This is a genomic window from Streptomyces sp. NPDC002776 (assembly GCF_053592195.1).
In genome coordinates, this window is the sequence record NZ_JBSFVG010000006.1 from 277,154 (window position 1) to 333,243 (window position 56,090).

A 56,090-nucleotide genomic window follows, 5' to 3' on the forward strand; every position below is an offset into this window, starting at 1 on the left:
CAAGGGCGCCGCGCTCGGCTGCAAGGAAGCCCTCATCACCCTCGGCGACAAGCCCGAGGACCGCTGGCCCGAGGCCCGGGAGTGGCTGGACGCCCACGGCTACGACGACACCATCGCCTACGTGCGTGCCGTCTCCGTCCGCATCCTGGAGGAGACGGGCCTGCTGCCCCACCTCAACCCGGGCGTCATGAGCTGGACCGACTTCCAGCGCCTGAAGCCCGTCGCGCCCTCCATGGGCATGATGCTGGAGACCACCGCGACCCGGCTCTGGTCCGAGCCCGGCGGCCCGCACCACGGCTCCCCGGACAAGGAACCGGCGGTCCGGCTGCGGGTGCTGGAGGACGCCGGCCGTTCGTCCGTCCCGTTCACCTCCGGCATCCTGATCGGCATCGGCGAGACGTACGAGGAACGCGCCGATTCCCTCTTCGCGCTCAGGAAGATCGCCCGCGCCTACCACGGCATCCAGGAACTGATCATCCAGAACTTCCGCGCCAAGCCGGACACGGCGATGCGGGGCATGCCGGACGCCGAACTCGACGAACTGGTCGCGACGGTGGCCGTCGCCCGGCACCTCATGGGCCCCAGCGCCTGCCTCCAGGCCCCGCCCAACCTGGTCGACTCCGAGTACGAGCGGCTCATCGGCGCCGGGATCGACGACTGGGGCGGCGTCTCCCCGCTGACCATCGACCATGTGAACCCCGAGCGGCCCTGGCCGCAGATCGAGGAGCTGGCCGAGCGGTCCCGCACGGCAGGTTTCGAGCTGCGTGAACGCCTGTGCGTGTACCCGGAGTTCGTGCGGCGCGGCGAGCCCTGGCTGGACCCGCGGCTGCGCCCGCACGTGGCGGCGCTGGCGGACCCGCTGACCGGGCTGGCGCGCCCGGACGCGGTCGTCGAGGGGCACCCCTGGCAGGAGCCGGAGGAGGTCTTCGAGGCGTCGGGCCGTACGGATCTGCACGCCACGATCGACACCGAGGGCCGCACCGCCGACCGCCGCGACGACTTCGACGAGGTGTACGGCGACTGGGGCGCCCTGCGCGAGGCCGCCGCCCCCGGGATGGTGCCGCAGCGCATCGACACCGACGTCCGGGCCGCCCTGGCGACGGCGGCGGACGACCCGACGAGGCTGACCGACGAGGAGGCGCTGGCGCTGCTGCACGCGGACGGCCCGGCGCTGGACGCGCTGTGCCGGATCGCCGACGACGTCCGCAAGGCGGCCGTCGGCGACGACGTGACGTACATCGTCACGCGGAACATCAACTTCACCAACGTCTGCTACACCGGCTGCCGGTTCTGCGCGTTCGCGCAGCGCAGGACGGACGCCGACGCCTACACGCTCTCCCTGGACCAGGTCGCCGACCGCGCCCAACAGGCCTGGGAGGTGGGCGCGGTGGAGGTCTGCATGCAGGGCGGCATCCACCCGGACCTGCCGGGGACGGCGTACTTCGACATCGCGCGGGCGGTGAAGTCCCGGGTCCCCGGCATGCATGTGCACGCCTTCTCGCCGATGGAGGTGGTGAACGGCGCCACCCGCACCGGACTGTCGATCCGCGAATGGCTGACCGCTGCGAAGGAGGCCGGCCTGGACTCGATCCCCGGCACGGCCGCCGAGATCCTCGACGACGAGGTCCGCTGGATCCTGACCAAGGGCAAGCTGCCCACGGCCACCTGGATCGAGGTGATCACGACGGCGCACGAGCTGGGCATCAGGTCCTCGTCGACGATGATGTACGGCCACGTCGACCAGCCGCGCCACTGGCTGGGGCACCTCAGGACGCTGGCCGGCATCCAGCGGCAAACCGGCGGCTTCACCGAGTTCGTGACGCTGCCGTTCATCCACACCAACGCGCCCGTCTACCTGGCCGGTATCGCCCGGCCCGGACCGACCGTGCGGGACAACCGGGCGGTCACGGCGATGGCCCGGCTCCTGCTGCACCCCTGGATCCCCAACATCCAGACGAGCTGGGTGAAGCTCGGCGCGGAGGGCGCGGCGCAGATGCTCCGCTCGGGCGCCAACGACCTGGGCGGCACGCTGATGGAGGAGACGATCTCCCGGATGGCGGGCTCCTCCTACGGCTCCTACAAGTCGGTCAAGGACCTGATCGCGGTGGCGGAGGCGGCGGGACGCCCGGCCCGCCCCCGCACCACCCTCTACGGCGAGGTCCCGGAGGAACGGCAGCGGGCGGCAGCCGCCTCGGACGGGCATCTGCCCGAGCTGCTGCCGGTACTGGAGTAACCCGTGGGGTGCGTCGCAGTACGATGATCCGAACCTGTCGGTGAGCTGAGGAGATCCGTGCCGTGCCTGCCCCGAAGGTCTGGGTGACCGGTCTGACGGTCGGGGCGACAGCCGTGGTCGTCGCCCTCGCCGTACAGGCGGACCAGGGCGCGAAGCCCACGGCCGGCCCGCCGAGCGCCTCCGCCCCGGCCACCCCCACGCCGAAGGCGACCGAGTCCGCGCAGCCGGTCCGGGTGCCGGACGGTTCGGGGACGGGCCGCCGGATCGTGTACTCGCTCGGCCAGAAGCGGGTGTGGCTGGTCGACGCGAGCGAGGCCACCCGCCGCACCTTCACGGTGTGGCCCGGCTCGGTCGACCCCGACCCGGGCAGCTACCAGGTCGGCACCCGCACCGAGGCGACGACGGGCTCGGACGGCGTGGAGATCGAACACGTGGTGTACTTCGCTACGAAGTCCGGCGTGAACGTCGCCTTCTCCAACGCCGTGGACGGCTCCTCACCGCCCCCGCCCGAGGCCGGCGCCCGGACGGGCGGTGTCCGGATGAAGGCGGGGGACGGCTCGGCGCTGTGGGCGTTCGGGACGGCGGGCACGACCGTGACGGTCGTCGAGTAGAAAACCGGGGGAAACGACCGTGGCTGTACTGATCCTGTCCGTGCTGCTGGCGCTGGTCATCGGCGGCTGTGTCTGTGTGGTGTGGGCGGCCCGGGGCACCGCTCCGCGCTGGGCCCGGGTGGCGGCCGCCGCGACCCGGGGCGCGGGCGAGCTGCTGTCGGTCCTGATGAAGTCCGGCAAGGGCTCCCGGAGCAGCAGCAGCTCGGCCGACTCCGACTAGGCCCTCTCGGGCTCGGTGGATCCGGGCAGCTGGTTGACGAGCAGGACGATGCCGCTGAACACGAAGACCCGCGTCGCCGCGTCGAGGCCGTTCCAGTCACCGGACTGCCACATCGCGAACCACTCGCCGCCGATCGCGATGAACCCGGCGCCGAACAGCAGCATGACCATGAGCAGGCCGTACGTCGACCAGCGCCGGGCCTCGCGGTCACCGCGGCGGAACCAGAGCCAGGTGCCGTATATGAGGACGAGCGCGGCCAGGGTCTCCCAGACGATGATCGCGACGTACGCGATGTCCTGAAGTCCCTTGCTGGTGATGGCCCTCCACATCAGGTCGTCGTCCTTGAACGTGGTGTCCATCGCGAGGACATGCCGGACGAACTGCTGATTCGTCCCGAAGTCCGTGATGTTCCCGAAGGCGACCAGCGCCATGTAGAGCGCGACGCTCGCGGTGAGCAGGGTGGCGGTGAGGCGGAGAGCGCCGCGTGGGGATGTCGATGCCATGACCGCAATCTTCCCCGCTGCGGCCGGTGTGATCCAGATCCATTGAGCCAGAATGGGAGACGGCAATCCCGTCCATGGCAGGGGAGTTGGACCGGTGATGAGACCGACGCGGCCGTCGATGCAGGAGCTGATCGGGCGGCGCAGGCGGGCCGGGTTCGTGGGCCGCAGTGATGAACGGGCCGCGTTCCGGGAGAACCTGGACCTGCCCGCCGAGGACGAACGGCACCGGTTCCTGTTCCATGTGCACGGCAACGCCGGAGTCGGAAAGACTTTCCTGGTCCGGGAGTTGGAGCAGCTCGCGCGGGACCGCGGGGCGCTGACCGCCTATGTGGACGAGGGCTGCGGCAGCGTGCCGGAGGCCATGTCGGCGATCTGCCAGCAACTCGCCGCCCAGGGACACCGGTTGAAGAAACTGGAGGAAGCGCTCACCGCGCACCGCGAACGGCGCCATGAGGCGGAGGCCGAGGTCGCCGCCCTGGAACCGGCGCCGGAGGGCCCGTCCCCGGTGGCCGCGACGGCGGTCCGGCTCGGTCTGGCGGGGCTCGGTATGGCGGTCCCGGTGGCCGGACCCTTCATGGGCGCCGTGGACTCCGACCGCCTGGCGGAAGGCGCGGCCCGCCTGAAGGCCCGCCTGAGCGCACGCTTCCGCAACCAGGAGGACCTGCAACTGGTGCTCGCCCCCGAGCGGGTCCTCACCCCCAAGTTCCTGGACGAACTGGCGGACGTCACCTCCGCGGCACCCTGGCTGGTCCTCTTCTTCGACACCTACGAGCGCACCGGGGCCTTCCTCGACGGCTGGCTGCACGACCTGATGACCACCGACCGGTACGGCGAACTCCCCGCCGAGGTCGTCGTGGTGACCTCCGGGCAGCGCCCCTTCGACACCGGCCGCTGGGGCGGCTTCGCGGACTTCATGACCGACCTGCCGCTCGGCCCCTTCACGGAGGCGGAGGCGCGCGGCCTGCTCGCCGACCGGGGCGTCCGGGCCGAGCCGGTGGTCGCCGAGGTGCTGCGGCTCTCCGGCGGTCTGCCCGTGCTGGTGTCCACCCTCGCCGAGTCCCGCCCGGCCGACCCGGACGACGTGGGAGACCTCAGCGCGACCGCCGTCGAGCGCTTCCTGCGGTGGGAGCCGGACCCCGCACGCCGCCGGGTGGCGGTGGAGTGCGCGCTGCCCCGGTTCCTGGACGCCGACGTGTTCCGTGCGGCCGTGGACTGCGCCGACGAGGAGGCCCTCGCGCTGTACGACTGGCTGCGCGGGATGCCGTTCGTCAGCGAGCGGGGCGACCGGGCGCAGTACCACGACGTCGTACGGGCGCCGATGCTCCGCCTGGAACGCCGCCGGTCGCCCCGGGGTTGGGCGGAACGGCACGAGCGGCTCGCGCGGACCTTCGCGGGCTGGCGGGAGGAGAGAGAGGGCGAGCTGCGCGATGCGTGGGACGACAGGAGGTGGCGGGAACTGCGGCTGGCGGAGGCGTACCACCGGCTGTGCGCGCGGGAGCAGGTGGCGTTGCCGGGTGTGCTGCGGGACGTGGTGCTCGCCTGTGCGCGGGGTCCTGAGGAAGCGCGGCGGTGGGGCCGGATGCTGGCCGAGGCGGGGGAGGACACCCAGGCCACGGCGGTGGCCCGCTGGGGCCGGGACCTGCTGGACGCCCTGGAGGACGCGAACACCGAGGCCGCGCTGGGCCTGCTCATCGACCGGGCGGACCTCGATGCCGGTCTCCGGGCGGTCGCGCACGCGACGCGCGGCAGGATCCTCCGGACGGACGGCCGGTACGAGCGGGCGATGCTGGAGTACGACCGCGCGATCGCCCTGGACGGTGAGCTGGCCTCCGCCTATTTCGGCCGGGGGAGCGTCCGCGCTCACCTCGGCGACTACGCGGCGGCCGTCGAGGACCTGGACCGGGCACACGCACTGGACCCCGAAGGCGCCGAGATCCTCGCCGTACGCGGCGACTACCACCGCATCCTCGGCGACCACGAGGCCGCGCTGCGCGACCTGGACCGGGCCGTCGAGCTGGACCGGACGAGGCCCACCGCCTGGGCGGCAAGGGGTGTCGTCCAGCACGCCCTGGGGCAGACCGATCTCGCCCTCGCGGACCTGGAGCAGGCCCTCGTCCTCGCCCCGGACTTCGTCTGGGCCCTGGTGCGCAGGGCCCGGGTACGACGCTCCCGCGGCGAACGCGAGCCCCAACTGGCCGACCTCGACCGCGCCGTGGCCCTCGCTCCCGACACGGCCTGGATCCTGTGCGAGCGCGGCGACGCGCTGAGCGCGGCGGGCCGGGAGGAGGAGGCGCTAGCCGATTACCAGCGCGCCATCGACCTGGACGACACCTACGCCTCCGTGTACGCCAGCCGAGGTGCCCTGCACGCCCAGCACGAGCGCTACGGGGACGCCGTGGCCGACCTGGACAGAGCGCTCGAACTCTTCCCGGAGTACCTCTGGGCGCTGGTGCACCGCTCCAGGGCACTGTGCCGCCTGGGCAGGTTCGAGGCAGCGCTCGCCGACGCGCACCGTGCGGTGGAACTGGACCCGGCTGACGGGTGGGCCCTCGCCAACAGGATCACGATGAGCCTCGCCGTCGGCCGGCTGGAACGGGCGCGCTCGGATCTCGATCGCTACCGGACGATCGGTTCCGACCTCGCGTGGGCCCGTCGGAAAATGGCCCAACTGCACGTCTGGGGCGGCCGGTTCGAGGAGGCGCTGGCGGAGCTGGACGACGACGACACCCGCTGCGAAGTGCACCTGCGGACGGGGGACTGGGGGCTCGCCCGGCAGGAAGCCGAACGGCTCTGCCTGGTCGACGAGTTCGACGGCGCGCTGAACCTGGCCCTGGCCGCGAGCGGAGAGACGGGAGTGACGGCCGCCCGGCCACTGTGGAGGCGCTACGCCCGCTCGGCCCGCGGCTCCGCCGCCTACCGCAGGGTGAGCGACATCGTCGAGGCGGTCATCTGCGCCGGACTCCAGGACTGGGCCGAGCTGGACGCCCGGCTGGAGCGGGTGCTCGCCACGCGGTACGAGTGGACCGACCTCGCCGGTCTCGCCGACTGCCTGGACATCCTGCTGCAGAGCGACGGCATCGACCGGTCCAGGCTCGCGCCCAGGCGGGACACGGTGGTCGCGGCGCGGGACGCGATGCGGGCGCGTTACGCGGAGTAGGCGTCCAGGAAGGCGGACCAGGCGTGGCCGGTGAAGGCGAGGCGCGTGCCGTCGGGGTCCTTGGAGTCACGGACGTGGACGGTGGGGGCGGTGGGGGTGGTTGGGGATATGGCTACCTCGACGCACTCAGGGCCGTCGTTGCTGCTGTAGCTGCTCTTGAACCACTCCAGGGCGGAGGTCATGTTGCGTCTCCCAGGACTTTTTCGATGAAGGCCAGCGATTCTCGCGGCGGCAGGGCCTGTGCCCGGATCATTCCATAGCGCATCTCCAGGATTTGGACCTCCCGGGGATCAGTGATCACACGGCTGTGCAACTGCGCCTCGGAATGCCCGAGTGTCCTTCCGCCCGGCAGCTTCAGCAGCTGGAGCGGACCACCCATGCCCGTGTGGTCCTCAAGGTCCGTGGGCATGACCTGAATCGCGACGTGCCTCAACGCGCTGATCTCCAACAGGTGTTCGAGCTGCCGCCGTAGCACCATTCTGCCGCCGATCGGCCGCAGCAGCGTCACCTCTTCCTGGACAAACGTGAGCTGAGGGGCGGGCGTCCGCTCGAAGACGTGTTGCCGTGCCGTACGTGCTGCGACCTGGCGCTCGATTTCGTCCTCGGAGTACGCGGGCCGCCGCATCGCGAACAACGCCCGCGCGTACTCCGGGGTCTGGAGCAGACCGTGCATGTTGTGGTTGGCGTACGCCCCCAGCTCGACCGCCTCATCCTCCAACTTCGCCAAGTCCCGCACGTTCTTCGGGTACCGGGCCTCCTCCACGTCCTTCTTCATCGCGGAGACCTTGCCGCGCGCCCCGGTCACCTCATCCGTCTTGTCCAGGAAATCGGACTTCGGGATCCGCTTCCCCCGCTCCACGGCCGAGACCATGTCCCCGCCGTACCCGATCGCGTCCCCGAGTTCCGTCTGCTTCAGCCCGGCGGCCTCGCGCCACAGCTTGATCTGCCGACCGACCGTCTTGAGTACGGCCTCGGCCTCCTCGTCCTCCATGCTGCTCAGCGTAGACAGCGTGACCACGCTGAGTGACGGGAACGAGGAAAACCGGATCACTCCGGTTCACTTGGTGCACACCCCGCATACCATTCCGCCCCCTGAACCGACCGTTCCTGGTCGATTACAGTGCTGAACGTGGGTGCGACAACGGGCGCCGTCTGGGGCCGCTCCGAGCAGCAGGACTTCCGTAGCCGCGTGCGCGGCACGATGCTCGGTGCTGCCGTCGGCGATGCGCTGGGCGCGCCCGTGGACGGGCTGAGCCTGGACGCGATCAGGGAGGCGTACGGCGCCGAGGGCCTGGTCGATCTGGGGCTCGGGTACGGCCGTCGCGGCGCCGTGACGCATCTGACCCAGCTCGCCCTCTTCTCCGTCGACGGGCTGATACGGGCCCAGGTCCGCCGGGACACGGGCGCCTGGCATCCGCCGACGGATCTGCACCGGGCGTACCTGCGGTGGGCGGCCACCCAGCGGGACTGGGGTCCGGACGAGCGGCGCAAGGAGAACGGCTGGCTGGCCCTGGAGGAGTGGCTGTACGCCCGCCGCGACCCCTCCCGGTCGCTGCTGATCGGCCTCGGCGACGAGATCATGGGCACACTGGACGCGCCGAAGAACCTGGGGGAGGCGGGGCCGGAGGCGGCGGCGCGGTCGGCGCCCTTCGGGCTCCTGGTCGGCTGGGAGCCCCAACTGGTGGCCCAGCTGGCGATCGAGTGCGCGGCGCAGACGCACGGCCACCCGGTGGGGTACCTCTCGGCGGGCGCGTACGCCGTCATCGTGCATGCCTTGGCCTGCGGGGAGAGCCTCGACGGGGCCGTGCAGCGGGCGCTGGCGCTGCTGGCGGCCCGCCCCGGCCATCAGCCCGTCTCGGACGCGCTCCAGCACGCACTGGGGGCGGTACGGCAGGGGATACCGACCCCGGCCCGGGTCGAGGAACTGCTGGGGGAGGGCACGGCGGAGGGCGTACTGGCGGTGGCCGTGTACTGCGCTCTGGTGGGCGAGGACGTCCGCCATGGCCTGTGCCTGGCGGTCAACCACGACGGCCCCTCGGGTGCGACGGGCGCGCTGACCGGCGGGCTGCTGGGCGCCCTGCACGGCGAAACGGCCCTCCCCCCGGCCTGGCTGGCCGAGCTGGAGGGCCGCTCCACGATCCTGGAACTGGCCGACGACTTCGCGATGGAGATGACCCAGGGCCCGGCGCTGCACGGTCCGGCGGGTTCCTCCCCGGGCTGGCTCACCCGTTATCCGCGCGGCTGAGCCACCTCGTCCCGGGGGCCGGCCGGAGCCGGGACCGCCGCGGCGGCCGACCCGTCGTCGTCCGAGTTCACCTTGTCGATGATCGCCATCCGCTCCGGGGTGTCCTCCGGCTTGATGAAGCCGATCAGGATGTACAGCACCAGGGAGACGGCCAGCGGGATGGACACCTGGTACTGCAACGGCACGCCACCGTCGACGTTCCAGTTGATCGGGTAGTTCACCAGCCAGAACGCCAGCAGACCCATCGACCAGCTGGTCAGCGCCGCCGTCGGCCCGGAGCGGCGGAACGGCCGCAGCAGACCGAGCATCATCGGGATCGCCATCGGGCCCATCAGACCGGCCACCCATTTGATGACCACCGTGATGATGTCCCCGAACGTCGGCGAGTTGACCTGTGTCGCCGCCGCCATGGACAGGCCGAGGAAGGTCACGGTCGCGATGCGGGCCACCCGCAGCCCCTGCCCCTCGCTCCAGCTGCGCGCCCGGCGCCAGATCACCGGCGCGCAGTCCCGGGTGAACACCGCGGCGATGGCGTTGGCGTCGGAGGAGCACATCGCCATGGTGTGCGAGAAGAAGCCGACGATGACCAGACCCAGCAGGCCGTGCGGCAGGAGCTGTTCGGTCATCAGGCCGTAGGAGTCCGAGCCGTCCGGCTTCTGCGACTCCACCAGCAGCGGTGACATCCACATCGGGAAGAACAGCACCAGCGGCCAGACCAGCCACAGGATCGCCGACAGCCGCGCCGACCGCTCCGCCTCCCGCGCGTTCTTCGTCGCCATGTACCGCTGCGCCTGGTTGAGCATGCCGCCGTTGTACTCGAACAGCTTGATGAAGAGGAAGGCCAGCAGGAAGACGGTCCCGTACGGCCCCACCAGCGGCTCACCGTGGCCCTGGAGCTCCGGCTCGTCCCAGGCGCCGAAGAACCCGATGCCCTTGTCGTTCAGTTCCATGACCACGGCCACGAACATCGCGACACCGGCGAGGAGTTGGATGACGAACTGGCCCAGCTCGGTCAGCGCGTCCGCCCACAGCCCGCCGATGGTGCAGTACACGGCCGTGATGGAACCCGTGATCAGGATTCCCTGGTTCAGCGAGATCCCGGTGAACACCGACAGCAGGGTGGCGATCGCCGCCCACTTCGCGCCCACGTCCACGATCTTCAGCAGCATCCCGGACCACGCCAGGGCCTGCTGGGTCTTCAGGTCGTACCGGTTCTTCAGATACTCCAGCGGGGAGGCCACGTGGAGCCGTGAGCGGAGCCGGTTGATGCGCGGCGCGAACAGCTTCGACCCGATGGCGATGCCCAGGGCGATCGGGAAGGACCAGGTCACGAAGGACGTGACGCCGTAGGTGTAGGCGATGCCCGCGTACCCGGTGAACATCACCGCGCTGTAGCCCGACATATGGTGCGAGATGCCGGAGAGCCACCACGGCATCTTCCCGCCGGCCGTGAAGAAGTCGCTCACGTTGTCCACGCGCTTGTGCGACCAGATGCCGATCGCCACCATCACGCCGAAGTAGCCGATGAGCACGGCCCAGTCGAGACCGTTCATGTGCGCCCTCCCAGGGTTCAGCCCGGCGCTCATCGTGGGCGCTGGCGCGTGAACACGACAAGCAGGCGGAAGGTCAAAGGGAGGTAAAATCATTCGGCATGATGGTTCTGGTTCAGATATCTGAACTCATCGCATCAGCTCCCCGGCGTTGACCAGCAGCGACTGTCCGGTGATCGCGCGGGCGCGGTCCGACACCAGGAACGCCACCGCGTCCGCCACATCCCCGTCCGTGGCCAGCTCCGGCAGCGCCATCCGCTCCGTCAGCCGCTGGAGCACGGCATCCTCCGCCAGCCCTCCGGACCGCGCCGCGAACCGGACGTACGCCTGCACCGGCGGCCCCCACATCCACCCCGGCAGCACCGTGTTGACCCGGATCCGGTGCGGCCCCAGCTCCCGGGCCAGCGAGTACATCGCGCTGGTCAGCGCCCCCTTGGAGGCGGCATACGCGGCCTGCCGCACCTGCGAGGGGGCGGCCACCGCCGACTGGGTCCCGATGAACACCACCGACCCGCCGTCCGCCTTGAGCGCGGGCAGGCAGGCGCGGGTCATCCGCAAAGTGCCCAGCAGATTCACGTCGAGCACCGACTGCCAGGTGGCGAAGTCCGCGTCCTCCAGGCCCCCGAAGCAGCTGTCCCAGGCGGCCACATGGACGACCGCGTCGATCCGCCCGAACCGCTCCCGCGCCAGCCCGGCGAGCTCCCGGCACTGCTGCTCGTCGGTGATGTCCGTCCGCCGGTACGCCGTGTGCGCCCCGCCCGGGTCGACCCCGGCCGCGCTCCTGGCGAGGTTGGCCTCGGTCCGCGCCCCCAGCACGGCATTCCCCCCGTCCCGTACGACCGTTGCCGCGACCTGATGGCCGAGTCCGGGCCCGACCCCCGAGACGACCACCGTCTTGCCGTGGAGCAGGGACATCGCCGCTTCCCCTCTCTGGTCAATTATCTGACGGAGCGTCAGAGTATGAGCGACGCGAGGAAAGGGGAACGCCATGGACACCCACAGCGACGGCTACGCCGAACTGGCCGCCGTCGGCCCGTACGGCGTCCGCCCGGGCCATGCCCTGATCACCCTGGTCGAACCGCACCCGGGCCACGAGTACGCCTACAACCGCTGGTACGAGGACGACCACTACTACGCCGGCGCCATGGCCATGCCCTGGATGTACGCGGGCCGCCGCTGGGTCGCCACCCGGGACCTGCAACTCCTGCGCGTGCCCGAGAAGTCGGCCGTCGCCCGGCCCGTCACCACCGGCTGCTACCTCTCCACGTACTGGATCACGGCAGGCCGCTACGACGACCACATGAAGTGGACCGTCGCCATCAACAAGCGCCTGAACCGCGACGCCCGCGTCTACCAGGACCGCACCCACGTCTTCACCGCCTTCCACGACCATGAGGCGACCGTGTACCGGGACGGGGCCGCGGGACCCCGCGACGTCCACGCGCTGGACCACCCCTACGCGGGCCTGGTGCTGGAGGTGATCGACGCCGAGTCGGCCGAGCGGCGCGGGGAACTGCTGGAGTGGCTGCGCTCCCGCCACCTGCCCCGGCGCCTCGCGGGCTCCCCGGCGGCCATGGTGACCGTCTTCCGGCCCACCCCCCTGCCCGGCGACCGGATGAGCTACGTCAAGCAGGTCGAGGGCGTGGACACCCGGCTGACGCTGCTGTGGTTCCTGGAGGCGGACCCCCGGGAGTGCTGGGAGCCGTGGTTCACGGGCATCGACACCCAGGTCGCCGAGTCGGGCCTGGGCACGCTGGAACTGCTCGCGCCGTTCGTGCCGACGGTGCCGGGCACCGACCGGTACGTGGACCGGCTGCGCTGACGGGGCCGCTGACGGGGCCGGGCTACTTCAGCTCGTCGGGACACGGAGTGCCCCGCGGCACGTCGTAGGGCGCCGCCAGCCGGTACGTCCCCGCCTTCGGGGCCACCAGCATCGTCCACTTGTCCCCGAGCGCGTCCTCCTCGGTCTCCATCAGGCAGCCGTTGACGTTGTCGTACGCCTTCGGCTCGCCGTCGGGACGGTCCTCGGAGGCCTCCGTCTCCCGGGGCGGGTCGAGCTTCCTGCCCTCGGCGTCGACGATGCTCAGCCACGGCGAGTACGGAATCCGGATCAGCACCCGCCCCGGCTTGCTCACCCGCATCGTCCACTCGCCCTGCTCGGCCCGCTCCACCACCGTGTTCGGCTCGGCCAGCGGCGCCGGGTCGAGCACCCGGAACAGCTGCCAGTTCGCGTCGCCCCACACCTGCTTCAGATACGGCATCCCGCGCTGCACCAGCTGCCGCTCACGCTCCCCGCCGTCCCCGTCCGGCTTGTCCTTCGGCAGCACGACGTAGTGCACGGCCCACCGCCTCAGCCACTCCAGATAGTTGGCCGAGTTCAGGGTGTCGTCGTAGAAGAGCGGGTTGCGCTCCATGTCGGCCTGGCGGTTCCAGCCGCGCGCGAGGTTGACGTACGGCGCGAGCGCGGAGGCCTCCCGGTGCGAGCGGACCGGTACGACCTCCACCCGGCCCTTCTCGGCGCCGACCTCCTGGAGCTCGTTGACCAGGGGGGCCAGCTCGCGGGCCCAGGAGGCGGCGGGCGTGGTGTGCACGATGTCGACGACCGACTTCACGCCGATCCACACGTTGAACCCGACGACCGACAGGACGATCGCGTACCACTTGCGCGAGCGCGGCACCGTGAACGGCAGCGCCGCCACCAGCGCCACCCCCGCGAACAGCATCGACAGCCGGGTGATGTTGGAGCCGATCTGCGAGCTGATCAGCCACACCAGGACGACCGACAGCGCGTACACCGCCGAGGTCAGCCGGACCGTCGTCCACTCCTTGGGGACGAGCAGCAGTACCAGCACCGCGGAGGCGAACGGCAGCAGCACCGAGAACACGTTCATCGGCTGCGTCCCGGAGAACGGGAACAGCCACGCCGACACCGCCACCACCGCGGTCGGCGCGAGCCCCAGCGCCCAGGCGCCCGGCCGCCGCTTCTGCAGGAACAGCGCCACCGCGACCAGCCCCACGAAGAGACCGGCCACCGGCGAGGCCATCGTCGCGAGGGCGGCCAGCGGGGCGGCGCACAGCGCCTTAGCCCAGCGCTTGTAGCGCCACGGGTACGGCCAGCAGAACACCACCGCCACCGCGCCGAGCGCGAACATCATGCCGAGCCCGAAGGTGACCCGCCCCGAGGCCGCGTTGCACAGCAGCGCGAACACCCCGGCCAGCGCCGCCCACAGCGGATTGCGCACGGAACGGCTGCGGATGAGGACGAGCGTGAGCAGCCCGGCGGAGACGGTCCCGGCGATCATCATCGTCGTACGGACGCCGAGCACCGACATCAGATACGGCGAGACCACGCTGTACGACACCGGGTGCATGCCGCCGTACCAGGCGAGGTTGTACGCGGAGTCCGGGTGGCGGCCGACGAACTCGGCCCAGGCGTCCTGGGCCGCGAGGTCGCCGCCGCTGTTGGCGGAGGTGAAGAACCAGACGATGTGCAGGACGCCGGCCAGGGCGGTGACGGACAGGACGGGGTGCCGCAGCAGGCGCTCACGTACGGTGAGGAAGGCGGCCTTCGCGCGGGAGTTCGCGGGGGAGGGAGGGTCCTCCTGGCGGTCCTTCTCGCGGTCCTGCGGGGAAGCTTCGGGTACGCGTATTCGCGGGCCGGCTTCCGGGCCCGGATCGGCGTCGTCGGCGTGTTTCGGCTCGGCGGTGGCCACCGTCAAGGCACTCCCGTGGTGTCCTGGCTGCTGTTCTGGCCGCGTCCCGTTTCCCGCGTGTTGTCGGCCCTGTCCCTGCGGGTTCCCCGGTCGCGCCGTGTGAACGACGACCTGACCCGATTCGTGACGCTAGCACGCAGCCCGCCGGGCGGCTCCCGGGGTGGGGGCCGCCCGGCGGGCTGCGCTGTGCGGCGGGTCAGCCGATGCGGGTCAGCCGGTCCGTGAAGCCCGGCTCGACGAGGTCCGACTTCAGCGCCACCGGCACCTTGACCGCGCCCGCGGTGCCGCCGTCGCCCACGGTGAGCGTGCCGACCTTGGTGCCCGCCTTCGCCTCGTGCGGTACGGCGTCGGCGGCGAAGTTCAGCTCCACCTTCAGGCCCGCCCAGCCGGCCGCCTTGACGTCCTTCGTGGCCACGACGGGAGTCCGGCCGCCGAGGCCGTCGTCCACGTAACCGACGACGTCGCCCTTCTTCAGCAGCGTCGCCGACTCCAGCGCGCCCTGCGCGGCCCGGATCAGCCGGTCGCCGGAGTCGAGCGCCGCGGCGAGGATGCCGCCGCCCGTGTCCGGCTGGCGCACCACGGCGCCGACGATGGTCCGCATCTCACCGCCCACCTCCTGCTTCGCGGCGAACACCAGGTTGCCGAGGGCGGAGGTGGTGGTGCCGGTCTTGATGCCGACGACGTTGTTCTTGCCGACGAGCTGGTTCCAGTTGCCGTGGTTCTGACCCTTGTAGTCGTCGTACGACATCATCGCGGAGACCTCGCGGAAGACCGGGAACTCCATCGCGGCCTTGGCGAGCTTGACCTGGTCCACGGCCGTGGAGACCGTCGTGTTGTTCAGGCCCGAGGGGTCGGTGTACGTCGTGTTGGTCATGCCGAGGTCGTCGGCGGCGGCGTTCATCTTCTCCACGAACCCCTTCTCCGACCCGGCGTCCCAGCGGGCCAGCAGGCGGGCCACGTTGTTCGCGGACGCGATGAGGATGCTCTCCAGGGCCTCGCGCTCGGTGATGGAGTCACCGGCGAAGACGTCCACGGTGGACTCCTGGCCGGCGTCCGACTGCTCCTCGGCGGCCTGGTCGATCTTGATCTTCGGGCCGTCCGCGCCGCTCTTGAGCGGGTGGTCGCGGAGGATGACGTACGCCGTCATGACCTTGGCGACGCTGGCGATCGGGACGGGCTTCTGGTCACCGGAGGAGCCGAAGGAGCCGATGCCCTGCACATCGAGCGCGGCCTGTCCGTCGGCGGGCCAGGGGATGTCGACCCGGGAGCCGTCGAAGGTGTACGTCGACTCCGCGGTGAGGTCCAGCGTGGGTGTCGGGAGCGGCCGTACGGCCTGCACGATCGCGAACACGACGATGAGCAGCAGGACGAGGGGGGTCCAGATCTTGACCCGCCTGACCAGAGTGCGGACAGGGGTCTCCGGCGGCGGCGGAGTGTTCGTCAGCTCGGCGAGCAGGTCCAGCGGGGGCTTGGGCGGCAGCGGCTGCTGCGTGGTGCGCTCGGGCCCGACCTGCGGAACAGCGGTCGTGACCTCCGACTTCGCCGGCATGTCCGGCTTGAGGGCGACGAACTTGCTGGTCGGCTGATCCACGGCGGGCCGGGGCCGGGACTGGGGCTGGGGCTGGACGGCCCGGAAGGCGGTGGTGGGCTGATCAACCCGACCGACTCCGCCCGCGGCGGCGTCTTGCTTCCCACCCGCACCGCCCGTGCGGCTTGCGTCGTCGCCTGCGGGTGGCCCCGCCGGGGGGACCTCGCCGTCGGCGGCTGCGGGGGTGTCCCGCGGGTCGGTCTTCCCGGCAGGCTGGGCATCGGCCGTCTGCGGCTCGACGTCCGCGTCGGTCTTCGCGTCAGCGGGCGCGCCCTTGGCGCCGTCCGGCTCCGCGTCGGCGGGAGCCTTGGCGTCCGAGGTGGGCGCGCCTGCGGCGGAAGCGGCGGCCGGGGTCTGCCCCGCGTGAGGGGCGTTGTCGTCGTCCACGGGAGGCTTGGCGTCCGTGGCGGTCTTCCCGCCCGCGGCAGCGCCCTTGGCGCCGTCCGGCTCCGCGTCGGCAGGCGTAAGGCTCTCCGCGTCCGTGGACGCCTCCGGCTCCGGGCGGTCGTCCTCGGGGGCCGCAGGCGCGTTCCGCTCCGAGGTGGCGTCCTCCGTGGCCGCAGGCGCGTCCCGCTCCGGTGTGGCGTCCTCCGTGGCCGCAGCCGGGGCCGCCTCGGCGTTGCCGTTCTCCGGCTGCTCCTCGGGCGTCCCGGTGGCGGCTTGCGCCGTCTCCTCGGCGTCGGCCTTGCCGCCCACGCCAGCGTCGGCCTTGCCGCCCACGCCAGCGTCGGCCTTGCCGCCGGCGCCGGTGTCCGCCTCGGCCTCGCCGCTCTCCTCGGCCGTATCCGACGCCCCGGCCCGCTCCTCCGCGCTACTCGAACCCTCCGCGCTACCCGGGCCCCCCGCCGGGTCGGTGTCCGTGGCTACCCATGCTGCTACCGCCGCGCGCAGGCGGTCGTCGTCGGGCTTGGGGGCGGCGGGCTCCGGGTCCGGCGTGGACTTCCTCGCGTCCGCCAGCTCTCGGGCCGACAGGACCCGCGTGGCCGTGTCCACGGCCGCGCGGGCCATGGCGAGACGGGGGTCGGTGGATTCGTTCCGCGCCTCCGGAACCGGACCCGCGCTCCCCGACGTCGGTTCTTCCGACGACTCGCGCTGCTTCGAACTGTCGGGGGACTCGCCCGCCACCGATGCCTCCTAAACCGTGCTCCGTCTGAACCGCCGCCGCCCGGGACACCGCTCCGCAGCGCTGTCCGAACCATGTACCAGTGTCCTGTGTGCGGGCTTGACCGACGCGTTAGACGAGAACGACATACCTACTGGTTCCCTTACAAACAGGTCACGCACCCTCGACAGACCAATGTGAGAGGGGTCACCCTGTCATTCATCCACGCGGGGAGGCATGGATGGGCAGGAGCCGCAGAACAATTCCGGAGGAGCTTCTGCTGCTGGCACTGGACCCGGCCACGGGTACCACTGCACAGCCGCAGTCGCTCGACCTCGGTCTGGCCGGAGCACAGCTAGTGGAGCTGGCGCTGGCCGGACGGATAGCCCCAGATGGGGATCGTATCGCCGTGGTGGTACCACGGCCGACTGGAGATCCGACTTTGGACTGCGCATTGGAGTTGCTGCGAAGGCGTGGCGCTCCCGTGCGTGCCGTCCACTGGATCGGCGGGCCCCGCCTGGGGCTGCGCCAGACCTACCTCTCGCATCTGGAGCGGTGCGGCATGGTGCATGCCGTGGCGGGACAGATGTGCGGGGTGCTGCCGACGACTCGCTACCAGGCGACCGACAACGAGATCAGCAGGGAGATCAGATCCCGGCTGGACTCCGCGATCCGCACCGGCGTACCACCGGACCCGCGGACCGCGGCGCTCGCCGCACTGGCGCACGCGGTCGGTCTCGGCAAGCACCTGTATCCGGGCAACGAGGGACGTTCCTCTCGCTCCCGGCTGCGGGACCTGATCAGACACGACCCCATGGGCGGTCTCGTCGCGCACGCCGTGATGGACGTCCAGAACGGCGTGGCGGCCCAGCCGCGCCGCAGCCCGGCACCGGCGGGCCGTCAGCCGTCCGCCGGAGGCAGGGCCGCACCGGAACCCGCCCGCGGTGTTCCGATGCAACCGCGCCGAGGTTCGATGGCGCGTGTCGTGGCGCACTGAGCCGCAGCTCCACGACGTGCACCACCGCATTCCGCACGACTGAGCGCCGCACCGCAGTCCCCTAGGCCCGGTACGGGAGCCGCTGGTCCGCGCGGGGTGGCGAGGCCGTATGTGTCGGGACGACGACACGGCCCCGCCGCCCCGCGCGGCCGCATGTGCAATGTGCCCGAACTGACGTGTACGCAGCGCATATCCACCGTTTCCCAGCGGTAGAAAGCACCTTGGTGGCAATCTGCTCAACAGCAGATACGCAAAGTCGCAAGCAGTACTTGCAGCCGGAGGTGCACGTCCCGTGGCGTCCAATGTCAATCCCACTGTCAGGCGCCGCCGTCTGGGTCAGGAGTTGCGCCGGCTCCGCGAGCTCAAGGGCATGACGGCCGAGGAGGTGGCCGAGCGGCTGCTGGTCTCCCAGTCGAAGATCAGCCGGCTGGAGAACGGCCGGCGCAGCATCAGCCAGCGCGACGTCCGTGACCTGTGCGGGGTCTACGAGGTCGAGGACGTCCGGATCGTGGACTCCCTGATGCAGATGGCCAAGGACTCCCGCCAGCAGGGCTGGTGGCACTCCTTCGGCGACATCCCGTACAGCGTCTACATCGGCCTGGAGACGGACGCGGCGAGCCTGCGGGTGTACGACCCCCAGGTCGTTCCGGGCCTGTTGCAGACGAAGAGCTACGCGGAGGCCCTGATCTCGGGCGCGCTGCCGGAGGTCGCGCCGACCGACGTCGACAAGCGGGTCCAGGTGCGCCTGCGCCGACAGGAACGTATCTCTGCCCCGGAGAACCCGCTCCGCCTGTGGGCCGTCCTGGACGAGGCGGCGCTGCGCCGCGAGGTGGGCAGCCGGCACGTGATGATCGAGCAGCTGGAGCACCTCATCGAGATGTCCCGGCTGCCCCATGTCACCGTGCAGCTCATCCCGTTCACCATGGGCGCCCACCCCGGGGTCAGCGGCCAGTACGCGATCCTGGAGTTCCCGGACGCCGCCGACTCCAGCGTGGTCTACATCGAGGGCGTGACCAGCGACCTCTACCTGGAGAAGGCGCAGGACGTACAGAAGTACAGCGTGATGTACGAGCACCTGCGCGCCCAGGCGCTGAACGCCGACCAGAGCCGCGAGTTCATCGCGAACGCGGCCAAGGACTACGCCCGCTGATCCGCGGCGCCGGAAGATACACCTTCGGCCAGTCCCGGCGGAAGTCCCCACTGGAATATGCCATCCAGTCGAGTGAATAGTCGCTCCGCGCATCGGTGGTGGCGAGTAGCGTCGATCACGCCACCGGACAACACCGTTGGCGAAAACGTGCCGTGCGGACCTCGAGACACCCGTCCGGCACGCGGACAGCACTCAGCAACTGGTTACCGGAGCGAACATGGCAATCAAGCAGGGCGTCACCGACACGTGGATCAAGTCCTCGTACTCGCAGGGCAATGGCGCCTGCGTCGAGATCAAGTCCCCGGTCCTGTCGGCAATGGCCGTCCGGGACTCCAAGGTCACCGAGGGTCCCGTCCTGGCGTTTCCCGCGACCGCGTGGAACGCCTTCGTGGCCTCGGTCAAGGCGTAAGGGGGGCTGCTTCCCTGAGTCCCGACCGACGATGACCGACAACTCCACAAGCACGACCCAAGAGCCCTCTCGACGAGCCCGCCGTCCTTGCCGAGGGGGCTCGGCTCGTGCCCGGCAGCCGCACACCGCGCCTGCCGGGCACGGCCGTTCACCTCACCGGGAAGGCGACGTCGCACACCGGATCCCCGGCGCCCGCCGCGTCCCAGCGATGCGCCGGGCAAGGTCAACCGCTACTGACCGAGGGCCTTCTCCACCGCGGTGACGATCTCCGCGGCGTCCGGCTCGGTCTGCGGGGAGAACCGGGCGACGACCTGGCCGTCCCGCCCGATCAGGAACTTCTCGAAGTTCCAGCGGACGTCACCACTGTGCCCCTCGGCGTCGGCGAACCCGACGAGCCGCTCGTACAGCGCGTGCCGCCCCTCACCGTTCACCTCGACCTTCTCGGTCATCGGGAAGCTCACGCCGTACGTCGCCGAACAGAATTCGGCGATCTCCGCGGCGCTGCCCGGCTCCTGTCCGAGGAACTGATTACAGGGCACCCCAAGCACGGTGAACCCCCGCTCCGCGTACCGCTCCTGCAGCCGCTCAAGCCCGGAGTACTGCGGCGTCAGCCCACACTTGGAAGCCACATTCACCACGAGCACAACCTGCCCAACGTACTGCTTGAGCTGCGCGGAACCCCCCTGCAGCGCCCCGATCTCCACACCAAGAGGACCACCATTACTGCCATCTACAGTCATACGGCGATGCTAGCCCCGTAGCCCGGCAGCCCCGTAGCCCCCTAGCCGCGGGCAGTCGTGCCGCAGGGCGGCACGGGTGGGCGCGGCGGCACCCCGCCAGCGCGGGCAAGCGGACCCCCCCGTCCTGCGTAGCCCCTGGCACCGGTCAGCTCTCGCCGCCCCCTTCAGCCCGTGGCGGCACCTCACGAGCGCGGGCAAGCCGAATCCACCACCGGCAAAGCCCCGGTACCGGTCACGCCCCCGCTGCCTCCACCAGTACCTCCCCCGCCGCCGTACGCGCGTACAGCACCGACCGGCCCGCTCGACGCCGCTCCACCAGCCCCGCGTCCAGCAGCACCCGCAGATGCCGGCCGACCGACCCGAGCCCCTGCCCGGTCACCGCGACCAGCTGGCTCGTGCTCATCGGCGCCCCGAGCAGGACGAGCACCCCCGCCCGCGCGGAGCCCAGCAGCGCGCCGAGTCCCGTCGGCACGGCACGGCGGTCGTGCTGCGAGGCCAGCACACCTGTGCAGGGGTAGACCACCGCGTACCGCTCCCGCCCCTCCCACGACACCCACCCCGTCTTCGGCGTCACCGGCACGAACACCAGCTCCGCCCCCGAGATCTCCCGCGGCGGATACTCGTGCCGGTTCACCTGGAACCTGCTCCCCCCGAGCCACCGCGTCCCCGGCCGCAGCGAATCCAGCACCGCCGCCCAGCCGCTCCGGCTCACCTGCACGGTCCGGGCGACCACATCCGCCTCCAGGACCCGCCGGCGCCGGTCCCAGTCCGGCCGTACGGTCTCCTCCCAGACGTACCGCAGCAGCGCCGCCGCCCGCTCGGGCAGGTCGTCACGGTCCAGCCCGGCGGGCAGCGGACCGGCGAGGGAGAGGACGAGATGGGCGCGCGCCTCCTTGGGGCGGGCCGCCCGCACCCGGGCCACGCCCTCCTCGAAGCTCTCCCCGTCCAGCGGCGTGGGGGTGAGGAAGTCGGCGATCCAGTCCCGCCCGAGCCCGGCCCGCACCAGCAGCCCGGTCACCGGATCGGCGGCGAGCAGCGCCCGGTAGCCGGGCAGGTGCGCGCGCAGCCAGTCCCGTTCCCCGGGATGCGCGCCCACCCCCGCGTGCAGCAGCTGCAGGCTCGCGAAGGTCTCCGCGAGCGGTGAGAGCACGAACCGGCTGCGCGCGAGCGTGTCCGCGTTGACCTGCCACCAGCCCATACCCACTCCCCCCGCATACTTTCGCGCCTGCGCGAAACATTAACCGCCCCTCCGAGCACCGCCCGAGACTCCCGCACATGCGCAGCGACAGCTACCAAGTCCTCTTCCGCACCCCCGAATTCACCCCCCTCTTCCTCGCCTCCTCGGCCCAGATCGCGGCCCAGACGATCGGCGGCCTGGCACTCGGCACCCTCGTGTACCGGGCGACCGACTCCCCGCTGCTGTCGGCGGTGAGCATGTTCGGCCCCTCGCTCGCCCAGGTGCTGGGCGCCTCCCTCTTCCTCTCCGGCGCCGACCGCCTCCCCCCGAGGGCGACCCTGACCGGCCTCTCGGCGGCCTTCGCCGTGGCGACGGCGCTCCTCGCGGTACCGGGCCTGCCGATCTGGGCCGTCTTCGCCGTCCTGCTGGCGCAGGGCCTGATCGCCTCGCTCGGCGGGGGAGTCCGCTGGGGCCTGCTGAACGAGATCCTCGCCAAGGACGGCTACCTGCTGGGCCGTTCCGTCTTCAACATGACGAGCGGGCTCCTGCAGATCGCCGGATACGCCACGGGCGGCGCCCTGGTCGCGGTCCTGTCCCCCCGCCCGGTACTGCTGCTCTCGGCCGCGCTGTACGTCTTCGCGGCGGCCACGGTCCGCCTCGGCCTCACCCCCAGGCCCCCGCGCGCCACCGGCCGCCCGTCGGTCGCGGCGACGTGGCGCACCAACGCCCTGCTGTGGTCCTCCCGCCCCCGCCGCACGGTCCTCCTCGCCCTGTGGATCCCCAACGGCCTGGTGGTCGGCTGCGAATCGCTCTACGTCTCCTACGCCCCCGAGTCCGCCGGCACCCTCTTCGCCTGCGCCGCCCTCGGCATGCTGGCCGGCGACGTGGCCGTGGGCCGCCTGATCCCGCCCGCCCGGCGCGCCAGGCTCGGCGTGCCGCTGCTGGTGCTGCTGGCCTCCCCGTACCTCCTGTTCGTGCTCGGCCCACCGGTGCCGCTCGCCGCGGCGGCCGTGGCGCTGGCGTCGGTCGGGTTCGGGGCGAGCCTGGTGCAGCAGGAGCGGCTGATGGCCCTCACTCCGGACGAACTGAGCGGACACGCCCTGGGTTTGCATTCCGCCGGGATGCTGACCATGCAGGGGGTGAGCGCGACGCTGGCCGGGTCGGTGGCCCAGCTGACCTCGCCCGCGACGGCGATGACGGCCATGGCGGCGGCGTCGCTGGCGGTGACGGCGTGGCTCGCGCGAGGGCTGCGCGCACCGGTGGCCGCGGAAAGCGAGGAGCGCGCATTGTCTTGACGTGTCCCTGGCGTAGTGGATACATGTGTGGGAGCGCTCCCACATTTTTCTTCCGAAGCTTTCCGGTGCTCATTTCTCAGGAGTCGCAGTGAGAACACACAAAAGCTCGGTGGCGGCGACGCTGCTGACGGCGCTGGCCACCCTGTTAGGTCTGCTGGTCCTGGGCGCGACCCCGTCCCAGGCCGCGGAACCGCGGGAGGTCGGGCCGCAGGCCGTGGGCCTGCACATCAGCAACGGCCGCCTCCTGGAGGCGAACGGCAACGACTTCGTGATGCGTGGTGTGAACCACGCTCACACCTGGTATCCCGGCGAGACCCAGTCGCTGGCCGACATCAAGGCGCTGGGCGCCAACAGCGTCCGGGTGGTCCTGTCCAACGGCCACCGCTGGACCCGTAACACGCCCGAGGACGTGGCCGCGGTCATCGCGAGCTGCAAGGCGAACCGCTTGATCTGCGTACTGGAGGTGCATGACACGACCGGCTACGGCGAGGAGGCGGCGGCCGCCACGCTCGACTCGGCGGCGGACTACTGGATCGGCCTGAAGGACGTCCTGGCCGGCCAGGAGGACTACGTCATCGTCAACATCGGCAACGAACCCTGGGGCAACACGAATCCGGCGGGCTGGACGGACCCGACCATCGCCTCGGTGAAGAAGCTGCGGGCGGCCGGTCTGCAGCACACGATCATGGTGGACGCGCCGAACTGGGGCCAGGACTGGCAGAACGTGATGCGGACCAACGCCCAGGCGGTGTACGCGGCGGACCCCACCGGCAACCTGATCTTCTCCATCCACATGTACAGCGTGTACGACACGGCGGCGGAGATCACGGACTACCTGAACGCCTTCGTGGCGGCGAAACTACCCATCCTGATCGGTGAGTTCGGCGGCCCGGCGGACCAGTGGGGCGATCCGGACGAGGACACCATGATGGCCGCGGCGCAGCGGCTGGACCTCGGCTATCTGGCCTGGTCCTGGAGCGGCAACACCGATCCGATCCTGGACCTGGCGATCGGCTTCGACCCCAACCGGCTGAGCTCGTGGGGGCAGCGCATCTTCCACGGCGCGAACGGCATCGCCCAGACGTCCGAGGAGGCAACGATCTTCAGCGGCGGGGGCACCGACACCCAGGCCCCGACCGCCCCCGGCACCCCCACGGCGTCCGCGGTGACCTCGACGTCGGCGACGCTGAACTGGCCCGCGTCGACTGACAACGTTGGCGTCACGGCGTACGAGGTCGTCCGGGTGACGGGGACGACGGAGACCGCCCTGGCGGCGTCGACGACGACCTCGGCGGCCCTCACCGGCCTGTCCCCGAACACGACGTACACGCTGGCGGTGTACGCGAAGGACGCGGCGGGCAACCGCTCGTCCCGCTCGGCGACGACGACGCTGACGACGACCAGCCCGCCCACCGGCACCTGCGCGGTCGCCTACCGCGTGGTGAACGAATGGCCGGGCGGCTTCCAGGCGAACCTGACCGTCCGCAACACCGGCACCGCCCCGGTCAACGGCTGGACCCTCGGCTTCTCCTTCCCGGCGGGCCAGACGGTGACCAACATGTGGGGCGGAGTTCCGACCCAGACGGCGGCCGCGGTCCGGGTGGCCCCGGCGTCGTACACCACGACGATCCCGGCGTCGGGTTCCGTCACGATCGGTTTCACCGGCACGCGGGGCACGACGAACCCGTCCCCGACGGCCTTCACCCTGAACGGCGCGACCTGCACGACGAGTTGACCGTCCGATCCCACGACGAGTTGACCTTCTGATCCTTCGGGAGGGGCCCGCGGCCGGCGCCGCGGGCCCTGCCGTCCGTCAGGAGATGGCCCGCAGCCGGCCGCCGCCCGGCGGGCGCCGGAGTTCCTCGACGGCCCCGGCCGTGGCCTCGTCGGCGGGCAGGAGGACGACCAACTGCTGGTCGTCCGCAGTGAGTTCAAGAATCTCGCGGCGCAGCCGGAGTTCGGGTCCGGCGGGGTGGTTCAGGCGCAGCTCGCCCCGGTGCGGAACGGTGTGCCGGTTCAGCCGACGGGTGAAGTCGGGCCCCGCGACGGGGGCGAGTTCCGAGGTGAACCACTCGGAGTTCTCGATGGAGGGCGCGAGCCACAGATCGAAGACCTGCTCGTCGGCGATGTCGTCCCAGTCGGCGAAGAACGCCCGGGCGCGCGGGTCGGTGAAGAGGTACCGGGTGAGGTTCGGGGCGTCGGAGTCGAGCAGCCCGGTCCCCCTGGTCACCGCCTCGTATCCGCTGGTACGGGCGAGGAGGTCGCCCAGCCTGTTGGTCACCACCGCGATGCCCGGCTCCAACAGGCGCAGGGTCTCCAGGACGGTCGCACGGACCTCCCGGCGCGGGGGCGCGGGCCGGCTGTGCGCGGTGCACTCACCGCCGGTGATCTTGGCGAGGTAGCGCAGGTGGTTGCGTTCGGCGGGGTCGAGGCTGAGGGCGTCGGCGAGCGCGTTGACGACCGCGATGGAGGGATTGCGGTCGCGGCCCTGTTCGATACGGGTCAGATACTCGACGCTGATACCGGCCCGGCCGGCGAGATCGAGCCGCCGCAGCCCCGGTGACCGGCGGCGCCCGCGCTCGGGCAGCCCCAGCGACGCGGGCTGGATGCTGTCGCGCTTGGCTCGGATGAAGTCCCCCAGTGGCGTGCCCATACCGGGAGCATAGGTCGCCGCCGTCCGCTCGCGGAGGGCTCAGCGTGGCCCTGCGGGGGCCAGCCTGAACACGGTCTGGCTGCCTCCGGCGCGCGCCCTGATCGTGGTGGGTATGCAGAAGTCGAACAAGCACAAGCTGGTGGTCATCGTCGGCAGCGTCCGGGACGGACGCTTCGGCCCGGTCGTAGGTTCATGGGTCGCCGAACAAGCCGCGGCGCACGGGGGGTTCGAGGTCGAGGTCGTCGATCTGGCCGACATCGACCTCCCGTTGGCCCTGCCGGCGGCCCCGCCGAAGTTCGCGGGCGACGACTATCCCCGTCCGGCCGGGATGGCGCCGCTGACGGCGGCCCTGGAGAGCGCGGACGCGTTCATCGTGATCACCCCCGAGTACAACCACAGTTACCCGGCCTCGCTGAAGACGGCCATCGACTGGCACTTCACCCAGTGGACGGCCAAGCCGGTCGCCTTCGTCAGCTACGGCGGAGCGGCGGGCGGCCGCCACGCGGTCCTCCACCTGGAGAACGTCCTGACGGAACTCCACGCGGTGACCATCAGGGACGGCCTGGCCTTCCCCATGTACTTCACCACCTGGCAGGACGGCCGCCCCCTGGACCCCGAGACCCCCGGCTACGCCAAGACCCTCCTGGACCAGCTGTCCTGGTGGGCAGGTGCCCTGCGCACGGCACGAGAGGCGGCCCCCTACCCGGGCTGAGCCCTCCCGCTCCGCTAGAGCTGGAGCATCCGCTGGGTGATCTCCCGGTACTGCCGCAGCGCCTGCCGCAGATCGTCCTGCGCGCCGGGCTCCTGGTCCTGCCACCCGGCGCGCAGCAGGCGTCGCCGTTCCGCGAGGGCGTTCACCAGGTGGGCGGTGGCCTCGTCGTAGGCGTTCTCTGCCTCTTCCAGCGCCTCGCGCGGACTGTCGGCGAAGGTGTTCATGGCGTGCCGAAGGCGCGTGAGGACCTCGTCCCTCTCGGCCGACGGCAGCAGCGGCTCCGGGCCCTGGGGACGCCGTTGGGCGGAGCCCTGGCTCTGGCTCTGGCCCTGGCCCGCGGGCTGCTGGGCGCGTGTCTGGTCGTACATCATCAAGGACCGCTTCCGTTCCGCCCGAAGGCGCCGTCGGTCTCCGCGACGGCCTGTTCCAGCACACGAAGACCCTGTCGACCCTGCCGCGGCACCGAGGCCGCCTGTCCCGACTGCCCCCGCACCGCCCGGTCAGTCAACGTCCGGCGGCACCGCATGTCAACGCGGCGACCTCGCGTCCGACGGAGGAGCGAGGTCCGGGACACGAGGGAGGAGCCCGCGGACCCGCTCATGGCGGTGGCGACCGGTGCCCCACACCTCATCCGCGCCGGCTCACTCCGCTTCGCGGTCGTCCTCCCCGGAGCGGCTGGTCTCCAGCCAGGACCGTGCCGGTTCCGCGGGGCGGGTGGTGTCCACGGTGAGCTGAAGCCGGGTCCCTCCCTTGCCGTCCGCGGGATAGCTGCGCTGCTCGGTGGCGGCGAAGCACTGACGGAGAACCTCCGCGACACGACGGGCGACCTCGGGGGAGGCCGCGACGATACCTACCTCGGCGTACCCGTCCGGGGGTGTTTCCGTGGACTGCATGGAGACCTCGACATGGCGCACTGAGCAACGGGAAGGATCTTTCACTCTACTCCCGCCCGCCCCGTGGTCCTCGCGCCTGACCGGCAGGCCAGGGCATCGGCCCGGGCTGCGGAGTACGGTGAAAGCCAGGCAGTCCCTGCGTTTTCCTCCCGTCAGGCAGGCGAGTGCGATGTCCGACTCCGGCTCCCCGCGCGTGACCAGGCTCCCGCCGGACGCCGTCCACCAGGCCGTGCGCCCCGGGACGGCAGTCGTACGGCTGGAGACGACACAGGACCGCCAGGCTGTTCTCGACGGAGCGTGGTGGCCGCGGTCCCGGGACATCACCGCGGAGCTCCCCAGCCTGATCGCCGCCCTGACCGAGCACGTCGGACCGGTCACCCGGGTCGGCCTGGACGCCAGTGCGTGGGAGGCGCTGCCGACGAGGCTGGTCATCGATGACCGGGTCGTCCACATCGACTCCTTCCCGGTCGGCGACGACACGGTCCTCATCACCCCCGCCGAACAGGACCTCTTCTCCCTGCTGGTGATCCCCCCGCACGCCACCCCGGACGCCGCACGCGCAGCAATGACCGAAGCCGTCCGCACCGGCAACATCACCCAGGCCGACCAAATCCTCATCCACACGGGCACGCACAGGGCGACACCGGATCCCTGAGAGCGACCGGACGAAGCCGAGACCAGCGGGTGGTCAGACAGCCAGATGGTCAGACCTGGCCGAGGTCGATCTCCACGGGGAAGGGGGCCGCTGCCTTGACGACGCCGGTGAACACGTCTCCGTCCCGGTAAGCCTTCGTCGCGGGGTCGAGAATGCAGGTGTACACGAGAGGAACGCCGGTCGCGGCCTGCTCGACCCTCCAGTAGAAGCCGATGCCCGCCTTGGCGTACTGGTCGACCTTCACGATCCGGTCGGTGGTCTCCGAGCCCGGCGACACCACCTCGACGACCATGAGGATGTGCTCAGGCCGGGTGGGGCTGATGTCGATCGTGTCGGCGCGGTACACGACGACGTCCGGGCGGCGATTGGTGAGCGGGACGTCCTGCAGCCGGACGTCGAAGTCCGTGTCAGCGTTCCACTCCGGGCCCGAGGCGGCATCCAGGGCGTTCGCCAGAATCCGGGCCAGTCGGCTGTGCCGCTTGGACGCACTCGGACGCACGACGGCCATCCCGTCCACGATCTCGATGCCGGCGCACTGCTCATCGGACCAGGACTCGTACTCCTCCGCCGTGATCTGCTCATGCATCCACGCCGGAGCCATCATCTCGGCCGCCATGAAGCACCTCCCGAACACGTCTGCCGCGGGCCCGACCCCACTGGCTTCAGCGTACTGTCCGCCCTTCACCCGGCACGCAAAACGGCCCCGGACGAGAAGTCCGAGGCCGAACAGAGTGCCTTGCGCTGTGCCCCCGGCAGGATTCGAACCTGCGACACCCGCTTTAGGAGAGCGGTGCTCTATCCCCTGAGCTACGAAGGCGGACGGGGTGCCCCCGGAAGGGCACAGGCGTCAGGGTACCGGATTGCGTCGGGGTGGGGTCAGGTGATCGGGACGCGGGTGAAGCGGGAGGCGGCGTGGAGGTCCGCTTCGATGGCCTGGGCCGTTGAGCGGAGGGGCGGGAGCATCGTGCGGACGCACTCCTCGGGGGTGTGGCGTGCCGCGTGCATGGCCACGCCGACCGCGGCCACCCGGGTGCCCGTGCGGGCGTCATGGATCGGGACGGCGAGGGTGCGCAGGCCCGCCTCCCGTTCCTCGTCCAGCAGGGCGTGGTCCCGGTCGGGGGAGAGGAGTACCTGGCCCAGTGCCGTTTCCGCGGCCGGGGCCCGGGTGCCCGGGGGGATCGTCACGCTCATGACGCGGTGGGCCGTGGCTTCCGCCGTGTGGACGATCTCCTTGCCGTCGGGGGACAGGGTCGCGAGGGTTGCCGACTCCTGGAGCCGGGTCGTCAGGTCCGTCAGGTGAGGGGTCGCCAGGCGGGGGAGCGTCGTCCGGGAGAGCGGGGGGAAGCCCAGCGACAGGACCCTGGGGGTCAGGGCGTACGTGCGCTCGTCCGGGCGGGTCACCAGGCCCAGGTGCTCGTACGTGATCAGTGCTCTGCGTGCCGTCGCCCTGGCCAGGCCCGTCGCCTGGGCCACCTCCGTCAGCGTCAGGCGCGCCCGGCCCTCGCCGAACGCCGTCAGGACCGTCAGGCCCCGGGCCAGCGACTCCACGAAGTCCCGGCCCAGTTCCCGCTTCGACCCGCCCGTCCAGGCCGCCAGGGCGGAGGGCGGCGGGGCCGGTGCCGCGGCGGGGGCCCTTCTCAGTTCCCGTTCCATCGTCGCCACCGCCCGCCGCAGCCTCGGCAGCAGCGCCTCGCGCAGGTCCGTCGCCGGGTGGCGGCTCGTGTGGCTCACCACGCTGGCCACGCAGGCGATGCGGTGCGTGCCGGGAGCCCGTACCGGAACCGACAGCGCCACCAGTCCCGGTTCGATCAACTGATCGTCCAGCGCCCAGCCGTCCTCCCGGGCCCGCGCCACCCGGTCGGTGAACTCCTCGTCCCCGCAAGGCCGTTCCCTCGGCGGTACGGCCGGGAAGGCCCTGTTCTCCGGGTCCCGCGCCCTGCGCGCGCGCCAGCCGTGCCAGTCCTGCTCCGTCCACTGCGTGCCGAACAGCGGTCCCGGGGCGGTGCGTTCGGCGGGGAGGAGGTCGCCGATGCGGAAGCTCAGGGACATCGCGCGGCGGCGGGTGGCCTGGTGGATGAAGCGGATGCCGTCGGCGTCGGGCACGGCGAGGGAGACCGATTCGTCCAGTTCGTCGGCCAGCGCGTCGGCGTGGGCCGCGAGGAGTGCGGGCAGGCGCAGGGACGCCAGGTAGGCGTTGCCGAGGTCCATCAGACGGGGGGCCAGGATCACGTCCCGGCCGTCGAGACGGACGTACCCCATGCGGGCGAGGGTGGAGGTGATGCGGTCGACCGTGGAACGGGCGAGGCCCGTGGCCCGCTCCAGCCCGCTCGGGCTCATCGTGCCGCCGGCCTCCGTCAGCTCCCGCAGCACCGAGACCCCCCGGATCAACGGCGCGACCGCCTCGGCCGGCACAGCGGCCTCATCGACGACGGTCGTGGTCTGCACGGGCATCAGCCCTCCGATACGGCGATCTCACCCCACCTACGGTAATCCCACGCCGGAGCCGCCACGTCCGCGAGCCCGCGCCCCTCGCCCGAGCCCGCTGTGCCCGCGCCGCCGCCGACGCCTGCAGTGCCCGCCGACTCCGAGCCGCCAGCCGGAGCCCGTACCGCCCGCCGGGCCCAGCACCGCGCCCCGGATCCCGCCGCCCGCTCCCGCCCGAGCCCGCAATCCCGCGCCGCCCGACCGAGCCCGTGCCACGACCGTTCCCCACACCCGACCTGCCCCCGCGCGCGAGCCTCACGCCTCCTCCCCCGACGCCCTCCTCCCCCGACCCCCTCACCCCCTCACCCCCTCACTTCCGGGTAACCCGCACCACATGGTCCCCCGACAGTTGCGCTGTCACCGTGATGCGGATCCCCCGTTGTGGGTCCTCGAAGTTTTCGCCGGGGCGGAAGGGGGCGTCCGAGAGTTCCGCGTGGACGTTCGGGCTGCGGGTGCAGCCGCCGCTGTCGCGGGCGCTGTCGAAGACCCGTACCGGGCCCTGGCCGGTGTCCACGTCCGCGTCGACCTTGTAGATCAGTACTCCCGGCCGGCAGACCGCCTCGTCGTTGCCGCCGCGGGTGCGCAGTTCGACGGCGTATCCGGTACGGCCGTCCAGCGGGACGAAGACCAGCTTCGGGCCGCCGGCGCGGGACAGCGGGGTCAGCCGGTACTCCGATGTCCCGGGCGCCGTCGCGCAGCGGACCTGGTCCGCGTCCAGCCAGCCCAGCTTCCATTTGTGCCAGCCGAGCAGGTCGTTGTTGGCGCCCCAGTCCTCGCTCATGATGTCCCAGTGGCCGACCGCGCCCCCGCCCTCCTGGGTGTAGAGGTCGGGCAGGCCGAAGACATGGCCGTTCTCGTGGGGGAGGACGCGATAGCCGGTGCGGTCGTAGGTGCCGGAGCCGTCGTCCTGGCGGGAGTAGACGAAGGAGGCGTTCGCGACGGGGACGCCGTCGGCGACCGGCGCCTCGGTGTTGCCGGCGAAGGTGACCGACAGGACCGTGTCCAGGGCGGAGGGGCCCGCGTTCGGGGTGACCAGGACGTTCAGGAAGTCGTAGCGCCGGAAGTCCACCTTCGGGTCGGCCGCGGCCACGATGTCCTGGACCAGCTCCCGGTAGCCGGGGTCGAAGGGGGCGCCGCGTTCTATGCCGTACTCCGCGAAGGGCTTCGGCATGCGCAGCCAGCCGGGTATCGGGGTCTCGGCCCGGTAGTCGAGGCGGCCGTAGGAACTGGTGCGGAACCAGTCCCGGGTCTGCGGGAAGAACTCGCGGAAGCGGTCCCGGGCGCGGCCCTGGCCGCGGGCGTCGGAGAAGTCGACCATTAGGGTCAGGGCGCGGACCGTGCCGGTGGAGCGGGAGTAGCCGCCCGGGGTGGGGACGCCCTCGGACATCTGGACCGAAGGGCTGCCGCTGATCATGCAGGGGCCGAGCGCGGAGGTGCGGGACAGGGCTATCGGGCCGGCCTTGGCCGTCGTACCGCCCGCCGAGAGGTGTCCGGAGCCGGCCGAGGTGCTGATCGCGAAGGTCAGCGCGGTCACGGAGGCGAGGGCTGCCGCCCGGCGGGGGCGTATCCGACGGTTGGACGGCTGCATGCAGGGGCCCTTCGTCCACGGCAGCCGCCGGACCGGCTGCGCCCTTGCGATCACCCTCGGCCGAGGGGAGCGCGGGCGCGCGCTGGATGAGCCCGAACGTGGCACTCGGACAGCCCGAACGAGCCCGGACAGGATGTGACTCAGGTCACAGGAAATCTCTCCTAGGGCGGGAAATAACCGGGGATCGTTTCCCCGTTTAGACCTGTGTCCGCCGCGAAACGGGGAGAGGGTCCCCGGATCGCATCACAGCAGCAACACAAGCCACTCTGGAGTACGCCGTGCAGACCGCAGCCCCCGCGCCGCACAAGGTGACCCGGCCGCGCGCCGACGCCCTGCGCAACCGGGAGCGGATCGTCACCGCCGCCCGGGAGATGTTCGTCGAGCACGGTCCGGACGTGCCGCTCGACGAGATCGCCCGCCGGGCCGGCGTCGGCAATGCCACGGTGTACCGCAACTTCCCGGACCGCGACGCGCTCGTCCGCGAGGTCGTCTGTTCCGTCATGGACCGCACGGTGGCCGCGGCCGAGACCGCGCTCGCCGAGAGCGGCGACGCCTTCGAGGCCCTGGAGCGCTTCGTGCACACGTCCGCCGACGAGCGGATCAGCGCGCTGTGCCCGATGATCTCCAGCACCTTCGACCAGAACCACCCGGACCTGGAAGCCGCGCGCGAGCGCAGTGAGCAGGTCATCGAGGCGGTGATGGAGCGCGCCCGGGCGGCCGGGCAGCTCCGTACGGACGTCGGTGTCGGGGACCTGATGGTCGCCGTGGCCCAGCTGAGCCGGCCCCCGGCGGGCACGGGCTGCATGGACGTCGACCGCTTCGTCCACCGCCACCTTCAGCTCTTCCTGGACGGACTGCGGGCCCCGGCCCGTTCCGTCCTGCCCGGCACGGCCGTGACCCTGGAGGACCTGCGCCAAGCCGATTAGTCCAGCCCGCGACACCAGTCCCTGTCTGCATCGCCTTATTCACACCTCTTTATTCACACTCTTTCCGTCACGAAGTCCCGAAGTGGGTACCCCCATGTCTCAAGCGGCCGTAAAGGCTCCATCCGTTCCTGATGCCAACCGCTGGAAAGCGCTCGTCTTCATCGCGCTCGCCCAGCTGATGGTCGTCCTCGACGCCACCATCGTGAACATCGCGCTTCCCTCCGCCCAGCAGGACCTCGGCATATCCGACGGCAACCGGCAGTGGGTCGTCACGGCCTACGCCCTCGCCTTCGGTGGTCTGCTGCTCTTCGGTGGCCGGATCGCCGACCTGTGGGGCCGCAAGCGCGCCTTCGTCGTCGGTCTCGCCGGCTTCGCCGTGGCCTCCGCGCTCGGTGGCGCCGCCACCAACGAGGCGATGATGTTCGGCGCCCGCGCCCTCCAGGGTGTCTTCGGCGCCCTCCTCGCGCCCGCCGCGCTCTCGCTGCTCGCCGTGATGTTCACGGACGGCAAGGAGCGCGCCAAGGCGTTCGGCATCTACGGCGCCATCGCCGGTGCCGGCGGTGCCGTCGGCCTGATCCTCGGCGGCTTCCTCACCGAGTACCTGGACTGGCGCTGGACGTTCTTCGTGAACATCCCGTTCGCCGTGGTCGCCGCCGCCGGTGCCTGGTTCGTCATCCGTGAGCCCGAGGGCGCCCGCAACCGCAACCCGCTCGACATCCCCGGCGTCCTGCTGTCCACCCTGGGCCTGGTCGCGCTGGTCTACGGCTTCACCCGCGCCGAGTCCGAGGGCTGGGGCGAGTCGGTGACGGTCGGCATGTTCGTCGCCTCCGTGGTCCTGCTGGCCGCGTTCGTCGTCACCGAGGCCAAGGTCAAGGCCCCGCTGCTGCCGCTGCGCGTGATCACCGACCGCAACCGCGGCGGGATCTACCTCTCGCTGGGCCTCGCCATCATCGGCATGTTCGGTCTGTTCCTGTTCCTGACCTACTACCTGCAGATCGTGCAGGGCTACTCGCCGGTCAAGACCGGCTTCGCCTTCCTGCCGATGATCGTGGGCATGATCACGGGCTCGACCCAGATCGGCACCCGGCTGATGACCCGGGTCGCGCCGCGGCTGCTGATGGGCCCCGGCTTCCTGGTCGCCGCGGTCGGCATGCTGATGCTGACCCAGCTGGAGGTCGACTCCTCCTACGCCGCCCTGCTGCTGCCCGCGATGCTGCTGCTCGGCCTCGGCATGGGTACGGCGTTCATGCCGGCCATGTCCCTGGCCACCATGGGCGTCAAGCCGCAGGACTCCGGTGTCGCCTCCGCGATGGTCAACACCTCCCAGCAGGTGGGCGGCGCGATCGGTACGGCGCTGCTGAACACGATCGCCGCCTCGGCCACCACCACCTACGTCGCCGACCACATCGGCGGCGCCGGCACCCCGGCCCAGCAGCAGCTGGTCCAGCTGGAGGCCATGGTCGAGGGCTACACCACCGCGATCTGGGCGGCCGTCGGCATCCTGGTCGCCGCCGCGCTGATCGCCTTCACCTTCGTCAACGCCGGCAAGCCGGGCACCGGCCCGGTGGCCTCGTCCGAGGACGGCGCCGAGGAGGAACTGCCGGTGCCGGTCGTCGCCCACTGACGACGGACTGACGACGGACCCCTTCGGGACGACCGACCCGTACGGACGGGGAAGGGGACGCCCCAGACGTACGACCCAGGATCTGCCCTGGTTTCGCTGAGTGAGCGGCTCAGCGGAGCCAGGGCAGGTCCGCACCCGCTTCATCGGGCTCCAGTCCCTCGGCGACGATCCGCATGATCTCGCCGAGGGACTTTCGCTGTTCCGGGGTGAGCCGGTCGAAGAGCGCGCCCCGCACGGCGGCCACATGGCCCGGCGCGGTCCGCCGCAGCACCGCGAGCCCCTCGTCGGTCAGCACCGCGAACTGGCCGCGCTTGTCCGAGGGACAATCCTCGCGGCGCACCCAGCCGTTCTTCTCCAGCCGCGCGACGGCGTGGGAGAGCCGGGAGCGGGTGATCTTCGCGTACATCGCCAGCTCGGTCATCCGCAACCGCCGCCCAGGGGAGTCGGCGAGCTTGACCAGCAGTCCGTAGTAGATGTGCGGCATGCCCGCGTCGCGCTGGAGCTGGCGGTCCAGGTGGTCCTCCAGCAGCGTGGTGGCCTGGAGGTAGGCGCGCCAGACGCACTGCTCCTCGTCGGTGAGCCAGCGGGGCGCTTCAGCGGATGCGGAAGCGGACGTGAATTCGGGCGCGGACGCGGACGCGGATTCGGGTGCGGATGCCGTGTTCATGGCTTCACTCTACGAGCCGCCTCCTTGAAACTTAAAACAAATCCCCCTACTCTGGGCGTGAGGTTTAGACTTCAAGTAATCGTCCGGAGGAGCCGCCGCCATGTCCGCCGCCACCCAGGAACGCATGCCCGCGCTCTACCTCAGCCACGGCGCCCCGCCCCTCGCGGACGACCCCGTCTGGCCCGGCGAACTCGCGGCCTGGTCCGCGCGGCTGCCCCGCCCCAAGGCGATCCTCATGGTCTCCGCCCACTGGGAGGAGGCCCCGCTCGCCCTCGGCGCGGTGCAACCCGTCCCCCTCGTGTACGACTTCTGGGGCTTCCCCGAGCACTACTACCGGGTGACCTACGACGCCCCCGGCGCCCCCGCCCTCGCCGAGTCCGTACGCAAACTGCTGCGCGCCCCGGGCATGCCCGTGCAGGACATCCCGGACCGCGGCCTCGACCACGGCGCCTACGTCCCGCTGGTGGAGATGTACCCGGCCGCCGACATCCCCGTCCTCCAGATCTCCATGCCGACCCTCGACCCGGCCCGGCTCATGGAGATCGGCCGGAAGCTGGCGCCGCTGCGCGACGAGGGCGTCCTCATCGTCGGCTCCGGCTTCTTCACCCACAATCTCGCCGCGCTCCGCCAGAGCGGCATCCCCGCCTGGTCCGCGGAGTTCGACGACTGGGGCCGACGGGCGCTGGAGGACCAGGACTGGGACGCGCTGCTGGACTTCCTGCACAAGTCCCCGGCCGGGCGGTACGCCCATCCGCGCACCGAGCACTTCGCCCCGCTGTTCGTGACCATGGGCGCGGCCGGGGCGGGGGGCGATCCGGCCGTGCCGAAGTCGGTGATCGACGGATTCTGGCTGGGACTGGCGAAGCGGTCGGTGCAGTTCGGCTGAGCCGGGGCGATCCGGACGGCAGGGCCCGGACGCCGCGCTTACAGCGGCTTCTCGTACCAGGCCACGTCCCAGTACCGGCCGAACTTGCGGCCCACTTCGCCGTACGTCCCGACGTGCTGGAAGCCGAAGCGCTCGTGCAGCCGGGTGGAGGCCTCGTTCGGCTGGGCGATGCCCGCGTAGGCGCGGTGCAGGTCCTCGTCGGCCAGGGCCGCGAAGAGCGCCTGGTAGAGCAGGGTGCCGACGCCTCGGCCGCCCGCGTCCGGGGCGAGGTAGACCGTGACCTCCACGGACGTGGCGTACGCGGGCTTCGGCCGGTAAGGGCTGGATGTGGCGTACCCCAGAATCCGCTGTGAGTTCCCTGTGGGGTCCCCCTCCACGGCAACCATCAGCCGGTACGGCCCGTCTTCAGGGTGGGAGAGCAGCCAGGGGCGGCGCTCTTCCGGAGTGAAGACCGCCGTGTCGAAGGTGATCGGTGTGTGTCGTACGTAGTGGTTGTAGATGTCGGTGAGGGCTCCGAGGTCACCCTCGACTCCCGCCCTGACCTGCACCTCTGTACGTGCCGTCAACATCACTCCTCCCTGTGTGGCCGGACAGGGTACTGCATGATCAGAAAAATAGGGGGACGCGGTGGGAATTCTGTCCTGATTCCAGTCGTTGTTTCCATCGGAAGCAGGGCACCCGGGAGAGTGCCGGGCAACCAAGGACCACCCGCCAGCCCACCATCGCAAGGGAGCACGCATGGCAACCCGTGCCGTCGCCCGTCGTCAGTCCGCCACCGGCGGGACGACCGATGCGGCAAACAGTGTTCGCGCCCATGGCGGCGAGATCGCCGATCGCGACCTGGTCGGCATGTACCTCGACGAGATCGCGCGCACACCGCTGCTCGACGCCGCCAAGGAGGTCGAGCTGTCTCAGATCATCGAGGCGGGTGTGTTCGCGCAGCAGGTGCTCGACGGATACGAGGAGTCCAAGGCGGACGCCTCCCGTCAGGAGCTCGAGGCGCTGGTCGCCGAGGGGGAGCGTGCCAAGGACGTCTTCATCCGCTCCAACCTCCGCCTGGTCGTCGCCGTCGCCCGCCGCTACCCGCGCAGCGGACTGCCGCTGCTGGACCTGATCCAGGAGGGCAACGCCGGCCTGGTGCGCGCGGTCGAGAAGTTCGACTACCGCAAGGGCTTCAAGTTCTCGACCTACGCCACCTGGTGGATCCGCCAGGCGATCACCCGCTCGATAGCCGACCAGTCCCGCACCATCCGGCTCCCCGTCCACCTGGTGGAGGAGCTGGGCCGGATCCGGCGCGTGCAGCGCGAGTTCAACCGTGAGCACGGCCGGGACCCGGAGCCCACCGAGATCGCCGCCGAGCTGGCCACCACCCCGGAGCGCGTCACGGACGTCCTGGACTGGGCCCGCGACCCGGTGTCGCTGAACATGCCGGTGGACGACCAGGGCGAGACCCAGTTCGGTGACCTGCTGGAGGACACCTCCGCGGTGTCGCCCGAGCAGTCGGTGCTGACGCTGCTGCGCAGCGAGGAACTGGACGATCTGATCGGCCGCCTCGACCAGCGCACGGCCTCCATCATCAAGATGCGGTACGGCATCGAGGACGGCCGCGAGCGCACCCTGACCGAGGTCGGCAAGGAGCACGGTCTGACGCGCGAGCGCATCCGGCAGATCGAGAAGCACGCGCTGATGGAGCTGAAGAAGCTGGCCCGGGACACCGGGTTCGACGCCGCCGCCTGACCCGGAACGCGAGTCCGAGGGCGTGCGAACGCCTCCGGCGCGTACGCCGGGTGGCGAAAGACCGCGCAAACATGGCGCCGTAACGCCGCTTCAACTCCCGGGACCCTGGGAACAACCTTTCAGGGTCCAGGAGTTCGGTCCCCGCGATCCCCCCTCGCGGGCCCTCCTGAACCACAGTCCCGCCGTCACCCCCCCCCGGCGCCGGGACTCTCCCAAGCCGGACCTCGGCGCCCTCCCCCCCCTGGGCGCCGGGGTTCGGCTCTTTTCCGGGCGGGCAGGGCGCTCGACGGCAGGCGGGGCGTTCGACGGCAGGCATGCTGGAAGGCGGGTCACCCCGTACCTGAACCCCGGGGTGGCCCGCCGAATGGCAGATTGTGTCACAGAGGCATAGCCTGCCGAACGTGAGCAGCCCCACCCCAGCACCACACTCCGCCGCACCCCTCTCCCTGAGGGAACGGCGCAAGGCGGAGACCCGTATGCAGATCGCCCGCGCCGCGGCCGCCCTCTTCGTCCGGCAGGGCCTGCGGGCCACCCGCGCCGAGGACATCGCCCAGGCCGCCGGGATCGCCCCGCGCACGTTCTACCGGTACTTCGCCACCAAGGAAGAGGCCGTCGCCCCGCTGTACGCGGCGGGCGCCGAGCGCTGGGCGCAGGCGGTACGGCTTGCGCCCGCCGGACTGTCCGTGCCCGAGGCACTGGAACACGCGGTGCGCCACACCCTGACACCGGGGGTGGGGGTGTCGGCGTCCTCCTGGGAATGGGTGCGCACCCTCATCCGTCTCGCCGCCGCCAGCCCCGCGCTGGGCAAGGTGTGGGCGGAGGTCTGTCACGCCTCCGAGCGGACGCTGGCGGAGGCGTTGGGGGAGCGGCTCGGTCTTGACGGCGGGGACAACGTTGCCGGTCCTCCTACCGAGCTGCGGTTCGCGGCGGCCGTGGCGGGCGCGGCCGTACGGGTCGCCGTGGAGTCCTGGGCGGCGGGGGAGGCACGGCCGGAGGGAACCGAGGGTCCGGGCGCCCTGGCCCTGCGGCATCTCGCGGTGCTGCGGGACTTTCCGTGGGGGGAAGTGGCGGGGCGCGGGTGAGCCCGGTGGGGCGGCGCGCGTGAGTCCGGCGGGGCGGGGGCGGCCGTAGGCAGCCGTACACTTCAGGTTTTCGCCGCCGTAGCAGCAGCCGTGCGCGTCAGGCCTTTGCCGCCCTGCTCAGGCGCCCGCCCAGTTCCCGTACGCAGCGCACCAGTTCCGCGGGTTCGTGCACGGTGAACTCGCAGTCGGCCATGGCCAGCCGTACCGCCATCCACTCCACCGCGTCGCCGGTCGTGGCGCGCAGGCGGCAGCTGTTGTCGTCGACCGGCTCCGGGGTGCCGAGCCACTGGGGCAGGCGGGCCGCGATGTAGGAGGCGGGGGCGGCGAAGGTGACCGCGATCTCGTAGGTCTCCTGGCGGCGGTACATGGACTGGCGCAGATACTCCGCGGCGCTGCCCGTCGGCAGCTCCCGGGGCGTGAAGCGGGCGCCCGTCGCGAAGGGGTCGCTGACCCGGTCGACGCGGAAGGTCCGCCAGTCGTCGCGGTCGAGGTCGTAGGCGACGAGGTACCAGCGGCGGCCGGTGGAGACGAGGCGGTACGGCTCGGTGAGGCGGCGGGATTCCGTGCCGTCGCCCGCCCGGTAGGCGAACCGCAGCCGCTCCTGGCCGGCCACCGTCGAGGCCATCACGGTCAGGGTCTCCGGTGCGATGGACGCGCCGTCGCCGCTGGTCAGCGGGGTGGTCGCGGCCTGGAGGGTGGCGACGCGGTGCCGGAGCCGACTGGGCAGGACCTGCTCCAGCTTGGCGAGCGCCCGGACGGACGCCTCGTCGACGCCCTCCACCGCGTGCCCGGCGCCGGCGCGCAGACCGACCGCGATGGCGACCGCCTCCTCGTCGTCGAGGACGAGCGGCGGCATCGCCTTGCCCGCGACGAGCCGGTAGCCGCCCTCGGAGCCCTTGGTCGCCTGCACCGGATAGCCGAGTTCGCGCAGCCGGTCGATGTCCCGCCGGACGGTGCGCCGGGAGACCCCGAGCCGGTCGGAGAGCTCGCCGCCGGGCCATTCGCGGGGTGTCTGGAGGAGGGAAAGGAGCTGAAGGAGCCGGGCCGGGGTGTCTGTCGTCATGCGTCCGAGGATGCCGCAGAACTAGGACATGATCTGACCTACTCGGGATCTAACTTCTTCCACATGACCCAAGAGACGACACCCGTCGGAGACAAGCGGCGCTGGTTCGCCCTGGCGATCGTGATGACCGCCGCGTTCATGGACCTCGTCGACGTCACGATCGTCAACATCGCGATCCCGTCGATCCAGCACCACGACGGTGCCACCGACAGCCAGATCCAGTGGATAACCGCCGGATACGCCCTCGCCTTCGCGGCGGGCCTGATCACCGGCGGCCGCCTCGGCGACATCCACGGCCGCAAGAAGCTGTTCCTCATCGGCATCGGCGGCTTCACCCTCGCCTCCGCGCTCTGCGGCTTCGCCGCGAACCCGGAGATGCTGGTCGCCTCCCGCATCCTCCAGGGCGCGATGGCGTCGCTGATGGTGCCGCAGGTGCTGTCGATCGTGCACGCCACCTTCCCGGCGCACGAGCGCGGCAAGGTGTTCGGCCTGTTCGGCGCGGTCGTGGGACTCGGCGCGGTCAGCGGTCCGTTGCTCGGCGCCCTGCTCACCGAGTGGAACCTCTTCGGTCTGGAATGGCGCCCGATCTTCCTGATCAACCTGCCGGTCGGCATCGCCGGCCTGATCCTCGGCAGCCGCTACATCACCGAGTCCAAGGCGGCGAAGGCCCCCCGGCTCGACCTGGTCGGCGTGGGCCTGGTGACGCTCGGACTGCTGATGCTGCTCTACCCGCTGACCCGCGGCCGTGAGCTGGACTGGCCGCTGTGGGGGTATGTGTCGATGGCCGGCGCGCTCGTCGTGCTCGGGGTGCTGGTGGCCTTCGAGAAGCGCAAGACGGCACGGGACGGCTCCCCGCTGATCGAGCTGTCCCTGTTCAAGGTGAAGAGCTTCGCGGCCGGTATCGCCGTACAGACCGTGTTCGGGGTCGCTCTCGGCATCTTCTTCCTGGTGTGGACGCTGTACATGCAGCTGGGCCTGGGCTGGGGCCCGATGAAGGCCGGGCTGACCGGGGTGCCGTTCTCGCTCGCGGTGTCCACGGCGGCGGGTCTGTCGGTGCAGAAGCTGGTGCCGCGCTTCGGGCGCAAGGTGCTCCAGGCGGGTGCGCTGGTGATGGGGCTGGGCGTCCTTGTCTACCTGTGGGAGTCCGAGCGGTACGGCCTCGGCATCGAGCCGTGGCAGATGGCGCTTCCGCTGGCCGTGATGGGCGTCGGCATGGGGCTGATCGTCGCTCCGCTGACCGACGCGATCCTCTCGGAGGTGCCGCGCGAGCACGCCGGTTCGGCGTCCGGGCTGCTCAACACGGTGCAGCAGATGGGTTACGCGGTGGGCCTCGGGCTGGTGTCGCTGGTGTTCTACGGCGTGCTCGACGACCGGCTGGGTGCCGGGAGCGCCGCCGGACCGGCCTTCGTGGACGCGTTCCAGAATGCGCTGGGGTGGGTGGCCGGGGTGATGGCCGCGATCTTCCTGCTGATGTTCGTGCTGCCGCGGCGGCCCGCGCAGCACCTGGAGGGAACGGACGGGACGGAACTCGTGGGCGATCGGGACGAGGTGAAGGAGCCGGTGCCCGTCGCCTGATCCGGCGGAGTTCGAACCCGGTACTGGGACCAAGGGCCCCGCGCTTCGGCGCGGGGCCCTTCCTCGTGCCCGACGATGCGCGTCCCCCCTCAAGTCCTTTCGCGCCCCGCTTCCCAAGTCCGTTCATGCCCGAATCGCGCCCGAACCTGTTTACTTTCCCGAAATCACGGCGTAGTGTCCGGCGAAACCACAAGTTCGGGCACTGGTCGGAGGCGAACGGACATGTACGCACCGGAGCGGCAGCAGGAGATCCTCCGGATCGCCCGGGACGGCGGCCGGGTCGACGTGCTGTCGCTGGCCGAGGAGTTCCAGGTGACGGCGGAGACGATCCGCCGGGACCTGAAGGCGCTGGGCCGGGCGGGCCTGCTGCGCCGGGTGCACGGCGGCGCGATCCCGGTCGGCCGCCTCGACTTCGAGCCGGACCTCGCCGAACGCGAGTCCACGGCCGCCGACGAGAAGGACCGCATCGCCAAGGCCGCCCTGGCCGAACTGCCGGCCGAGGGCACGATGATCCTCGACGCCGGTACGACGGTCGCGCGGCTCGCGGGTGCCGTCCCGCTGGAGGCCTCGCTCACCGTCGTCACCCACAGCCTGCCGATCGCGGCCCGCCTGGCCGACCACCCCGGCATCCAGCTCCATCTCGTCGGGGGGCGCGTACGGCACCGTACGCGCGCCGCCGTGGATGCCTGGGCGCTGCGGGCGTACGGCGAGATCCGGGCCGATGTCCTCTTCGTGGCGGCCAACGGCTTCTCCGCCGAGCACGGTCTGACCACCCCCGACCTCGCCGAGGCCGCGGTGAAGCGCGCTGCGGTGGCAGCGGCCCGCCGGGTGGTGCTGCTCGCCGACTCCGCCAAGCACGGCCAGGAGCACTTCGCCCGCTTCGGCGACCTGAGCGATGTGGACCTGCTGATCACCGACAGCGGGCTGAGCCCCGACGACGCCGCCGCCATCGAGCGCGGCGGCACGGAAGTAGTGCGCGCATGATCCTCACCGTCACCCCGAACCCGTCCCTGGACCGCACCTACGAGGTCCCGGCCCTGGAGCGCGGCGAGGTCGTCCGCGCCACCGGAGAACGCATGGACCCGGGCGGCAAGGGCGTCAACGTCTCGCGTGCCGTCGCCGCCGCCGGACGCCGCACGGTGGCGGTGCTGCCCCTGGGCGGTGCGCCCGGCGCGGTCGTCGCCGAGCTGCTCGCCGTGCAGGACATCGAGGTCACCGCGGTGCGGATCGCCGGAGCCACCCGCTCCAACATCGCGCTCGCGGAACCGGACGGGGTGCTCACGAAGATCAACGCGCCGGGTCCGGAACTCACGGCCGCGGAGCAGGAGCTGCTGCTGGAGACGGTGCGGGAGCAGTCGCGGGACGCGGACTGGATCGCGTGCTGCGGCAGCCTGCCGCGCGGTCTCGCCCCGGCCTGGTACGCCGATGTCGTCGCGCGGGCGCACGCGGGAGGCGCGCGGATCGCCCTGGACACCTCGGGTCGGGCGCTGCTGGAGGCGCTGCGGGAGCGGCCCGACGTGGTGAAGCCGAACGCCGAGGAGCTCGCCGAGGCGGTCGGCCGGCCCCTGTCCACGGTGGGCGATGCGGTGAAGGCGGCCGAGGAACTGCGTGGGATGGGCGCGGGCGCCGTGCTCGCCAGTCTGGGCGCGGACGGACAGCTGCTGGTGGACGGCGCGGGCACCTGGTTCGGCAGCGCGCGCGTGGACGTGGTGCGCTCCAACGTCGGCGCGGGTGACTCCTCGCTCGCCGGCTTCCTGATCGCGGGCGGCAGCGGCCCGGAGGCGCTGGCGTCCGCCGTGGCGCACGGCGCCGCCGCCGTACAGCTGCCCGGCAGCGTGATGCCGTCGCCGGGCGACCTGGACCCGTCGGCCGTCACGGTCACCGCCGAGGTGCCGGTGAACCGGGTACTGAAGGAGCCGGTGTCATGACGTACGCACCGCTCACGCCTCGCGCACCGGCTACGAAGTGGCGAGGGGCCCCGTTACTCGCCTCCGTCCCCGCCACCCCCTTCCCCCACTGCACCCCCGTCCCCACCCTCGCCCACCCCACTTCCCGGGCGACACGCGTGCGAAGGAGCCCGCGATGAGCGACCTCATCACCGCGGACCTGGTCGATCTCGACCTGGCCGCCGACACCAAGGAAGCGGCGGCCCGTGCCCTCGCCGAGCGCATGGTGGCCCTGGGCCGGGTGACCGACCTCGACGGCTTCCTCGCCGACGTCGCCGCCCGCGAGGCGCAGATGCCGACCGGCCTCGAAGGCGGCATCGGCATCCCGCACTGCCGCAGCGAGCACGTCACCGAGCCGACACTCGCCTTCGGGCGCAGCGCGGCGGGCGTCGACTTCGGGGCGGCGGACGGTCCGGCGGACCTGATCTTCCTGATCGCGGCACCCGCCGGCGCGGACGACGCCCACCTGACGATCCTGTCCTCCCTGGCGCGCCGGCTGATGAACGCCGCTTTCACGGACGCCCTGCGGGCAGCGCGGGAGGCGGAGTCGGCGGCGGCGCTGATCCGGGGGGATGAGGTGGCGTCGACTCCGGAGGCCATCGGAGCGACCGAGGCATCGGGGGCGCAGGCTGTGGCTGACGGCGCCTCAAAGGGTGCGCGGGGCGCGGAGGGGAGCGCACGCGGCGCGGGCGATGCGGACGGCGGCGTGAACGGCGTGGGCGGCGGCGTGAACGGTATGGGCGGCGCAGGCAGCGCGGGCGGCGGCGTGCACGGCGCAGGCAGCGCAGAGCAGAGCGTGCACGGCGCAGACGGCGCGGAAGAGAGCGCGAGCGGCGTGGAACAGAGCGTGGGTAGCGCGAGCGGGGGCACGCCCGGCGCGCACGGCGGCGCCAAGGACTCCGCTGCGGTGCCGGTGGCGGCCTCCGCCGGCACCGCAGCGGTCAGCACCGACCCGGCACCGGGTGCGGACGCCGAGAGCGGCACCGCCCCCGGTGGGCGCCCCTTCCGTATCGTCGCCGTCACCTCCTGCCCGACCGGCATCGCGCACACCTACATGGCGGCCGAGTCCCTGGAGAGCGCCGGGCGCGACGCGGGCGTCGAACTGGTCGTCGAGACGCAGGGCTCGGCCGGATTCGCCCGGCTCGACCCGGCGGTCATCGCGGCGGCGGACGGCGTGATCTTCGCGCACGACGTGCCCGTACGGGAGAAGGACCGCTTCACGGGCAAGCCGACCGTCGACGTCGGCGTGAAGGCGGGCATCAACCGCCCCGCCGAACTCATCGCCGAGGTCCGCGAGAAGGCGGCGCGCGGCGAGGTGAGTGCCGGGGCGCCCGCGGGCACGGGCACGCCGGTCGAGCGCGCCGGTGAACCCGGCGAGGGCTACGGCACCAAGCTCCGCACCTGGCTGATGACCGGCGTCAGCTACATGGTCCCGTTCGTCGCCGCGGGCGGCCTGCTGATCGCCCTCGGGTTCGCCATCGGCGGCTGGGAGATCAACAAGGCTCCCTCGGTCATGGACCACTTCACCTGGACCCAGGTCGACAGCTGGGGCGCCCTGCTCTTCCAGATCGGCGGCGTCGCCTTCGGCTTCCTGGTCCCGGTCCTGGCCGGGTACATCGCCTACGGCATGGCGGACCGGCCGGGTCTGGTCCCCGGCTTCGTCGGCGGCGCGATCTCGCTGACCATCAACGCGGGCTTCCTCGGCGGCCTCGCGGCCGGTCTGATCGCCGGCGCGGTGGTGATGGCGATCCAGCGGGTGCGGATCCCGCCGGTGCTGCGCGGCATCATGCCGGTGGTGGTGATCCCGCTGATCTCCACGCTGATCGTCGGCTTCCTGATGTTCGTGGTGATCGGCAAGCCGATCGCCGAGGCCCAGCAGGCCATGACGGACTGGCTGGACGGTCTCTCCGGCACCAACGCCGTCCTCCTCGGCGTCCTGCTCGGCCTGATGATGTGCTTCGACCTCGGCGGCCCGGTCAACAAGGTCGCCTACGCCTTCGCCACGGCCGGTATCGCCGTCGCCGACCCCAGCGACTCCGCGATGCAGGTCATGGCCGCGGTGATGGCCGCCGGCATGGTCCCGCCCCTGGCGATGGCGCTGGCCACCACGGTCCGCGGCAAGCTCTTCACCCGGACCGAGCGCGAGAACGGCAAGGCCGCCTGGGTCCTCGGCGCCTCCTTCATCTCCGAGGGCGCCATCCCGTTCGCGGCGGCCGACCCGCTGCGCGTCATCCCGGCCTCCATGGCGGGCGGCGCGGTCACCGGAGCGCTGTCGATGGCGTTCGGCGCCACCCTGCGCGCCCCGCACGGCGGCATCTTCGTGGTCCCGCTGATCGGCAACCCGCTGCTGTACCTGGTCGCCATCGCGGCGGGCGTCTGCGTCACCACCGCGCTGGTCGTCGTCCTCAAGGGCATGCGCAGGCCGGTCCCGGGCACGGCGCCCACGGAGCCCGGCACGGCGCCGACGAGCGCGGAGTCGAAGCAGCCGGTGGCCGCCTGAGGACACCGGGTCGCCCCTATTGGGGAGCTGTGAGTGGTTCACGGCACCTGCGAGATACGTCACGGTCCGGGGTCAAAGTCCCGGACCGTGGTGTGTACTGGGCCGCATGCCTGAGCACGTCTCGATCTACCAACTGCTGGGCGTGGGCCTGCTCGTCCTGCTGACGGTCACCTGGGTGATCGGCCTCGCCCGCGTCCTGCGCGCCGTCCGCGCGAGCGCCGCCCCGTGGCCCGCCGGCCCCGCCCTGCCCGCCCTCCCGCACCAGCGGCAGGCGCCCCCGCAGCTGGAGTCGGTACAGCTCACCCCGGCCGAACAGGACGCCTTCGCGGGCCTGGTACGGCAGCTCAGCGACGGACGCTGAACACCCGCGTCCGTTACGACACCTGCGCCGCCCGGCGCTCCATCGCGTCCCGCGCCGCGTCCTCGCTGACGTACACCTCGCACATGTGCCGCCCGTCCGGCGTCGCCGTGTGCTCGACCTCCCACAGGGAGATCTCCCTGCCGTCGCGCAGCAGGAAGGCGTGCTCGTAGAGCGAGAAGCCCAGCCCGGCGCGCCCCGCGCGGCACGGGCGTCCGAAGGCCTGGGTGATCTGGTGCGCGAACGCCGTGGCCAGCAGCGCGGCGGTCGCCGCGTCCGGCCGGTCAGTGTTCTCCGCCCGGCGCAGCAGCCGGCGCGCGTGGTCGGCGGAGTCGTCCGTCACATAGGCGTGGCGCGGCGCGTGCACCGGCGACAGCTGCACCGTCACCGGCAGCTCGAAGTCCGGGGCGTCCGGCGGCAGCGGCAGCCGTCCGGTCGCCGCGCGCAGCTCCTCCTCGTCGGCGTACACCTCGTGCTGCGGCATGCTGCCCCGCGCGGTGTTGTGGACCAGCTCCCACAGGGTGAGCGCCGAGCCGTCGGCGAGCAGCCAGGTGTGCCGGTACGTCTCCCGGTGCCGTCCCGCGCTGTGGTGCGCGGAGTGCAGCGAACTGTCGTGCGCCAGCGCGCAGTCGAGCCGCCGTATCACCTCGTCGGGCAGCTCGAACGAGTTCAGGGCACGGCCGAGCAGTCGCGCCAGGTGCTCCTCCGGAGACTCCGGCGACTCATGGGATTCGTACGCTGCCGTCTCGTACGGAACGCTCAAGGTTTCTCCCGGCGTTGCTGCATGTCACCTTGTGGGTGCATACCGTAGCCCCTCGGTCGGACATCATGTCCGGGAACCGAGAAAACGTACGCACGTAAAACGCCCGGGCCGCCCGGACGGTTCCCACATGCCCTTACGAACCATCAGAACACCCTGCTCAGGCGGCACTTCCCGCGGTCCACTCGCTCCACGGCATGTTCCATCCGTTGAGGCCGTTGTCCGGCGCCACCGACTTGTCGGGGGAGTTCTTCACGATCACCACGTCGCCGAGGAGCGAGTTGTCGAAGAACCACTTCGCCGGCGTGTCGCTCTGCGCGCCCCGCACGTCCTGCAGCCCCACGCACCCGTGGCTGGTGCCCTGCCGCCCGAAGGGCGGGTTGGCCTTGTTGTACCAGTAGTTGCCGTGCAGGAAGGTCCCCGAGGTCGTCAGCCGCATCGCGTGCGGCACGTCCGGGATGTCGTAGGCGTCGGCGAGATTCACCGTCTGGCTGTTCATCCGCGTCTTCACGAGCTTCTCGGAGATCACCATCTGCCCGTTGTACGTCGGGAACTCCGCGCTGCCCGCCGAGATGGGCACCGACTTGAGCGTCTTGCCGTCCCGCACGACCGTCATGGTCTGCGTGTCGACGTCCACTGTGGAGACCTGCGAGCGCCCGATGGTGAAGGTCACCGTCTTCTTCTGCACCCCCTGGACGCCGTTCGCGCCCTCGACCCCGTCCAGGTCGATCTTCATGGTGACCTTGGAACCGGCCTTCCAGTACTCCTCGGGCCGGAAGTCGAGCCGCCGCTCCCCGAACCAGTGGCCCACGACCTTCTGCCCGCTGCTCGACGTGACCGTGATCCCCGACCGCACGGCCTTCTTCTCGCTGATCGCCTTGTCGAAGGTGAACGACACCGGCATCCCCACACCCACCGTCGTGCCGTCGTCCGGCGTGTATGTCCCGATGAAGCTCTTCTCCGGCGTGACCGTGGTGAAGCTGGAACCGGCCGCGACGCTCTTGCCGTCCGCGTCCTTCGCCTTCGCCGATATCTCGTACTCGGTCCCGCGCTCCAACTGCTCCTTCGGCTTCCAGCTCGCGCCGTCCGCCAATATGGCCCCTGGCACGGCCTCCCCCGTATCCGCCTCCGTCATCCTCACGTCGGTGAGCTCGCCGTCACTGACCTTCACCCGGGTCGAGTTGATCGACGCGTCCGACGAGCCGTCCTTCGCCGAGATCACTATCTTCGCGGCCGACGTCCTGGCGGAGTCCCCGCCCTTGCCGTCCTCGTTCTTGGCGTCGGCGCTGCTGCCGCAGGCGGTGAGGCCGAGCGCGCCGGCCATCAGCGCGGCACAGGTCCCCAGTACGCGCCGTGCTGCTTTGTCCGGCGTTGTCACAAGCTGCTCCAAGTTCGCGTGATGTGCGTGATCTGATCCGGTGCGTGCAGAGAGAGGGAATCCGCGAGGGGTCGGGTTCCCTCCCCGCGCGGTGAACGCCATCACGTGACAGAACCGCGACATTCACGGGCGGAGGTGGTGGAGCGGGAGCACCTCGCGCCGCTCAGGCCCCCACGGCACCACTCCCGTACAGCTCCCCGTACGACGGCCATGCCCCACCCGGCCCGTCCACCGACTCCGCGGCCCGCACCGCGCGGACGATCGCCCGCGTCACCACGTCCGCGCCCGCGGCGAGGATCTCGTTCAGCGCGAGCGGGTTCGCGGCGTCGAGCGGGCGGGCGCCCGTGGCCAGCGCGAACACCGTGTCGCCGTCGCTGAGCAGATGCACCGGCCGCACGGCGCGCGCGATGCCGTCGTGGGCGGTACCCGCCATCTTCTGCGCCTGCGCCTTGGAGAGGTCCGCGTCGGTGGCGACGACGGCGAGGGTCGTGTTCAGCGGGGGAGGTGCGTTCCTCGCCGAGACCTCGGCGAGCCGCCGCAGCGCGCTGCCGTGGACGCTTGCCTCGGGATACTCCACCCGCCCCTGGAACAACTCGCCGTACAGCACGCCCGTTTCCGGATCCATCGCTCCCCCCGCCGCGTTCGCCACCACCAACGCCCCGACGGTGACCCCCGACCCGAGCACCACGCTCGCCGTCCCCACCCCACCCTTCAGCGTCCCGACGACCGCCCCCGTCCCGGCCCCGACGCACCCTTCCCGGACAGGGGCGCCGGACGTACTCGCCGCGGCCTCCTCGACCGCCGCGCGCCCGATCGCCGCGTCCGGCCGGGCCCGGAAGTCGCCGCCCCGCCCCAGGTCGAAGACGCACGCCGCGGGCACCACGGGCACGACGTGCGCCGGATCCGGGCTCACGCGCACCCCGCGCCGCTGCTCCTCCAGCCAGGCCATCACCCCGGACGCCGCGTCGAGCCCGTAGGCGCTGCCGCCGGTCAGGACGATCGCCTCGACCTTCTGCACGAGGTTGCGCGGATCCAGCGCGTCGGTCTCCTTGGTGCCGGGTCCGCCGCCCCGCACATCGACCGAGGCAACGGCCCCGCCCTCCGGAGCGAGGACGACAGTGGTGCCGGTGAGCCAACCGCCACCGATGCGCGTCGCATGCCCCACCCGCACACCGGCGACGTCCGTCAATGCGTCAACTGTCATGGAGTCAGTGTCGTCCAGCCCGAGCCGGGTCGAACCCGCCGCACGCCGCCTCGGACCCGCCGCACGCCGACTCGGCGCCCGCGCGACGACGGGACCGCCACCAACGGCAGGCCCGCCATCACCGACACGACCACCACCGCCGACAGGGCCGTACCCTTGAGGTATGGACACCGCCCCCGACCCCGAGCGGCGTGAGCCGAAGGCCGCGCTGATCTTCGACGACCCGCTGGACCAGCAGTCCTCGGACGACACGGACAGCGGATGGGGCGAGCGGCCCGGCGCCGGCGGCGACAGCGCGGCCGACCTGAAGCGCTTCCTCGACGAGAAGCCGCCCCACCACCTCTGAACCCGGCCGGCCCCCGCCCGCAGGATCCCTGAGAGCGCCGCTACGACTCGTTGCGCCCCGACCCGCGCTGCGCGACCAACTCGTCGCGGATCTCCTTCAGCACCTCCAGCTCGGTCAGCTCGATGATCTCCTGGGTGCCTTCCTTCGACTTCCGGCGGGCCTCCTGACGGGCCAGGTACTTCGACATCGGCAGCACCATCAGGAAGTAGACGACCGCCGCGGTGATCACGAAGCTGAGCGCCGCCCCCAGGACCGAGCCCCACAGGATCATCACGCCGCTGGTGACCGAGCCGTCCGCCGCCTTCTCGCAGGGACCCTTCAGACACGAGCTGTAGCTGTCGAGGTTCTTGGTGCCGATCGCTCCGACGAGCGGGTTGATGACCCCCTTCACCACCGAGTTGACGATGTTGGTGAAGGCGGCGCCGATGACCACCGCTACTGCCAGATCGACGACGTTCCCGCGCATCAGGAAGGCCTTGAAGCCGTCCAGGACGCTCGGTTCCTTCTTCTCGATCACCTCGGGGACTCTCCTCGCACGCGCACGTTGTGGAACGGACCGCTCCGCAACCTACGTCAGGGCCGGGCCGATCTGTCCAGTCGGGTCGCGGGATCGTACGACGTGACAGGCAGTCACGCACCAGGCGGACCACACGACTCAGCACAGCGTCACCGCCAGCCGTGCCGTCGCGCCGGCGCCCACGAGCCGCGCCGCGGCGGAGCGCGGCACCGTCAGCACGACCAGCGCGCCGCTGTCGACTTCGTCGTCCAGGGGCTCGGGCACCTTCGTCACCCGCACCCCCCGTGCGACCACGCGCGCGCCTCCGCCCGAGGCCGTCTCCTCGGCGGCGATGACGTCCACCCGGTCACCGGGCCGCAGCAGGCGCACCGTCGCCCCGTCGGCGATCCGCACCGGCGCGGTCACCATCTCGACGGCGCGCCGCTCCCGTACGGGATCCGCCGCCGGATGCCCACGCGCCCGGTCCGTGTCCCGCGGGCCCGCCGCCACGAGCGCGGCGGCCGTGACGGCCAGCCCCGCGGCCACGGCCCGCCGTCGATGCCGTACCAGCCGGCGGAGTCGGAGCCGCCCGCCGCGCACCCGCACCGGCGCGAAGTGGGGCACCTCGCAGGTCGGAGGAGCGTCGGTGCCGAGCGGGCGCGGAGACAGAGGGGAGGGAGAGGGTGAAGGGGACTGACCGAGGGACATGGGGAGCCACCACCTGCCACGAGAGAACGGCTTGCGAGTCCACGATGTGGCTTCGCGCCGCCGCCCGCCGGGATCGGTGGACAACCGAGAGGCTGTGGACAACTCCCCCACCCGAACGGGAGGTTCCGCCCTGGCCACGCCGACCAGGAACGGATGTGGCCTCCGCCCACAGACACGCCCCGCGATTCCACAGCGGACCCACGCCCCGGGCCCTACGGCAGCTCGAACCCGGGATCCATCCCCCCGAGCGCGGACGTGCACAGACAGTCCCGCTCCTCGTTCGCGGGCAGCGCGGCCACCGCGTCGAACAACACACCCCGCAGCCGGTCCACGTTCGCCGCGAACACCCGCAGCACCTCGTCGTGCGAGACGCCCTCGCCGGTCTCGGCGCCCGCGTCGAGATCGGTGACCAGCGTCATCGACGTGTAGCAGAGCTCGAGTTCACGGGCGAGCGTCGCCTCGGGGTGACCGGTCATGCCCACCACCGACCAGCCCTGTGCCTGGTGCCACAACGATTCCGCACGGGTGGAGAAGCGCGGCCCCTCGATCACGACCAGCGTCCCGCCGTCCACCGGCTCCCAGTCCCGCCCGCGTGCCGCCTTCAGCGCGGCCGTCCTCGCGGCCGGGCAGTACGGGTCGGCCAGCGACACATGCACCACGTTGGGCATGGCGCCGCCGGGCAGCGGCAGCCCGTCGAAATAGGAGGCTGCCCGCGACTTCGTCCGGTCGACCAGCTGGTCCGGCACCAGGAGCGTGCCCGGCCCGTACTCCGGACGCAGACCGCCCACCGCGCAGGGGCCCAGCACCTGGCGCACCCCCACCGAACGCAGCGCCCACAGGTTGGCCCGGTAGTTGATCCGGTGCGGCGGCAGATGGTGGCCGCGCCCGTGCCGGGGCAGGAAGGCGACGCGCCGGCCGGCGATCTCGCCCAGGAAGAGGGAGTCGCTGGGGGGCCCGTACGGGGTGTCCACCTGGATCTCGGTCACGTCGTCCAGGAACGAGTAGAAGCCCGAGCCGCCGATTACACCGATCTCTGCGTTCGCCATGCGGTCACACTAACCGCCGTCCGCCCGCCGCCGAGAGGGGCCGCGGGAAACGCGGAGGACCCCACCGTCCGGTGGACGGCGGGGTCTTCGTGAGCGTTGTGCTACGCGGCGGAACTGCTGCTGGTCGAGGTGCCCGAACCCGACGACGTCGAGCTCGACGACTTCGCGTCCGACGACTTCGCGTCCGACGACTTCGCGTCCGAGGACGTCGACGACTTCGACGCCGGCGAGGTGCTCGACGAGGAGCCGCGGCTGTCGTTGCGGTAGAACCCGGAGCCCTTGAAGACAATGCCGACTGCGGAGAACACCTTCTTCAGGCGGCCACTGCAGTCGGGGCACTCGGTCAGGGCGTCGTCGGTGAACTTCTGCACCGCCTCGAGGCCCTCGCCGCACTCGGTGCACTGGTACTGGTAGGTCGGCACTGTCTTCCTCCTGGCACTCTCACTCAATGAGTGCTAACGACGATCCATAGTGACGTATTCCTCGGGATCAGTCCACCGTCACCGGCACTCGGTGACCGACGCCACGTGCGACGGTACGGCTTCGGGGGCGTGCCGCGAGCCGGGAACGCAGGGCCAGGAGCGTCGCCAGGGCGAGCAGCGTGCCGACCGTCGGGACCAGGAATCCGGCGCCGTCCCAGAAGCGGTCCTCCAGCTGTCCGGCGACCGTGACGGCGGCCGCCTGGCCGAGGGCCACCGCGCCGGTCAGCCAGGTGAAGGCCTCGGTGCGGGCGCCGGCCGGGACCAGGCCCTCGACCAGGGTGTAGCCGGTGATCAGGGCGGGCGCGATGCACATGCCGACCAGGAGGCCGAGGCCCGCCAGGACGAGCACCGAGTGCGCGGCCCACAGGCCGGAGGCGGCGAGCGCGAGGGCGGCGTAGCCGAGGACGAGGCGGCGCTGCGGGGCCACCTTCCAGGCGATGGCGCCGCAGGCGAGGCCGGAGATCATGTTCCCGGCGGCGAAGACGCCGTACAGGACGCCGTTCAGACCGGGCTCGCCGATCGACTCGGTGAACGCGGCCAGCGACACCTGCATGCCGCCGAAGACGGAGCCGATGCCGAGGAAGGTCACGATCAGCACGCGCACCCCGGGGATGCTCAGCGCGGAAACGCGCTGCACGCGTGCGTGCCCGTCGACGGTGACGGAGGGCTGCGTGCTCTTCTGCGCGGCGAACAGCAGGCCGCCGATCAGTGTCAGCGCGGCCTCCGTGACCAGGCCGGCGGCCGGGTCGACGGTGGTGCACAGCGCGGTGGCGAGCAGCGGGCCCATCACGAAGGTCAGCTCGTCGGTGACGGACTCGAAGGCCGCCGCGGTGGTCATCAGGGGCGAGCCCTGGAGCTTCACGCCCCAGCGCGCCCGGACCATCGGCCCGACCTGCGGAACCGAGGCGCCGGTGGGCACGGCCGCCACGAACAGCGCCCACAGGGGGGCGTCCGCCAGCGCGAGCGCGGTCAGGGTCAGACCCGCCAGCGTGTGCACCAGCACGCCGGGGATCAGGACGGGACGCTGCCCGTACCGGTCGGCGAGGCGCCCGGTGTACGGGGCGAACAGCGCCATGGAGACGCCGGTGACGGCCGCCACGGCGCCCGCGGCGCCGTAGGAGCCGGTGGTGTGCTGCACGAGCAGCACGATGGAGATGGTGAGCATCGCGAACGGCTGGCGTGCCGCGAAGCCGGGGAGCAGAAACGTCCAGGCGCCGCGGGTGCGCAGCAGCTGTCCGTATCCCGGGCGGGAGGAAGCCGGCGAGGTCGTCGACGGCTCGGTGGTGACCGTGGATTCCACGGCCCGTGCCTTTCTGCCGCCTGGTAGCGCGGCCCCGGTCAGGGGCGGTGCCGAGAGCTGTCCTCTTGCGCGGAACTGCGGTAGATACCGGCGCCACTGCGGGAGGGCGTCACGGCCGCCATACGGTCGCGCCAGCTCTGCGTCAGGCAGAGTTGGTTCGATCAAGGTGCGCCTTCATCGTACAGGGATCACCGGGTCGTGACCCTGTGAAAACGAGCACCACAGCGCCGGAGCGCCTGTGAATGAACGGGTGGGTGTGAAAAGTTTGAAATACACCTATACCGGACAGAGCGTCAACGATCGGGGGCGTCCCCGTTCGTCCCCAGCCACCCGGCCAGCTTGCCGCCCCGGCCCACCGCCCGCAGGCGCCGCTCGGCGGCGTCCCGCACCGGGTCGGTGGCGACCACGAGCAGTTCGTCCCCGCGCCGCAGCACCGTCGTGGGCAGCGGCACGAACGAGGTCCCCTCCCGCACCACCAGGGTGACGGCGGCGCCGCCGGGCAGCCTCAGCTCGTTGATCTCGACGCCGTGCATCTTCGAGCCCGGCGGGATCGCGACCGACAGCAGGTGCCCCCGCAGCCGCTCCAGCGGCGCGGACTCGATGCCGAGGTCGGCGGCGGCGTCCGCGTCCCCGCCCAGGTGCAGCTTGCGGGCGAGCCAGGGCAGGGTCGGGCCCTGGACCAGGGTGTAGACGACGACCAGGACGAAGACGATGTTGAAGATCCGGCGGCTGTCCTCGACGCCGCCGACCATCGGGATGGTCGCCAGGATGACGGGGACGGCGCCGCGCAGACCGGCCCAGGACATCAGCGTCTGCTCCTGCCACGGCACCCGGAACGGCGTGAGGCAGAGCACGATGCTGAGCGGGCGGGCGATCATCGTCAGCACCAGGCCGATGACGAGGGCGGGCAGGATGTCGTCGCCCAGTTCGTGCGGGGTGACCAGGAGGCCCAGCAGGACGAACATGCCGATCTGGGCGATCCAGCCGAGCCCGTCGGCGAACCCGCGGGTGGCCGGCCAGTGGGGCAGCCGGGCGTTGCCCATCACCATCGAGGCGAGGTAGACCGCGAGGAAGCCGCTGCCATGGGCCAGGGCGCCCGCCGCGTACGCGACGACGGCGATGGCCATGACGGCGATCGGGTAGAGGCCGGAGGCGGGCAGCGCCACATGGCGCAGGCCCCAGACGCCCAGCCAGCCCACCGCGATGCCGATGGCGGCGCCGATGGCCAGTTCCAGCAGTATCTCGCCGACCAGCACGTACCAGTGCTCGACGGGACCGGCGTGCGAGAAGGCGACCACAAGGATGACCACGGGTGCGTCGTTGAAGCCGGACTCCGCCTCCAGGGTGCCCGTCACGCGCGCGGGGAGGGGGATTTTCCGCAGGACGGAGAAGACCGCGGCGGCGTCCGTGGAGGACACGATGGCCCCGACGATGAGCGCCTGACGCCACTCGAGACCGGTCAGGTAGTGCGCGGCCGCCGCCGTCACGCCGACGCTCACCGCGACGCCCGCCAGCGCCAGCGCGGTGGCGGCGGGAAGGGCCGGCTTGATCTCCTTCCACTTCGTGCCCAGACCGCCCTCGGCGAGGATCACGACCAGGGCCGCGTACCCGATGACCTGCGTCAGCCCGGCGTTGTCGAACTTGATGTCGCCGATGCCGTCCTGGCCCATGGCGACGCCGATGCCCAGGTACACGAGCAGGCTGGGGAGCCCGCTGCGCGAGGAGATCCGGACCGCTGCGACGGCGACGAGCAGGACGAGCGAGCAGACGAGCAGGAGCTCGTTGAGGTCGTGGACAGTCAGCGGCCGTTCCCTTTCCCTGGCTCACGGGCACACGCGCGTGAGCTCCGTACATAGGACACGAAGTGGCGGACTCCGTACCCAACTACTTCGTTACCTTACCTAACTCTTGACGATTTCTTGACGCTTCGCCGGTCATGATCGAACGCTCGTCCTTCCTGGTTCCCCACTCCGCGTCAAGTGGCACCGGGCCCTGCGCCTATGGTTGCTCCAGCGCTCATTCGAAGTCACAGCCCCGCCTGCCGCTCGCGTTAGGACAGCAAGGACAGCGATGCCCCCCAACACCACCGCCTCTACGGGTCAGCAGCCCGGCAAGTCCGGCAGGAAGAAGGGGCGCAAAGCCCGTCTGATCGTGCTCGTGCTCGTGCTGGCCCTCATCGGGGGCGTCGCGTACGGGGCGTACTGGTCCATCAGTACCGTTCGCGCCTCCTTCCCGCAGACCAAGGGCTCGATCTCGCTCGACGGCCTGTCGGGCCCGGTCGACGTGAAGCGCGACGGCTACGGCATCCCGCAGATCTACGCCTCCTCCGAC

General features: G+C 71.5%; 52 protein-coding genes and 1 tRNA gene (2 of these 53 running past the window's edge). 25 read left to right on the forward strand and 28 right to left on the reverse strand.

All coding sequences use genetic code 11. The annotated features are described in order from the left end of the window. The 3 genes in view from ACWD11_RS15465 to ACWD11_RS15475 are tightly spaced (at most 53 nt apart) and all read left to right on the forward strand, a layout consistent with a single transcriptional unit that may run on beyond the window. Positions 1-2,233: the 3' portion of a bifunctional FO biosynthesis protein CofGH gene (locus ACWD11_RS15465; protein ID WP_451283420.1), read on the forward strand. Its footprint begins 353 nt before the window's first position; only the last 2,233 of its 2,586 coding nucleotides appear in the window; its start codon lies off the left edge, out of view; the stop codon is at positions 2,231-2,233. A gap of 53 nt (positions 2,234-2,286) precedes the next feature. Continuing rightward, entirely contained in the window at positions 2,287-2,844 is a 558-nt protein-coding gene (locus ACWD11_RS15470) for a hypothetical protein (protein WP_389418429.1), read from the forward strand. Between the two features lie 19 nt (positions 2,845-2,863). Beyond that, on the forward strand, positions 2,864-3,064 hold the full coding sequence (locus ACWD11_RS15475; protein ID WP_389418222.1) for a hypothetical protein: 201 nt from the start codon (positions 2,864-2,866) through the stop codon (positions 3,062-3,064). Here ACWD11_RS15475 and ACWD11_RS15480 read toward each other — a convergent pair. After that, positions 3,061-3,567 carry a DUF2165 domain-containing protein gene (locus tag ACWD11_RS15480; RefSeq protein WP_389418223.1) on the reverse strand — a complete coding sequence of 169 codons (507 nt, stop codon included), beginning with the start codon at positions 3,565-3,567 and terminating at the stop codon, positions 3,061-3,063. The genes ACWD11_RS15475 and ACWD11_RS15480 overlap by 4 nt on opposite strands. Positions 3,568-3,664: 97 nt before the next feature. Here ACWD11_RS15480 and ACWD11_RS15485 point away from each other — a divergent pair, with 97 nt between their 5' ends. Further along, positions 3,665-6,724, forward strand: a complete 3,060-nt coding sequence (locus tag ACWD11_RS15485; protein WP_451283423.1) for a tetratricopeptide repeat protein — start codon at positions 3,665-3,667, stop codon at positions 6,722-6,724. On the opposite strand, the gene ACWD11_RS15490 is transcribed toward ACWD11_RS15485, so the two are convergent. Both ACWD11_RS15490 and ACWD11_RS15495 read right to left on the reverse strand, forming a co-directional pair. Continuing rightward, a complete protein-coding gene (locus tag ACWD11_RS15490) occupies positions 6,712-6,906 on the reverse strand; it encodes a DUF397 domain-containing protein (RefSeq protein WP_451283425.1) in 195 nt (64 codons plus the stop codon). The genes ACWD11_RS15485 and ACWD11_RS15490 overlap by 13 nt on opposite strands. Beyond that, complete coding sequence (locus ACWD11_RS15495) at positions 6,903-7,715, reverse strand: helix-turn-helix domain-containing protein (RefSeq protein ID WP_451283427.1); 813 nt, start codon at positions 7,713-7,715, stop codon at positions 6,903-6,905. The genes ACWD11_RS15490 and ACWD11_RS15495 overlap by 4 nt, the downstream gene beginning before the upstream one ends. A gap of 138 nt (positions 7,716-7,853) precedes the next feature. Here ACWD11_RS15495 and ACWD11_RS15500 point away from each other — a divergent pair, with 138 nt between their 5' ends. After that, complete coding sequence (locus ACWD11_RS15500; protein ID WP_451283428.1) at positions 7,854-8,969, forward strand: ADP-ribosylglycohydrolase family protein; 1,116 nt, start codon at positions 7,854-7,856, stop codon at positions 8,967-8,969. On the opposite strand, the gene ACWD11_RS15505 is transcribed toward ACWD11_RS15500, so the two are convergent. Further along, complete coding sequence (locus tag ACWD11_RS15505) at positions 8,954-10,522, reverse strand: sodium:solute symporter family protein (RefSeq protein WP_389418228.1); 1,569 nt, start codon at positions 10,520-10,522, stop codon at positions 8,954-8,956. The genes ACWD11_RS15500 and ACWD11_RS15505 overlap by 16 nt on opposite strands. Positions 10,523-10,648: 126 nt before the next feature. After that, on the reverse strand, positions 10,649-11,434 hold the full coding sequence (locus ACWD11_RS15510) for an SDR family oxidoreductase (protein WP_451283430.1): 786 nt from the start codon (positions 11,432-11,434) through the stop codon (positions 10,649-10,651). 73 nt (positions 11,435-11,507) lie between these two features. Between ACWD11_RS15510 and ACWD11_RS15515 the strand changes: the two genes are divergently transcribed. Next, on the forward strand, positions 11,508-12,341 hold the full coding sequence (locus tag ACWD11_RS15515) for a hypothetical protein (protein WP_389418230.1): 834 nt from the start codon (positions 11,508-11,510) through the stop codon (positions 12,339-12,341). Positions 12,342-12,363: 22 nt separating this feature from the next. On the opposite strand, the gene ACWD11_RS15520 is transcribed toward ACWD11_RS15515, so the two are convergent. Together ACWD11_RS15520 and ACWD11_RS15525 are read right to left on the reverse strand one after the other, a co-directional pair. Continuing rightward, positions 12,364-14,232: an MFS transporter gene (locus ACWD11_RS15520; RefSeq protein WP_389418430.1), complete on the reverse strand. Its 1,869-nt coding sequence runs from the start codon at positions 14,230-14,232 to the stop codon at positions 12,364-12,366. A 196-nt stretch (positions 14,233-14,428) separates the two neighbouring features. After that, positions 14,429-16,945, reverse strand: a complete 2,517-nt coding sequence (locus ACWD11_RS15525; protein WP_451283432.1) for a D-alanyl-D-alanine carboxypeptidase — start codon at positions 16,943-16,945, stop codon at positions 14,429-14,431. Between the two features lie 218 nt (positions 16,946-17,163). Here ACWD11_RS15525 and ACWD11_RS15530 point away from each other — a divergent pair, with 218 nt between their 5' ends. From ACWD11_RS15530 to ACWD11_RS15540, 3 genes are all read left to right on the forward strand, one after another. Continuing rightward, entirely contained in the window at positions 17,164-17,919 is a 756-nt protein-coding gene (locus ACWD11_RS15530) for a GOLPH3/VPS74 family protein (protein WP_389418232.1), read from the forward strand. 292 nt (positions 17,920-18,211) lie between these two features. Next, a complete protein-coding gene (locus ACWD11_RS15535; protein ID WP_250072021.1) occupies positions 18,212-19,069 on the forward strand; it encodes a helix-turn-helix domain-containing protein in 858 nt (285 codons plus the stop codon). Positions 19,070-19,286: 217 nt separating this feature from the next. Continuing rightward, positions 19,287-19,478: a DUF397 domain-containing protein gene (locus tag ACWD11_RS15540; protein WP_389418233.1), complete on the forward strand. Its 192-nt coding sequence runs from the start codon at positions 19,287-19,289 to the stop codon at positions 19,476-19,478. A gap of 230 nt (positions 19,479-19,708) precedes the next feature. On the opposite strand, the gene ACWD11_RS15545 is transcribed toward ACWD11_RS15540, so the two are convergent. Together ACWD11_RS15545 and ACWD11_RS15550 are read right to left on the reverse strand one after the other, a co-directional pair. Further along, on the reverse strand, positions 19,709-20,218 hold the full coding sequence (locus ACWD11_RS15545) for a glutathione peroxidase (RefSeq protein ID WP_389418234.1): 510 nt from the start codon (positions 20,216-20,218) through the stop codon (positions 19,709-19,711). A gap of 232 nt (positions 20,219-20,450) precedes the next feature. After that, on the reverse strand, positions 20,451-21,416 hold the full coding sequence (locus ACWD11_RS15550; protein ID WP_451283435.1) for an ArsR/SmtB family transcription factor: 966 nt from the start codon (positions 21,414-21,416) through the stop codon (positions 20,451-20,453). Between the two features lie 77 nt (positions 21,417-21,493). On the opposite strand from ACWD11_RS15550, the gene ACWD11_RS15555 reads away from it, so the two are divergent. Both ACWD11_RS15555 and ACWD11_RS15560 read left to right on the forward strand, forming a co-directional pair. Continuing rightward, complete coding sequence (locus ACWD11_RS15555; RefSeq protein WP_451283437.1) at positions 21,494-22,690, forward strand: MFS transporter; 1,197 nt, start codon at positions 21,494-21,496, stop codon at positions 22,688-22,690. Between the two features lie 88 nt (positions 22,691-22,778). After that, entirely contained in the window at positions 22,779-24,425 is a 1,647-nt protein-coding gene (locus tag ACWD11_RS15560) for a cellulase family glycosylhydrolase (RefSeq protein ID WP_389418237.1), read from the forward strand. A gap of 78 nt (positions 24,426-24,503) precedes the next feature. Here ACWD11_RS15560 and ACWD11_RS15565 read toward each other — a convergent pair whose 3' ends face one another. Next, positions 24,504-25,343, reverse strand: a complete 840-nt coding sequence (locus ACWD11_RS15565; protein ID WP_389418238.1) for a helix-turn-helix domain-containing protein — start codon at positions 25,341-25,343, stop codon at positions 24,504-24,506. A 112-nt stretch (positions 25,344-25,455) separates the two neighbouring features. On the opposite strand from ACWD11_RS15565, the gene ACWD11_RS15570 reads away from it, so the two are divergent. Continuing rightward, on the forward strand, positions 25,456-26,055 hold the full coding sequence (locus ACWD11_RS15570) for an NADPH-dependent FMN reductase (RefSeq protein ID WP_451283440.1): 600 nt from the start codon (positions 25,456-25,458) through the stop codon (positions 26,053-26,055). A gap of 14 nt (positions 26,056-26,069) precedes the next feature. Here the strand turns inward: ACWD11_RS15570 and ACWD11_RS15575 are convergent, their stop codons facing one another. Continuing rightward, on the reverse strand, positions 26,070-26,426 hold the full coding sequence (locus ACWD11_RS15575; protein ID WP_389418240.1) for a hypothetical protein: 357 nt from the start codon (positions 26,424-26,426) through the stop codon (positions 26,070-26,072). A gap of 270 nt (positions 26,427-26,696) precedes the next feature. Then, entirely contained in the window at positions 26,697-26,948 is a 252-nt protein-coding gene (locus ACWD11_RS15580) for a hypothetical protein (protein ID WP_389418431.1), read from the reverse strand. A gap of 169 nt (positions 26,949-27,117) precedes the next feature. Here ACWD11_RS15580 and ACWD11_RS15585 point away from each other — a divergent pair, with 169 nt between their 5' ends. Then, positions 27,118-27,603, forward strand: coding sequence for a DUF5994 family protein (locus ACWD11_RS15585; RefSeq protein ID WP_451283442.1), 486 nt, complete (start codon positions 27,118-27,120; stop codon positions 27,601-27,603). A gap of 49 nt (positions 27,604-27,652) precedes the next feature. On the opposite strand, the gene ACWD11_RS15590 is transcribed toward ACWD11_RS15585, so the two are convergent. From ACWD11_RS15590 to ACWD11_RS15605, 4 genes are all read right to left on the reverse strand, one after another. Continuing rightward, on the reverse strand, positions 27,653-28,219 hold the full coding sequence (locus tag ACWD11_RS15590; RefSeq protein WP_451283444.1) for a Uma2 family endonuclease: 567 nt from the start codon (positions 28,217-28,219) through the stop codon (positions 27,653-27,655). Positions 28,220-28,347: 128 nt separating this feature from the next. Beyond that, positions 28,348-28,420, reverse strand: a tRNA-Arg gene (locus ACWD11_RS15595). Between the two features lie 59 nt (positions 28,421-28,479). Further along, complete coding sequence (locus ACWD11_RS15600) at positions 28,480-30,054, reverse strand: IclR family transcriptional regulator domain-containing protein (RefSeq protein ID WP_451283446.1); 1,575 nt, start codon at positions 30,052-30,054, stop codon at positions 28,480-28,482. A 343-nt stretch (positions 30,055-30,397) separates the two neighbouring features. Continuing rightward, a complete protein-coding gene (locus tag ACWD11_RS15605) occupies positions 30,398-31,675 on the reverse strand; it encodes a M6 family metalloprotease domain-containing protein (RefSeq protein ID WP_451283448.1) in 1,278 nt (425 codons plus the stop codon). A 278-nt stretch (positions 31,676-31,953) separates the two neighbouring features. Here ACWD11_RS15605 and ACWD11_RS15610 point away from each other — a divergent pair, with 278 nt between their 5' ends. Together ACWD11_RS15610 and ACWD11_RS15615 are read left to right on the forward strand one after the other, a co-directional pair. Then, positions 31,954-32,601 (forward strand): TetR/AcrR family transcriptional regulator, encoded by a 648-nt coding sequence (locus ACWD11_RS15610; protein WP_389418246.1) that lies wholly within the window; start codon positions 31,954-31,956, stop codon positions 32,599-32,601. Positions 32,602-32,695: 94 nt separating this feature from the next. Then, positions 32,696-34,225 carry an MFS transporter gene (locus ACWD11_RS15615; RefSeq protein ID WP_451283450.1) on the forward strand — a complete coding sequence of 510 codons (1,530 nt, stop codon included), beginning with the start codon at positions 32,696-32,698 and terminating at the stop codon, positions 34,223-34,225. Positions 34,226-34,334: 109 nt separating this feature from the next. Here ACWD11_RS15615 and ACWD11_RS15620 read toward each other — a convergent pair whose 3' ends face one another. Next, a complete protein-coding gene (locus ACWD11_RS15620) occupies positions 34,335-34,892 on the reverse strand; it encodes a MarR family winged helix-turn-helix transcriptional regulator (RefSeq protein ID WP_389418248.1) in 558 nt (185 codons plus the stop codon). A 100-nt stretch (positions 34,893-34,992) separates the two neighbouring features. Between ACWD11_RS15620 and ACWD11_RS15625 the strand changes: the two genes are divergently transcribed. Further along, entirely contained in the window at positions 34,993-35,778 is a 786-nt protein-coding gene (locus ACWD11_RS15625; protein ID WP_451283452.1) for a dioxygenase family protein, read from the forward strand. Between the two features lie 38 nt (positions 35,779-35,816). Here ACWD11_RS15625 and ACWD11_RS15630 read toward each other — a convergent pair whose 3' ends face one another. Then, a complete protein-coding gene (locus tag ACWD11_RS15630; protein WP_389418250.1) occupies positions 35,817-36,347 on the reverse strand; it encodes a GNAT family N-acetyltransferase in 531 nt (176 codons plus the stop codon). Between the two features lie 169 nt (positions 36,348-36,516). Here ACWD11_RS15630 and ACWD11_RS15635 point away from each other — a divergent pair, with 169 nt between their 5' ends. Beyond that, entirely contained in the window at positions 36,517-37,515 is a 999-nt protein-coding gene (locus ACWD11_RS15635; protein ID WP_389418251.1) for a sigma-70 family RNA polymerase sigma factor, read from the forward strand. Positions 37,516-37,916: 401 nt separating this feature from the next. Then, the gene (locus ACWD11_RS15640) at positions 37,917-38,597 is read left to right on the forward strand and encodes a TetR/AcrR family transcriptional regulator (protein WP_389418252.1); all 681 of its coding nucleotides are present in this window, start codon (positions 37,917-37,919) and stop codon (positions 38,595-38,597) included. A 97-nt stretch (positions 38,598-38,694) separates the two neighbouring features. Here ACWD11_RS15640 and ACWD11_RS15645 read toward each other — a convergent pair whose 3' ends face one another. Next, positions 38,695-39,660, reverse strand: coding sequence for a helix-turn-helix transcriptional regulator (locus tag ACWD11_RS15645; protein WP_451283455.1), 966 nt, complete (start codon positions 39,658-39,660; stop codon positions 38,695-38,697). Positions 39,661-39,723: 63 nt separating this feature from the next. Here ACWD11_RS15645 and ACWD11_RS15650 point away from each other — a divergent pair, with 63 nt between their 5' ends. From ACWD11_RS15650 to ACWD11_RS15670, 5 genes are all read left to right on the forward strand, one after another. Continuing rightward, complete coding sequence (locus tag ACWD11_RS15650; RefSeq protein WP_451283457.1) at positions 39,724-41,235, forward strand: MFS transporter; 1,512 nt, start codon at positions 39,724-39,726, stop codon at positions 41,233-41,235. A 222-nt stretch (positions 41,236-41,457) separates the two neighbouring features. After that, a complete protein-coding gene (locus tag ACWD11_RS15655; RefSeq protein WP_451283459.1) occupies positions 41,458-42,219 on the forward strand; it encodes a DeoR/GlpR family DNA-binding transcription regulator in 762 nt (253 codons plus the stop codon). Further along, positions 42,216-43,163 (forward strand): 1-phosphofructokinase, encoded by a 948-nt coding sequence (gene pfkB / locus ACWD11_RS15660; protein ID WP_389418256.1) that lies wholly within the window; start codon positions 42,216-42,218, stop codon positions 43,161-43,163. Before ACWD11_RS15655 ends, pfkB begins: the two co-directional genes overlap by 4 nt. Positions 43,164-43,317: 154 nt before the next feature. After that, complete coding sequence (locus ACWD11_RS15665; RefSeq protein ID WP_451283461.1) at positions 43,318-45,681, forward strand: PTS fructose transporter subunit IIABC; 2,364 nt, start codon at positions 43,318-43,320, stop codon at positions 45,679-45,681. A gap of 106 nt (positions 45,682-45,787) precedes the next feature. After that, a complete protein-coding gene (locus tag ACWD11_RS15670) occupies positions 45,788-46,042 on the forward strand; it encodes a hypothetical protein (protein WP_389418258.1) in 255 nt (84 codons plus the stop codon). 13 nt (positions 46,043-46,055) lie between these two features. Here the strand turns inward: ACWD11_RS15670 and ACWD11_RS15675 are convergent, their stop codons facing one another. From ACWD11_RS15675 to ACWD11_RS15685, 3 genes are all read right to left on the reverse strand, one after another. After that, positions 46,056-46,802: a DUF6227 family protein gene (locus tag ACWD11_RS15675; RefSeq protein WP_389418259.1), complete on the reverse strand. Its 747-nt coding sequence runs from the start codon at positions 46,800-46,802 to the stop codon at positions 46,056-46,058. Between the two features lie 157 nt (positions 46,803-46,959). After that, positions 46,960-48,177 (reverse strand): L,D-transpeptidase, encoded by a 1,218-nt coding sequence (locus ACWD11_RS15680; protein ID WP_451283463.1) that lies wholly within the window; start codon positions 48,175-48,177, stop codon positions 46,960-46,962. A 163-nt stretch (positions 48,178-48,340) separates the two neighbouring features. Further along, positions 48,341-49,381 carry a P1 family peptidase gene (locus ACWD11_RS15685; protein WP_451283465.1) on the reverse strand — a complete coding sequence of 347 codons (1,041 nt, stop codon included), beginning with the start codon at positions 49,379-49,381 and terminating at the stop codon, positions 48,341-48,343. A 163-nt stretch (positions 49,382-49,544) separates the two neighbouring features. Here ACWD11_RS15685 and ACWD11_RS15690 point away from each other — a divergent pair, with 163 nt between their 5' ends. After that, positions 49,545-49,727, forward strand: a complete 183-nt coding sequence (locus ACWD11_RS15690; RefSeq protein ID WP_389418262.1) for a hypothetical protein — start codon at positions 49,545-49,547, stop codon at positions 49,725-49,727. A gap of 40 nt (positions 49,728-49,767) precedes the next feature. Here the strand turns inward: ACWD11_RS15690 and mscL are convergent, their stop codons facing one another. The 6 genes from mscL to ACWD11_RS15720 form a co-directional block, all read right to left on the reverse strand. Next, on the reverse strand, positions 49,768-50,244 hold the full coding sequence (mscL, locus tag ACWD11_RS15695; RefSeq protein WP_389418263.1) for a large conductance mechanosensitive channel protein MscL: 477 nt from the start codon (positions 50,242-50,244) through the stop codon (positions 49,768-49,770). A 138-nt stretch (positions 50,245-50,382) separates the two neighbouring features. Next, entirely contained in the window at positions 50,383-50,931 is a 549-nt protein-coding gene (locus ACWD11_RS15700) for a hypothetical protein (RefSeq protein ID WP_451283468.1), read from the reverse strand. Between the two features lie 212 nt (positions 50,932-51,143). After that, positions 51,144-51,977 carry an S-methyl-5'-thioadenosine phosphorylase gene (locus ACWD11_RS15705; RefSeq protein ID WP_389418265.1) on the reverse strand — a complete coding sequence of 278 codons (834 nt, stop codon included), beginning with the start codon at positions 51,975-51,977 and terminating at the stop codon, positions 51,144-51,146. A gap of 101 nt (positions 51,978-52,078) precedes the next feature. Beyond that, complete coding sequence (locus ACWD11_RS15710; protein WP_451283470.1) at positions 52,079-52,399, reverse strand: FmdB family zinc ribbon protein; 321 nt, start codon at positions 52,397-52,399, stop codon at positions 52,079-52,081. Between the two features lie 67 nt (positions 52,400-52,466). Continuing rightward, on the reverse strand, positions 52,467-53,759 hold the full coding sequence (locus tag ACWD11_RS15715; protein ID WP_389418267.1) for an MFS transporter: 1,293 nt from the start codon (positions 53,757-53,759) through the stop codon (positions 52,467-52,469). 293 nt (positions 53,760-54,052) lie between these two features. Then, positions 54,053-55,561: a potassium/proton antiporter gene (locus ACWD11_RS15720; RefSeq protein WP_451283538.1), complete on the reverse strand. Its 1,509-nt coding sequence runs from the start codon at positions 55,559-55,561 to the stop codon at positions 54,053-54,055. A gap of 268 nt (positions 55,562-55,829) precedes the next feature. Here ACWD11_RS15720 and ACWD11_RS15725 point away from each other — a divergent pair, with 268 nt between their 5' ends. Next, a protein-coding gene (locus ACWD11_RS15725; protein WP_389418268.1) for a penicillin acylase family protein crosses the window boundary here: on the forward strand, positions 55,830-56,090 show its 5' portion. Its footprint extends 2,511 nt past the window's final position; 261 of the gene's 2,772 nt are visible here — the first part of the coding sequence; it begins with the start codon at positions 55,830-55,832; its stop codon lies beyond the right edge, outside the window.

What these genes read in the sequence shown, in the direction of transcription:
- pfkB (WP_389418256.1), top strand. Translation starts at nt 42,216, where the DNA reads ATGATCCTCACCGTCACCCCGAACCCGTCCCTGGACCGCACCTACGAG.
- ACWD11_RS15530 (WP_389418232.1), top strand. Translation starts at nt 17,164, where the DNA reads ATGGGCAGGAGCCGCAGAACAATTCCGGAGGAGCTTCTGCTGCTGGCA.
- ACWD11_RS15670 (WP_389418258.1), top strand. Translation starts at nt 45,788, where the DNA reads ATGCCTGAGCACGTCTCGATCTACCAACTGCTGGGCGTGGGCCTGCTC.
- ACWD11_RS15585 (WP_451283442.1), top strand. Translation starts at nt 27,118, where the DNA reads ATGTCCGACTCCGGCTCCCCGCGCGTGACCAGGCTCCCGCCGGACGCC.
- ACWD11_RS15590 (WP_451283444.1), bottom strand. Translation starts at nt 28,219, where the DNA reads ATGGCGGCCGAGATGATGGCTCCGGCGTGGATGCATGAGCAGATCACG.
- ACWD11_RS15555 (WP_451283437.1), top strand. Translation starts at nt 21,494, where the DNA reads ATGCGCAGCGACAGCTACCAAGTCCTCTTCCGCACCCCCGAATTCACC.
- ACWD11_RS15705 (WP_389418265.1), bottom strand. Translation starts at nt 51,977, where the DNA reads ATGGCGAACGCAGAGATCGGTGTAATCGGCGGCTCGGGCTTCTACTCG.
- ACWD11_RS15480 (WP_389418223.1), bottom strand. Translation starts at nt 3,567, where the DNA reads ATGGCATCGACATCCCCACGCGGCGCTCTCCGCCTCACCGCCACCCTG.
- ACWD11_RS15620 (WP_389418248.1), bottom strand. Translation starts at nt 34,892, where the DNA reads ATGAACACGGCATCCGCACCCGAATCCGCGTCCGCGTCCGCGCCCGAA.
- ACWD11_RS15580 (WP_389418431.1), bottom strand. Translation starts at nt 26,948, where the DNA reads ATGCAGTCCACGGAAACACCCCCGGACGGGTACGCCGAGGTAGGTATC.
- ACWD11_RS15540 (WP_389418233.1), top strand. Translation starts at nt 19,287, where the DNA reads ATGGCAATCAAGCAGGGCGTCACCGACACGTGGATCAAGTCCTCGTAC.
- ACWD11_RS15485 (WP_451283423.1), top strand. Translation starts at nt 3,665, where the DNA reads ATGAGACCGACGCGGCCGTCGATGCAGGAGCTGATCGGGCGGCGCAGG.
- ACWD11_RS15665 (WP_451283461.1), top strand. Translation starts at nt 43,318, where the DNA reads ATGAGCGACCTCATCACCGCGGACCTGGTCGATCTCGACCTGGCCGCC.
- ACWD11_RS15700 (WP_451283468.1), bottom strand. Translation starts at nt 50,931, where the DNA reads ATGTCCCTCGGTCAGTCCCCTTCACCCTCTCCCTCCCCTCTGTCTCCG.
- ACWD11_RS15645 (WP_451283455.1), bottom strand. Translation starts at nt 39,660, where the DNA reads ATGACGACAGACACCCCGGCCCGGCTCCTTCAGCTCCTTTCCCTCCTC.
- ACWD11_RS15685 (WP_451283465.1), bottom strand. Translation starts at nt 49,381, where the DNA reads ATGACAGTTGACGCATTGACGGACGTCGCCGGTGTGCGGGTGGGGCAT.
- ACWD11_RS15545 (WP_389418234.1), bottom strand. Translation starts at nt 20,218, where the DNA reads ATGACTGTAGATGGCAGTAATGGTGGTCCTCTTGGTGTGGAGATCGGG.
- ACWD11_RS15650 (WP_451283457.1), top strand. Translation starts at nt 39,724, where the DNA reads ATGACCCAAGAGACGACACCCGTCGGAGACAAGCGGCGCTGGTTCGCC.
- ACWD11_RS15490 (WP_451283425.1), bottom strand. Translation starts at nt 6,906, where the DNA reads ATGACCTCCGCCCTGGAGTGGTTCAAGAGCAGCTACAGCAGCAACGAC.
- ACWD11_RS15600 (WP_451283446.1), bottom strand. Translation starts at nt 30,054, where the DNA reads ATGCCCGTGCAGACCACGACCGTCGTCGATGAGGCCGCTGTGCCGGCC.
- ACWD11_RS15550 (WP_451283435.1), bottom strand. Translation starts at nt 21,416, where the DNA reads ATGGGCTGGTGGCAGGTCAACGCGGACACGCTCGCGCGCAGCCGGTTC.
- ACWD11_RS15690 (WP_389418262.1), top strand. Translation starts at nt 49,545, where the DNA reads ATGGACACCGCCCCCGACCCCGAGCGGCGTGAGCCGAAGGCCGCGCTG.
- ACWD11_RS15625 (WP_451283452.1), top strand. Translation starts at nt 34,993, where the DNA reads ATGTCCGCCGCCACCCAGGAACGCATGCCCGCGCTCTACCTCAGCCAC.
- ACWD11_RS15575 (WP_389418240.1), bottom strand. Translation starts at nt 26,426, where the DNA reads ATGATGTACGACCAGACACGCGCCCAGCAGCCCGCGGGCCAGGGCCAG.
- ACWD11_RS15505 (WP_389418228.1), bottom strand. Translation starts at nt 10,522, where the DNA reads ATGAACGGTCTCGACTGGGCCGTGCTCATCGGCTACTTCGGCGTGATG.
- ACWD11_RS15515 (WP_389418230.1), top strand. Translation starts at nt 11,508, where the DNA reads ATGGACACCCACAGCGACGGCTACGCCGAACTGGCCGCCGTCGGCCCG.
- ACWD11_RS15605 (WP_451283448.1), bottom strand. Translation starts at nt 31,675, where the DNA reads ATGCAGCCGTCCAACCGTCGGATACGCCCCCGCCGGGCGGCAGCCCTC.
- ACWD11_RS15495 (WP_451283427.1), bottom strand. Translation starts at nt 7,715, where the DNA reads ATGGAGGACGAGGAGGCCGAGGCCGTACTCAAGACGGTCGGTCGGCAG.
- ACWD11_RS15655 (WP_451283459.1), top strand. Translation starts at nt 41,458, where the DNA reads ATGTACGCACCGGAGCGGCAGCAGGAGATCCTCCGGATCGCCCGGGAC.
- ACWD11_RS15565 (WP_389418238.1), bottom strand. Translation starts at nt 25,343, where the DNA reads ATGGGCACGCCACTGGGGGACTTCATCCGAGCCAAGCGCGACAGCATC.
- ACWD11_RS15510 (WP_451283430.1), bottom strand. Translation starts at nt 11,434, where the DNA reads ATGTCCCTGCTCCACGGCAAGACGGTGGTCGTCTCGGGGGTCGGGCCC.
- ACWD11_RS15630 (WP_389418250.1), bottom strand. Translation starts at nt 36,347, where the DNA reads ATGTTGACGGCACGTACAGAGGTGCAGGTCAGGGCGGGAGTCGAGGGT.
- ACWD11_RS15570 (WP_451283440.1), top strand. Translation starts at nt 25,456, where the DNA reads ATGCAGAAGTCGAACAAGCACAAGCTGGTGGTCATCGTCGGCAGCGTC.
- ACWD11_RS15635 (WP_389418251.1), top strand. Translation starts at nt 36,517, where the DNA reads ATGGCAACCCGTGCCGTCGCCCGTCGTCAGTCCGCCACCGGCGGGACG.
- ACWD11_RS15615 (WP_451283450.1), top strand. Translation starts at nt 32,696, where the DNA reads ATGTCTCAAGCGGCCGTAAAGGCTCCATCCGTTCCTGATGCCAACCGC.